Origin of the sequence: Aeromonas sp. sif2433, assembly GCF_019218705.1 — a bacterium.
Classification (GTDB): domain Bacteria; phylum Pseudomonadota; class Gammaproteobacteria; order Enterobacterales; family Aeromonadaceae; genus Aeromonas; species Aeromonas encheleia.
The window spans coordinates 1-56,485 of record NZ_JAHUXD010000008.1 but is presented as its reverse complement, the minus strand read 5'-3'; the positions used below and the strand labels follow the sequence as shown (position 1 = coordinate 56,485).

The 56,485-nt window shown below is 60.8% G+C and carries 54 protein-coding genes, 6 tRNA genes and 1 pseudogene; 35 read left to right on the top strand and 26 right to left on the bottom strand.

The window, feature by feature from the left end; all coding sequences use genetic code 11:
• Positions 1–74: 74 nt before the first annotated feature.
• From tapM to KW825_RS13520, 22 genes are all read left to right on the top strand, one after another.
• On the top strand, positions 75–1,136 hold the full coding sequence (gene tapM, locus KW825_RS13625) for a PilM family type IVa pilus assembly protein TapM (RefSeq protein WP_305730750.1): 1,062 nt from the start codon (positions 75–77) through the stop codon (positions 1,134–1,136).
• Positions 1,124–1,693: a PilN family type IV pilus biogenesis protein TapN gene (tapN, locus tag KW825_RS13620; RefSeq protein ID WP_218329513.1), complete on the top strand. Its 570-nt coding sequence runs from the start codon at positions 1,124–1,126 to the stop codon at positions 1,691–1,693. The genes tapM and tapN overlap by 13 nt, the downstream gene beginning before the upstream one ends.
• Positions 1,690–2,289 (top strand): type 4a pilus biogenesis protein PilO, encoded by a 600-nt coding sequence (gene tapO / locus KW825_RS13615; RefSeq protein ID WP_218290615.1) that lies wholly within the window; start codon positions 1,690–1,692, stop codon positions 2,287–2,289. Before tapN ends, tapO begins: the two co-directional genes overlap by 4 nt.
• A gap of 2 nt (positions 2,290–2,291) precedes the next feature.
• The gene (locus KW825_RS13610; RefSeq protein ID WP_218329512.1) at positions 2,292–2,819 is read left to right on the top strand and encodes a pilus assembly protein PilP; all 528 of its coding nucleotides are present in this window, start codon (positions 2,292–2,294) and stop codon (positions 2,817–2,819) included.
• A 16-nt stretch (positions 2,820–2,835) separates the two neighbouring features.
• Positions 2,836–5,055: a type IV pilus secretin PilQ gene (locus KW825_RS13605; protein WP_218329511.1), complete on the top strand. Its 2,220-nt coding sequence runs from the start codon at positions 2,836–2,838 to the stop codon at positions 5,053–5,055.
• Between the two features lie 191 nt (positions 5,056–5,246).
• The gene (gene aroK / locus KW825_RS13600) at positions 5,247–5,765 is read left to right on the top strand and encodes a shikimate kinase AroK (RefSeq protein WP_042652695.1); all 519 of its coding nucleotides are present in this window, start codon (positions 5,247–5,249) and stop codon (positions 5,763–5,765) included.
• Positions 5,766–5,781: 16 nt separating this feature from the next.
• Positions 5,782–6,864: a 3-dehydroquinate synthase gene (aroB, locus tag KW825_RS13595; RefSeq protein WP_218329510.1), complete on the top strand. Its 1,083-nt coding sequence runs from the start codon at positions 5,782–5,784 to the stop codon at positions 6,862–6,864.
• Positions 6,854–8,407, top strand: a complete 1,554-nt coding sequence (locus tag KW825_RS13590) for an AAA family ATPase (RefSeq protein ID WP_218329509.1) — start codon at positions 6,854–6,856, stop codon at positions 8,405–8,407. The genes aroB and KW825_RS13590 overlap by 11 nt, the downstream gene beginning before the upstream one ends.
• A gap of 70 nt (positions 8,408–8,477) precedes the next feature.
• The gene (locus KW825_RS13585) at positions 8,478–9,350 is read left to right on the top strand and encodes a Dam family site-specific DNA-(adenine-N6)-methyltransferase (protein ID WP_042652692.1); all 873 of its coding nucleotides are present in this window, start codon (positions 8,478–8,480) and stop codon (positions 9,348–9,350) included.
• A gap of 350 nt (positions 9,351–9,700) precedes the next feature.
• Positions 9,701–10,375 (top strand): ribulose-phosphate 3-epimerase, encoded by a 675-nt coding sequence (gene rpe / locus KW825_RS13580; RefSeq protein ID WP_218329508.1) that lies wholly within the window; start codon positions 9,701–9,703, stop codon positions 10,373–10,375.
• Positions 10,362–11,030, top strand: a complete 669-nt coding sequence (locus tag KW825_RS13575) for a phosphoglycolate phosphatase (RefSeq protein WP_042652690.1) — start codon at positions 10,362–10,364, stop codon at positions 11,028–11,030. Before rpe ends, KW825_RS13575 begins: the two co-directional genes overlap by 14 nt.
• Positions 11,031–11,047: 17 nt before the next feature.
• Positions 11,048–12,052, top strand: coding sequence for a tryptophan--tRNA ligase (gene trpS / locus KW825_RS13570; protein ID WP_042652689.1), 1,005 nt, complete (start codon positions 11,048–11,050; stop codon positions 12,050–12,052).
• Between the two features lie 122 nt (positions 12,053–12,174).
• A complete protein-coding gene (locus tag KW825_RS13565) occupies positions 12,175–12,390 on the top strand; it encodes a hypothetical protein (RefSeq protein ID WP_042652688.1) in 216 nt (71 codons plus the stop codon).
• 24 nt (positions 12,391–12,414) lie between these two features.
• A complete protein-coding gene (locus tag KW825_RS13560) occupies positions 12,415–12,996 on the top strand; it encodes an aminodeoxychorismate synthase component II (RefSeq protein WP_218329507.1) in 582 nt (193 codons plus the stop codon).
• A gap of 278 nt (positions 12,997–13,274) precedes the next feature.
• Positions 13,275–14,492 carry an aspartate aminotransferase family protein gene (locus KW825_RS13555; protein ID WP_042652686.1) on the top strand — a complete coding sequence of 406 codons (1,218 nt, stop codon included), beginning with the start codon at positions 13,275–13,277 and terminating at the stop codon, positions 14,490–14,492.
• 74 nt (positions 14,493–14,566) lie between these two features.
• A complete protein-coding gene (gene astA, locus KW825_RS13550; protein WP_042652685.1) occupies positions 14,567–15,586 on the top strand; it encodes an arginine N-succinyltransferase in 1,020 nt (339 codons plus the stop codon).
• A gap of 64 nt (positions 15,587–15,650) precedes the next feature.
• On the top strand, positions 15,651–17,120 hold the full coding sequence (gene astD / locus KW825_RS13545; RefSeq protein ID WP_218329596.1) for a succinylglutamate-semialdehyde dehydrogenase: 1,470 nt from the start codon (positions 15,651–15,653) through the stop codon (positions 17,118–17,120).
• A 60-nt stretch (positions 17,121–17,180) separates the two neighbouring features.
• A complete protein-coding gene (locus tag KW825_RS13540; RefSeq protein WP_218329506.1) occupies positions 17,181–17,978 on the top strand; it encodes a DUF1338 domain-containing protein in 798 nt (265 codons plus the stop codon).
• Positions 17,979–18,504: 526 nt separating this feature from the next.
• A complete protein-coding gene (locus KW825_RS13535; protein ID WP_218329505.1) occupies positions 18,505–19,383 on the top strand; it encodes an AraC family transcriptional regulator in 879 nt (292 codons plus the stop codon).
• Positions 19,384–19,435: 52 nt separating this feature from the next.
• A complete protein-coding gene (gene dcuC / locus KW825_RS13530; RefSeq protein WP_340689281.1) occupies positions 19,436–20,842 on the top strand; it encodes a C4-dicarboxylate transporter DcuC in 1,407 nt (468 codons plus the stop codon).
• 12 nt (positions 20,843–20,854) lie between these two features.
• The gene (locus KW825_RS13525; RefSeq protein WP_218329503.1) at positions 20,855–22,165 is read left to right on the top strand and encodes a lyase family protein; all 1,311 of its coding nucleotides are present in this window, start codon (positions 20,855–20,857) and stop codon (positions 22,163–22,165) included.
• A gap of 112 nt (positions 22,166–22,277) precedes the next feature.
• Positions 22,278–22,982 (top strand): oligogalacturonate-specific porin KdgM family protein, encoded by a 705-nt coding sequence (locus tag KW825_RS13520; RefSeq protein ID WP_218329502.1) that lies wholly within the window; start codon positions 22,278–22,280, stop codon positions 22,980–22,982.
• A 185-nt stretch (positions 22,983–23,167) separates the two neighbouring features.
• Here KW825_RS13520 and KW825_RS13515 read toward each other — a convergent pair whose 3' ends face one another.
• The 4 genes from KW825_RS13515 to yqfB form a co-directional block, all read right to left on the bottom strand.
• Positions 23,168–23,764, bottom strand: coding sequence for an HAD family phosphatase (locus KW825_RS13515; RefSeq protein ID WP_218329501.1), 597 nt, complete (start codon positions 23,762–23,764; stop codon positions 23,168–23,170).
• A gap of 139 nt (positions 23,765–23,903) precedes the next feature.
• Positions 23,904–24,254, bottom strand: a complete 351-nt coding sequence (locus KW825_RS13510; RefSeq protein ID WP_218329500.1) for a DUF1622 domain-containing protein — start codon at positions 24,252–24,254, stop codon at positions 23,904–23,906.
• Between the two features lie 61 nt (positions 24,255–24,315).
• Positions 24,316–25,236: an alpha/beta hydrolase gene (locus KW825_RS13505; RefSeq protein ID WP_218329499.1), complete on the bottom strand. Its 921-nt coding sequence runs from the start codon at positions 25,234–25,236 to the stop codon at positions 24,316–24,318.
• Positions 25,237–25,326: 90 nt separating this feature from the next.
• Positions 25,327–25,665, bottom strand: a complete 339-nt coding sequence (yqfB, locus tag KW825_RS13500; RefSeq protein ID WP_218329498.1) for a N(4)-acetylcytidine aminohydrolase — start codon at positions 25,663–25,665, stop codon at positions 25,327–25,329.
• A 298-nt stretch (positions 25,666–25,963) separates the two neighbouring features.
• On the opposite strand from yqfB, the gene KW825_RS13495 reads away from it, so the two are divergent.
• The gene (locus KW825_RS13495; RefSeq protein ID WP_218329497.1) at positions 25,964–27,796 is read left to right on the top strand and encodes an SLC13 family permease; all 1,833 of its coding nucleotides are present in this window, start codon (positions 25,964–25,966) and stop codon (positions 27,794–27,796) included.
• A 184-nt stretch (positions 27,797–27,980) separates the two neighbouring features.
• On the opposite strand, the gene KW825_RS13490 is transcribed toward KW825_RS13495, so the two are convergent.
• The 12 genes from KW825_RS13490 to lolB form a co-directional block, all read right to left on the bottom strand.
• A tRNA-Leu gene (locus tag KW825_RS13490) sits at positions 27,981–28,064 on the bottom strand.
• An 8-nt stretch (positions 28,065–28,072) separates the two neighbouring features.
• A tRNA-Met gene (locus KW825_RS13485) sits at positions 28,073–28,149 on the bottom strand.
• Between the two features lie 35 nt (positions 28,150–28,184).
• Positions 28,185–28,259 (bottom strand) — tRNA-Gln (locus KW825_RS13480).
• 152 nt (positions 28,260–28,411) lie between these two features.
• Positions 28,412–28,486: transfer RNA gene (locus tag KW825_RS13475), tRNA-Gln, on the bottom strand.
• Positions 28,487–28,499: 13 nt separating this feature from the next.
• Positions 28,500–28,576: transfer RNA gene (locus KW825_RS13470), tRNA-Met, on the bottom strand.
• A 235-nt stretch (positions 28,577–28,811) separates the two neighbouring features.
• Positions 28,812–29,903 carry a redox-regulated ATPase YchF gene (ychF, locus tag KW825_RS13465; RefSeq protein ID WP_218329496.1) on the bottom strand — a complete coding sequence of 364 codons (1,092 nt, stop codon included), beginning with the start codon at positions 29,901–29,903 and terminating at the stop codon, positions 28,812–28,814.
• A gap of 144 nt (positions 29,904–30,047) precedes the next feature.
• Complete coding sequence (gene pth, locus KW825_RS13460) at positions 30,048–30,644, bottom strand: aminoacyl-tRNA hydrolase (protein WP_218329495.1); 597 nt, start codon at positions 30,642–30,644, stop codon at positions 30,048–30,050.
• 196 nt (positions 30,645–30,840) lie between these two features.
• Positions 30,841–32,826 carry a bifunctional UDP-sugar hydrolase/5'-nucleotidase gene (locus tag KW825_RS13455; protein WP_218329494.1) on the bottom strand — a complete coding sequence of 662 codons (1,986 nt, stop codon included), beginning with the start codon at positions 32,824–32,826 and terminating at the stop codon, positions 30,841–30,843.
• 93 nt (positions 32,827–32,919) lie between these two features.
• Positions 32,920–33,867: a ribose-phosphate pyrophosphokinase gene (locus KW825_RS13450; RefSeq protein ID WP_042652671.1), complete on the bottom strand. Its 948-nt coding sequence runs from the start codon at positions 33,865–33,867 to the stop codon at positions 32,920–32,922.
• A 273-nt stretch (positions 33,868–34,140) separates the two neighbouring features.
• Positions 34,141–34,215, bottom strand: a tRNA-Gln gene (locus KW825_RS13445).
• Positions 34,195–35,082: a 4-(cytidine 5'-diphospho)-2-C-methyl-D-erythritol kinase gene (gene ispE / locus KW825_RS13440; protein WP_218329595.1), complete on the bottom strand. Its 888-nt coding sequence runs from the start codon at positions 35,080–35,082 to the stop codon at positions 34,195–34,197. The genes KW825_RS13445 and ispE overlap by 21 nt, the downstream gene beginning before the upstream one ends.
• Positions 35,083–35,108: 26 nt before the next feature.
• The gene (gene lolB, locus KW825_RS13435; RefSeq protein WP_042652668.1) at positions 35,109–35,687 is read right to left on the bottom strand and encodes a lipoprotein insertase outer membrane protein LolB; all 579 of its coding nucleotides are present in this window, start codon (positions 35,685–35,687) and stop codon (positions 35,109–35,111) included.
• Positions 35,688–35,812: 125 nt separating this feature from the next.
• On the opposite strand from lolB, the gene hemA reads away from it, so the two are divergent.
• The 7 genes from hemA (at position 35,813) to KW825_RS13400 (ending at position 42,794) form a co-directional block, all read left to right on the top strand.
• Positions 35,813–37,072 carry a glutamyl-tRNA reductase gene (gene hemA, locus KW825_RS13430; protein ID WP_042652667.1) on the top strand — a complete coding sequence of 420 codons (1,260 nt, stop codon included), beginning with the start codon at positions 35,813–35,815 and terminating at the stop codon, positions 37,070–37,072.
• Between the two features lie 51 nt (positions 37,073–37,123).
• Positions 37,124–38,212, top strand: coding sequence for a peptide chain release factor 1 (gene prfA, locus KW825_RS13425; protein WP_218290634.1), 1,089 nt, complete (start codon positions 37,124–37,126; stop codon positions 38,210–38,212).
• A gap of 55 nt (positions 38,213–38,267) precedes the next feature.
• The gene (gene prmC, locus KW825_RS13420; RefSeq protein WP_218329493.1) at positions 38,268–39,104 is read left to right on the top strand and encodes a peptide chain release factor N(5)-glutamine methyltransferase; all 837 of its coding nucleotides are present in this window, start codon (positions 38,268–38,270) and stop codon (positions 39,102–39,104) included.
• Positions 39,105–39,148: 44 nt separating this feature from the next.
• Positions 39,149–39,535 (top strand): SirB2 family protein, encoded by a 387-nt coding sequence (locus KW825_RS13415; protein ID WP_218290636.1) that lies wholly within the window; start codon positions 39,149–39,151, stop codon positions 39,533–39,535.
• An 11-nt stretch (positions 39,536–39,546) separates the two neighbouring features.
• Entirely contained in the window at positions 39,547–40,347 is an 801-nt protein-coding gene (locus tag KW825_RS13410; protein ID WP_218329492.1) for a SirB1 family protein, read from the top strand.
• An 11-nt stretch (positions 40,348–40,358) separates the two neighbouring features.
• Entirely contained in the window at positions 40,359–41,213 is an 855-nt protein-coding gene (kdsA, locus tag KW825_RS13405) for a 3-deoxy-8-phosphooctulonate synthase (RefSeq protein ID WP_042652662.1), read from the top strand.
• Between the two features lie 303 nt (positions 41,214–41,516).
• Positions 41,517–42,794: a dicarboxylate/amino acid:cation symporter gene (locus KW825_RS13400; protein WP_218329491.1), complete on the top strand. Its 1,278-nt coding sequence runs from the start codon at positions 41,517–41,519 to the stop codon at positions 42,792–42,794.
• Between the two features lie 151 nt (positions 42,795–42,945).
• Here KW825_RS13400 and grcA read toward each other — a convergent pair whose 3' ends face one another.
• Positions 42,946–43,326, bottom strand: a complete 381-nt coding sequence (grcA, locus tag KW825_RS13395) for an autonomous glycyl radical cofactor GrcA (protein ID WP_042652660.1) — start codon at positions 43,324–43,326, stop codon at positions 42,946–42,948.
• Positions 43,327–44,008: 682 nt separating this feature from the next.
• Between grcA and ung the strand changes: the two genes are divergently transcribed.
• Together ung and KW825_RS13385 are read left to right on the top strand one after the other, a co-directional pair.
• Positions 44,009–44,677 carry a uracil-DNA glycosylase gene (ung, locus tag KW825_RS13390; protein WP_218329490.1) on the top strand — a complete coding sequence of 223 codons (669 nt, stop codon included), beginning with the start codon at positions 44,009–44,011 and terminating at the stop codon, positions 44,675–44,677.
• A 214-nt stretch (positions 44,678–44,891) separates the two neighbouring features.
• Complete coding sequence (locus KW825_RS13385; RefSeq protein ID WP_042652658.1) at positions 44,892–45,440, top strand: hemerythrin domain-containing protein; 549 nt, start codon at positions 44,892–44,894, stop codon at positions 45,438–45,440.
• A gap of 145 nt (positions 45,441–45,585) precedes the next feature.
• Here KW825_RS13385 and KW825_RS13380 read toward each other — a convergent pair whose 3' ends face one another.
• A complete protein-coding gene (locus KW825_RS13380) occupies positions 45,586–45,765 on the bottom strand; it encodes a DUF3545 family protein (RefSeq protein WP_042652657.1) in 180 nt (59 codons plus the stop codon).
• Positions 45,766–45,921: 156 nt separating this feature from the next.
• Entirely contained in the window at positions 45,922–46,872 is a 951-nt protein-coding gene (tal, locus tag KW825_RS13375; RefSeq protein ID WP_218329489.1) for a transaldolase, read from the bottom strand.
• A gap of 725 nt (positions 46,873–47,597) precedes the next feature.
• Here tal and KW825_RS13370 point away from each other — a divergent pair.
• Entirely contained in the window at positions 47,598–49,037 is a 1,440-nt protein-coding gene (locus tag KW825_RS13370) for a sodium:alanine symporter family protein (RefSeq protein ID WP_042652655.1), read from the top strand.
• A gap of 261 nt (positions 49,038–49,298) precedes the next feature.
• Positions 49,299–50,465: an FOX/MOX family class C beta-lactamase gene (gene ampC / locus KW825_RS13365; RefSeq protein WP_218329488.1), complete on the top strand. Its 1,167-nt coding sequence runs from the start codon at positions 49,299–49,301 to the stop codon at positions 50,463–50,465.
• A 69-nt stretch (positions 50,466–50,534) separates the two neighbouring features.
• Here ampC and ruvX read toward each other — a convergent pair whose 3' ends face one another.
• From ruvX to metK, 7 genes are all read right to left on the bottom strand, one after another.
• Positions 50,535–50,954 (bottom strand): Holliday junction resolvase RuvX, encoded by a 420-nt coding sequence (gene ruvX, locus KW825_RS13360; RefSeq protein WP_218290640.1) that lies wholly within the window; start codon positions 50,952–50,954, stop codon positions 50,535–50,537.
• Between the two features lie 58 nt (positions 50,955–51,012).
• Positions 51,013–51,567 (bottom strand): YqgE/AlgH family protein, encoded by a 555-nt coding sequence (locus tag KW825_RS13355; RefSeq protein WP_042652651.1) that lies wholly within the window; start codon positions 51,565–51,567, stop codon positions 51,013–51,015.
• 143 nt (positions 51,568–51,710) lie between these two features.
• Positions 51,711–52,661: a glutathione synthase gene (gshB, locus tag KW825_RS13350; RefSeq protein WP_042652650.1), complete on the bottom strand. Its 951-nt coding sequence runs from the start codon at positions 52,659–52,661 to the stop codon at positions 51,711–51,713.
• A 51-nt stretch (positions 52,662–52,712) separates the two neighbouring features.
• Positions 52,713–53,444: a 16S rRNA (uracil(1498)-N(3))-methyltransferase gene (rsmE, locus tag KW825_RS13345; protein ID WP_218329487.1), complete on the bottom strand. Its 732-nt coding sequence runs from the start codon at positions 53,442–53,444 to the stop codon at positions 52,713–52,715.
• A gap of 65 nt (positions 53,445–53,509) precedes the next feature.
• On the bottom strand, positions 53,510–54,208 hold the full coding sequence (locus KW825_RS13340; protein WP_218290642.1) for an endonuclease: 699 nt from the start codon (positions 54,206–54,208) through the stop codon (positions 53,510–53,512).
• A 72-nt stretch (positions 54,209–54,280) separates the two neighbouring features.
• Complete coding sequence (locus KW825_RS13335; RefSeq protein WP_218329486.1) at positions 54,281–54,805, bottom strand: SprT family zinc-dependent metalloprotease; 525 nt, start codon at positions 54,803–54,805, stop codon at positions 54,281–54,283.
• 105 nt (positions 54,806–54,910) lie between these two features.
• Positions 54,911–56,062, bottom strand: coding sequence for a methionine adenosyltransferase (gene metK, locus KW825_RS13330; protein ID WP_218329485.1), 1,152 nt, complete (start codon positions 56,060–56,062; stop codon positions 54,911–54,913).
• A gap of 341 nt (positions 56,063–56,403) precedes the next feature.
• Here metK and KW825_RS13325 point away from each other — a divergent pair.
• Positions 56,404–56,485 (top strand): annotated as a pseudogene (locus tag KW825_RS13325) (ribulose phosphate epimerase); the annotation flags it as partial.

The window sequence follows — 56,485 nt, the reverse complement described above, 5'->3', positions numbered from 1 at the left end:
ATTGAGGTAAGCCATCACCTTCTGATGAGCTGACCTACAATCAGTCCTAAACCCAATAACGCATGGATGTGTATATGTTTGGGCTATTCAGCAAAGGATCCCTCCTCTCCTTGGCGGGCATTGACTTTGGTAGTCAAACCATCAAGGCCGTCACCCTCACCGGACGTCCCGGCAAGGTGCATGTCGAATCTATCGCCGAGATCGCCATGCCCAAAGGCACCCTGGTCGATTACCAGTTGCAGGATATCGAGCGCGTCAGCCAGTCCCTCAAGTCACTCAAGCGACTCATTCAGGGGGAGTGCCAGCAGGTGGCGACCGCTGTGACCGGCTCCAATGTCATCACCAAAGTCATCCAGGTCGATGCCAACATCAACGACAGCGAACTCGAGAGCCAGGTCCAGATGGAGGCGGAGCAGATCATCCCGTTCCCGCTCGATGAGGTCAGCCTGGACTTTGAGATCCTCGGCCTGACGGCCGACGCGACCCGCCAGGAGGTGTTGCTGAGTGCTGCCCGCACCGAGAGCGTCAACGGCAGGGTCAGCGCCCTGACCGAAGCCGGCATGAGCACCAGGGTGGTGGATGTGGGGGCCCATGCGCTGGGGCGCGCAGTGCTGGCCTGCCTGCCCGAGTTGCAGACGGGTGACAAACCGGTCGGGATCGTCGACATCGGTGCCAGTGCCATGACCTTTGCCGCCCTGATAAAGGGCCAGGTGATCTACTCCCGCTTGCAAAACTTCGGTGGCGATCAATACAGCCAGGCCCTGGCATCCTTTTACAGCATGACGCTGGACGACGCCGAGCAGGCGAAGGTCCAGGGTTCCCTGCCTGCCGATCACGAGCAGGATGTGCTCATACCCCATCTCAACACCCTGATACTGCAGGTCAGGCGCAACGTGCAGCTGTTTTGCAGCTCGTCTGGCAACAAGGAGTTGCCCAGACTGGTGTTGACGGGTGGGGGCAGCTTACTGCCGGGCCTGGTCGAGCAGATGGGCACGGATCTCCATTGTGAAGTTTTTCATCCCGATCCCTTTGCCCTGCTCGGCAAGCCCAAGGGGGAGGGGGGACTGGCTCATGGCGCCAAGTACATGGCAGCTCTGGGTCTGGCACTGCGGAGCTTCACACCATGTCAAATATAAACCTCCTGCCCTGGCGAATGGCCAGGGCCCAGCGCCAGAAGCAGCAATTTGGCGCCATGATTGGCCTGTTTCTGGCGGGGACGGCCGCCCTGGCCTTTGCCATCGACTGGCTGGTGGTGCAGCAGATCGGCCATCAACAGCAACGCAATCAGCGGCTGGTGCAGGAGATGACCATACTCGATGCCCAGCTCGGCGAGATCCGGCTGCTCCAGGCACGGCGCAAGGAGCTGATCGACCGCATGCAGCTCATCGATCAGTTACAGACGCGGCGCAATGTACCGGTGCGTCTGTTCAACCAGCTGCCCATGCTGGTGCCCAACGGGGTCTATCTCAATACCCTCGCACTGCAAAACAACCGCATCGATGTCAACGGCAAGGCCGAAGCCTATGGCCGGGTTGCCAGCATGATGCGACGCATCGATGGCTCAGGCTGGCTGGGGCAATCACAGATCAGCACCATCTTCACGGCAGACCTGGCTCCCATTGCACTCAGCCAGTTCTCCATGATGTTCCAGATTGCCACGCTCCCCCAGAACGTGGCTAAGGGGCAACAATGAATCTACAACAGCTCAATGAACTGGATCTCAACGACATGGCGCGTTGGCCCAAGGTTGCCAAGGGGATCTTCATCCTGATCTGCTGCGCCTTGCTGGGCGGCGCCATCTATTACTATGTGATCGCCAACTCCCTGACGGCGTTGCGCCAGGAGGCCGGTAAAGAGACCGAACTGAAGGCGCAGTTCGAGAGCAAGGCCATGCTGGCCGCCAATCTGGAGGCATACCGCAAGCAGATGGTGCAGTTGGAGCATCTGGTCGATGCCCAGCTCAAGCAGCTGCCCAATACCCACGAGGTGGCGGGGCTGCTGGATGACATCAGCTTCATCGCCACCGATAACGGGCTCCAGCTGAACAGGATCAACTGGGAGGCCGAGGTCCAGCACGAATTTTCGACCGAGCTTCCCATGCGTATCGAGGTGGTGGGGACCTACCACGAGCTCGGCAAGTTCACGGCCGACATGGCGGGCTTGCCCCGCATCGTGATCCTGGAATCATTCCAGCTCAATCAGAGCAAGGAGCAGGGGGAACTGATCGGCATGTCCATGCTGGCCAAGACCTACAAATACAACGGCAAAACCGTGGGGCAGAAGCCATGAGCATGAGAGCGATCAGCGTGCTGTTGCCGGTGCTGCTGCTGGCGGCCTGTGGCGGGCAGGACGATATGGATGAATATGTGCAGCAGACCAAGGCGAGGCCGCCCATCCCCATCGAGCCCTTGCCGGAAATAAAGCCGTTTTCCCCTATGGCTTACCAGCGTAGCGATCAACGCAGCCCCTTTATTGAGCCGCAACCCGAGACCAGCTCCAAGGTGGATGGCAAGGTCAAACCCGAGTGCGCCCAGATAGTGGCCAATCGCGAGAAAGAAGTGCTGGAGCGCTATTCGCTGGCCAGCCTGAGCATGCAGGGATCAATTGGGAGACAGGGACAATTATGGGCGCTGATCAGAACCCCGGATGGACACGCCATGCGGGTCGGACTTAATCAATACATGGGGCTGGATCAGGGAAGGGTCATCAAGATCACCAATACCCATGTTGACTTGATGGAGACGGTACCGGATGGCAAAGGATGCTGGGTCACCCGAGAAACACAGCTGGCCATGGCCAATCTCGACGCAAAACTATGATCAGGGATGAGCAGAGATGAGAACAACAATAAGCAGGATGAGCGGTGTGGCGCTGCTGTGTCTGGGCGCATGCAATCAGGTGTGGGCGGTGGCGGCGCTGCAAGAGGTCAAGGTGAATCCACTGTTGGCCGATCAGCTCGTGCTGGAACTGAGCTTCAGCGAGCCGGTGAGTGGCTTTACCGACAGGCTCTCCTATGAACCCAATCAGCTATTGCTGCATGTGCCCGGCGCGGTAGGGGCACTGACGGTCAATCCCTTGCCCATCAAACAGCAGGGGGTGGACAGCCTCAAGGTGGAGGGCAAGGGAGAGGGACTGGACATCAAAATCGCGCTCGATCAGCTGACCCCTTATCAGGTCCATCAGCAGGGCAACAAGTTACTGGTGTCATTGGGGGAAAACGCCAGCCAGCCAGTGGCCACGACGGCTGCCGCGCCCACTGTCACCCAATCGGCCCTGATCAAGAGCCAGCCTGTCACCCAGTCAGCCTTGATTGATACCCAGAGGATCGCCCAGAACCAGTCCCAGTATCAACCTCAGCCCCAACCCGTCTCGGCGCCGGTGGCTGTACCAGTTGCAACCAGCAAGCCGGTGTTGTCCGTCTCGCAGGCGAACACGAGTGGAGCCTATTTCAATTCGGTCAAAGGGGTGGACTTCCGCCGTGGCAAGGAGGGGCAGGGGGAGTTTCTGGTGACTCTGGACAACAGCTCGGCGGCGGTGGATGTCAGCAGCCGTGGTCAGAAGGTGCTGGCCAAGTTCCACGGTACCCGGGTTCCCGATGAGCAGCTCAACCTCATCAACGTGCAGGATTTCGCGACCCCGGTCTCTCAGGTGGAGGTCTTCCGTCAGGGTAACGACACCCTGTTTGAACTCTCGGTCAACGGCCAGTTTGATTATCGCTACGATCAGGCCGACAAGATGTTCATCATAGAGGTGAAAAAACGCGTCGCCACCACAGCCGCTAAGCAGTACCAGGGCAAGCCGATCTCCCTGAACTTCCAGGATATCCCGGTACGGACCGTGCTGCAGATCATCGCCGACTTCAACAATCTCAACCTGGTGACCACGGACTCCGTCTCCGGCAACATCACCCTGCGCCTCGACGGTGTGCCCTGGGAGCAGGCGCTGGACATCATCCTCAAGGTCAGAGGGCTGGATAAACGGCTGGATAACAACATCCTGCTGGTGGCCCCGGCGGACGAGATAGCCGCCCGTGAGAAGCAGCAGCTGGAGAGTCGCAACCAGGTGGCCGATCTGGCGCCGCTCTACACCGAATACATGCAGATCAACTATGCCAAGGCGGCGGAGGTTGCTGCGCTGCTCTCCTCCGAAAGCACCAAGCTGCTCTCCCCCAGAGGGGCGGTGAGCGTGGATGAACGCACCAACGTGCTGGTGGTCAAGGACACGGCGGACGTCATCGGCAACGTCAAGCGGATGCTGGATATCCTCGACATCCCGGTCAAGCAGGTGGTGATCGAGGCGCGCATGGTGACTATAGATGACGGCTTCGACGAGGCGCTGGGTGTGCGCTGGGGGGTGACCAAGACGGATGGCCACGGCAATGGCACCTCGGGTACCATAGAGGGCAATGATGGTTCGGGCAACAACGCCAGTACCTCGACCATAGTGCGGCCCGGCATCGAAGATCGACTGAACGTCAACCTGCCGGTCACCAACGCGGCCGGCACCCTGGCCTTCCAGGTCGCTCGTCTGGCCAATGGCACTCTGCTGGACCTCGAGCTGTCGGCGCTGGAGAAGGAGAGCAAGGCCGAGATCATCGCGAGTCCCCGCGTCACCACGGCCAACCAGAAACCCGCGTTGATCGAACAGGGGACCGAGATCCCCTACGTGGAGTCGTCGTCCAGTGGCGCGACCTCGGTAACCTTCAAGAAGGCGGTGTTGAGCCTCAAGGTCACGCCGCAGATCACCCCTGACAACAGAGTCATTCTGGATCTGACCGTGACTCAGGATACCAAGGGGGAAACCGTGCCGACCGGTACCGGTGATGCCGTCTCCATCAATGCCCAGTCGATCACCACCCAGGTGCTGGTCAACAACGGTGAGACCCTGGTGCTGGGGGGTATCTATCAGCAGACCATCAAGAGCGACGTCACCAAGGTGCCGTTGCTGGGAGATATTCCCGGCCTTGGCTACCTGTTCAAGAAAACCACCAGCGAGAACAAGAAACGCGAACTGCTGATTTTCGTGACCCCGCGGATAGTTACGGATACCCTCTGAATGCTTTACATGTGAGGGTAAAACACATATAACCTTACGCCCCGATGAGGCTGGGGCGTAAGGGCTGCGGTTGCCAGTCCTGATTTCTATTGAGATAATCCCCCTCCTGATCCATCGCAAGATAAGGTTCATAGGTACCCCGGTCGACTGTTTACCGGGGCCATACAGTTTGTAATTACTAACGAAAAGACATGGCTGAGAAACGCAATATTTTCCTGATAGGTCCCATGGGTGCGGGCAAGAGCACCATAGGTAGACATCTGGCAGAACAACTGCACATGGAGTTTTTCGACTCAGATCATGAGATTGAGCGCCGCAGTGGTGCCGATATCGGCTGGGTGTTCGATGTTGAAGGCGAAGAGGGTTTCCGGATCCGCGAAGAGAAGGTGATAGGTGAACTCGCCGAGCAGCAGGGTATCGTGCTGGCTACGGGCGGCGGCGCCATCATCAGTCGCGAAACCCGCAACAAACTCTCCGCGCGTGGCATCGTGGTCTACCTCGAAACCACCATTGAGAAGCAGCTGGCACGTACCCAGCGCGACAAGCGTCGTCCCCTGCTGCAAACCGAAGAGCCCCCGCGTGAGGTGCTGGAGCGTCTGGCGCAAGAGCGCAATGCCCTGTATGAAGAAGTGGCTGACTTTGTCATCCAGACGGATGATCAGAGCGCTAAAATTGTTGCCAATCAGATTGTTAAGTTGATTGGCATGTAATCAATAGAGGACGTCCATGGAAAGGTTGAAGGTCGAACTGGGTGAACGCAGCTATCCGATCGAGATAGCTGCAGGTCTGTTGCAACACCACGAGGTGCTGACGCAGACCATCAAGGGCAAGCGGGTCATGATAGTGACCAACACTGTGGTGGCTCCCTTGTATCTTGAGCAGCTCATTCAGCTGTTGTCCGGTTTTCAGGTGGAACACCTGATCCTGCCGGATGGCGAGGCCTATAAGACCTTGGCGACCTTCGAGCGGATCATGTCTGCTCTGCTGGAAACCAACCATGGTCGTGATACCACCCTCATCGCCCTGGGGGGCGGCGTGATAGGTGACGTTGTCGGCTTTGCTGCGGCAAGCTATCAACGTGGCATTCCGTTCATTCAAGTGCCTACCACGCTACTCTCCCAGGTTGACTCCTCCGTCGGCGGCAAGACCGCCGTCAACCACCCTCTTGGCAAGAACATGGTGGGCGCCTTCTATCAGCCCAAGCATGTCGTCATCGATACCGACTGCCTCAAGACCCTGCCCGCGCGCGAATTTGCCGCCGGCATGGCCGAAGTGATCAAGTACGGCATCATCTGGGATGCCGAATTCTTCTCCTGGCTCGAAGCCAACATGGTGCGTCTGCAGCGGCTCGATACGGGCGCGCTCTCCTACGCCATCCGTCGTTGCTGCGAGATCAAGGCCGACGTGGTGGGGCAGGATGAGACCGAGCACGGCGTGCGCGCCCTGCTGAATCTGGGTCATACCTTCGGCCATGCCATCGAAGCCGAGAAAGGCTACGGCAACTGGCTGCATGGCGAGGCGGTAGCCGCGGGCATGATGCTGGCAGCGGCAACGGCCGAGGCGCGTGGCGAGCTGAGCGCGGCTCAGGTCGCGCGGATCCGGGCCCTGCTGCTGGCGGCCGATCTGCCGGTGCAGGCGCCGGCCGAGATGGATTTTGCGGCCTTCATTCGCCATATGCGCCGTGACAAGAAGGTGCTGGAAGGCAAGCTGCGGCTGGTGCTGCCGGTCGGGATCGGCCACGCCCAGGTGGTGGCCGATGTGACGGATGCCCAATTGATGGCGGTGATCGAGTCTGGTCGTGACCAATAAGTTGCTGAAATTCCCTTCCCAGCGGCAGCTGGTTGACCGGCTGCTGCACCTGATTGAGTTCAATCACCCCTTTATCTTTCTCTCCGGTAAGGCCGGCAGCGGCCGTGGCACCCTGTGCGAGTCTCTGCTGGGCCAGTTGCCGGACCAGGTGCGGGTGGTGAGCCTCATCGGCAGCGCCGCCATGAAGATAACGGACGTGCGCCAGCTGCTGTTGCAGCAGGTGGTGGCCAGGCCGCTGTTCAATCCGCAGGATGCGCTGGCCGACAGCTTCTTCCGCATGCTCGAGGGCAAGTCCTCGACCCTGTTGCTGCTGATCGAGCGCGCCGACGAGCTGCCTGCCGAGCTGGTCGGGGAGTTGTGGGCGCTCTGTCGCCATAACGACACCCTCGAGAATCCCCACAAGCTGGCGATCCTGCTCTCGGGCAATGACGCCTGGTGTCGCAGCCGGAAGGGGGCGCTCAAGGGACGGGCTATGCCCGCACTCGAGCTGGAAGTCGCGCCCCTGAGCGCACCGGAGCAACGCATCTTCTTGTACGAGAAGGCCAAAGAGCTCAAGATCCCGGCGGCCCTCTTGCCCAAGTCGAAAGTTGAAGAGATGCTGAGTGCGGCAAACGGACACCCGTCCGCCATCATGCAGTCATTGGAGGATATCATGACCGACAGAAGGCCCAAGAAGCGTCAGGCCGAGTTGCCCGTCAAGAAGATAGCGACCGTGCTGGCCCTGGTCGCCGCCGGTTTGCTGGCCCTGAGTTACCTGCCGTTTTTTGATGGCAAGGGGTTCGATGAGGCGGGCAAGGATGACTCCCAGGCGTCGTCCCAAGGGACGGCCCTGCCCGATCCCGTCGCCAAGGATCCGCTCAGCGTCGGTGGCACCAGCGCCGCCCAGACCACCAGCGGTAATCAGGTGGCGCGAGACTGGCAACCCGAGGCCAAGCCGCTGCCCAAGAAGGTCGAGAGCGAGACGGTCACGACCGAGTCGACCAATTACGAGGGGCGCCGGGTCGTCATCTCCGACGAGGTGGTCGAACAGTTGATGAAGCAGCCCAATGTCAGCGGTGCCCTGCCCACGGCGGTCGTGGACGAGCTGACAGGCGCCGGCTCCCAGGCTGTCTCGACCCAGGGACTGGTGGCGCAAGCCAGCCAGCCCACCACTTCGGCCAAGAGCCAGAGTGGATCTGCGGCGGCTCAGGCGGCGTCCAAGCCTGCCGTGACCGCGGCCCCCGTGGCGGCGCCGGCCCCCAAGGTGGCGCTGACGCCGGCCGCGACCCTGAACCAGAAGGCCAAGAATCACTACAGCATCCAGCTGATGGGGGCGAGCAACACCCAGGCGGTCGATGCCTTTGTGGCCGAGCATGGGCTGGCTGGCAAGGTCTGGGTCTACAAGACCCGCTTCCGTGGCAGCCCCTGGTACGTGGTGGTACAGGGGGATTATGCCAGCAGCACCCAGGCCAAGGCGGCGATCCGCAAGCTCACTCCTGCCTTGCTCAAGGGACAACCCTGGCCCAAGTCGTTTGCCCAGATACAAAAAGAGTTGAAGCAATAGCCATTCGGCCCGGGAAGGGGGTAGAATCGTCCCCCCTTTTTGGGCAATGCCTTCTTAACACCGGATTTCCATGAAAAAAACACGCGCGTTTTTAAAATGGGCCGGGGGAAAATATTCCCTGGTCGAAGAGATAGCCGAGCGCTTGCCGGCCGGGCGTGTGTTGCTGGAGCCCTTCGTCGGGGCTGGCTCAGTGTTTCTCAACACCGATTACGATGCCTATGTGCTCAACGATATCAATCCGGATCTGATCGGTCTCTACAACCATCTCAAGCAGAAGCCGGACAACTTCATCCGCGAGGCGCGCAAGCTGTTCGTGGCCGAATACAACCACAAGACCGCCTACTACCGGCTGCGCACCCAGTTCAACCAGACCGAGGCCGGCTTTGAGCGGGCCCAGCTGTTCCTGTTCCTGAACCGCCATGGTTTCAACGGCCTCTGCCGTTACAACAAGAAGGGCGGCTTCAACGTGCCGTTCGGTTCCTACAAGAAACCCTACTTCCCGGAGAAGGAGCTGTGGGCCTTCGCCGAGAAGGCGCAAAAGGCCACCTTCATCTGCGAAAGTTATGCCGATGCCATGGCCAGGGCGGAGGAAGACTGGGTGATCTACTGCGATCCCCCCTATGCGCCGCTCTCCACCACGGCGAGCTTCACCAGCTACTCGGCTGGCGGCTTCACCCTGGACGATCAGGCCCTGCTGGCCCGGTTGGCGCGCCACACCGCCGCCCACAAGGGGGTGCCGGTGCTCATCAGCAATCACGATATCGAGCTGACCCGCGAGCTCTATCGCGGCGCCCGGCTGGACGAGATCCTGGTCAAGCGCACCATCAGCCGCAATGGCAGTGGTCGCAACAAGGTGGCCGAGCTGCTGGCGCTCTACCCGCCCGGCATAGCCCCCGAGCAGGGCCACTACCCGAGCGATGCCGAGCTGGTTCCTCTGGGTTGATCCTCTGGCAGCACCTTCGGGTGCCGCCAGCGTTTTCGGGCCAGGAGAGCGTTTTTGGTGGCTAGCCGCTGGCCTCTGCGGTTTCCCCCCCGCGCTTGAGTCGTTTTCATCGGATATTGGCGGTAACGCTGGCGGTCCACTTTTTCTGCCCCCTGTTCGGACTGTTTTCGGTGGATATGGGCGCTAAAGCCGATGGCTTGCGCTTCCTCCCCGTGTTCGGGTTGTTTTCGGTGGATATGGGTGCTAAAGCCGGTGGCTTGCGCTTCCTCCCCCCGTTCGGGTCGTTTTCATCGGATATTTGCGGTAAAATTGCGCCGCTTTTTCTGCCACGCTGCCAATGGATGACGCTGATGAAAGACTTTCTGATTGCCCCCTCGATCCTCTCCGCCGACTTCGCCCGTCTGGGTGAGGATGTCGCCAAGGTACTGGCCGCCGGTGCCGATGTGGTGCATTTCGATGTGATGGACAACCACTATGTCCCCAACCTGACCATAGGTCCCATGGTCTGTCAGGCCCTGCGCGACTACGGCATCGAGGCGCTCATCGATGTGCACCTGATGGTCAAGCCGGTGGATCGCATCGTCCCCGACTTCGCCAAGGCGGGCGCCAACCTGATCACCTTCCACCCGGAAGCGTCCGATCACGTCGATCGCACCCTGGGGCTCATCAAGGAGCAGGGCTGTCAGGCCGGCCTGGTGCTGAATCCTGCCACGCCGCTCACCTGCCTCGAGTACGTGATGGACAAGCTGGATGTGATCCTGCTGATGTCGGTCAACCCGGGCTTCGGTGGCCAGAGCTTCATCCCCGGCACCCTCGACAAGCTACGCCAGGTGCGTCGCCTGATCGACGAGAGCGGCCGTGACATTCGCCTCGAGATCGATGGCGGGGTGAAGGTGGATAATATCCGCGAAATCGCCGAGGCCGGTGCCGACATGTTCGTGGCCGGCTCCGCCATCTTCGGCAAGCCAGATTACAGGGCCGTCATCGACCAGATGCGCACGGAGCTTGCCCATGTCAAGCGCTGAGCGTGATTTTGATCTGGTGCTGTTCGATCTGGACGGCACCCTGATCGACAGCGCCCCCCAGCTGGCGCTGGCGGTCAACCGTACGCTCGGCGAGCTGGGGCTGGCCGAGGCCGATGAGGCCGTGGTGCGTACCTGGGTCGGCAATGGTGCCGACAAGTTGATCCAGCGCGCGCTGGATTACCGCGCGGCCCCCGAGCTGTTCGCTAGGGCGCGCCCCCTGTTCGATCAACACTACCAGGCCTGCCTGCTGGAAGGGCTGGCCATGTACGACGGGGTCGCCCAGAGTCTGCGCCGCCTGCAGCGGCTCGGTTACCGCCAGGCCGTGGTGACCAACAAGCCGAGCCACTTCGTGCAGCCCATCCTGGATGCCCTCGGCATCAGCGATTGCTTTGCGCTCTGGCTGGGGGGCAACTGTGTGGCCCAGAAGAAGCCGAGCCCGGCGCCGTTGCTGCACGCCTGCCAGGAGCTGGGCATCAGCCCGTCGCGCACCCTGATGGTGGGCGACTCCGAAAATGACGTGCTGGCCGCCCAGGCCGCCAGCATGAAGGTAGTGGGGCTCACCTACGGCTACAACTATGGCCGCCCCATCGCAGATTCCCGCCCGGACTGGGTATGCGAGCAGTTTGCCCAGCTCGATGCCCTGCTGGTTGAATAACAAGGATCAGAACACTCATGGCTAAACCTATCGTATTGAGCGGGGCCCAACCCTCGGGCCAGCTGACCATCGGCAACTACATGGGCGCCCTGCGTCAGTGGGTCAACATGCAGGATGACTTCGACTGCCTCTATTGCATCGTCGATCTGCACGCCATCACCACCCGCCAGGAGCCTGCCGCCCTGCGCAAGGCGTGCCTGGACGCCGCCGCCCTCTATCTGGCGGTGGGCATAGATCCGGCCAAGAGCACCGTCTTCATTCAGTCTCATGTGCCGCAGCACGCCGAGCTCGGCTGGATCCTGAACTGCTACACCCAGATGGGCGAGCTGTCGCGCATGACCCAGTTCAAGGACAAGTCCGCCCGTTTCGAGAACAACGTCAACGTCGGTCTGTTCGGTTATCCGGTGCTGATGGCGGCCGATATCCTGCTCTATCAGGCCAATCAGGTGCCGGTCGGTAACGATCAGAAGCAGCATCTGGAGCTGACCCGCGACGTCTGCACCCGCTTCAACAACCTGTACGGCGAGGTGTTCACCCTGCCGGAGCCCTTCATCCCGACCGACGGCGCCCGGGTGATGAGCCTGCAGGATCCGACCAAGAAGATGTCCAAGTCCGACGACAACGAGGCGAACTTCATCGGCCTGCTGGAAGATCCCAAGCAGATCGTCAAGAAGATCAAGCGGGCGATGACCGACTCCGACGAGCCGGCGGTGGTGCGCTTCGATCCGGAGAACAAGCCCGGGGTCTCCAACCTGCTGACCCTGATGTCCGGCGTGACCGGCCGCTCCATCCCGGAGCTCGAGCAGCACTTCGAAGGCAAGATGTACGGTCACCTCAAGAGCGAGACCGCCGATGCCGTGGTCGCCCTGCTGGAACCCATCCAGGCACGCTTCCGCGAGCTGCGTCAGGATGAGACTCATCTGCAGGCTATTTTGGCCGCCGGCGCTCAAAAGGCGCGGGAAAGGGCTGAAAAAACACTGGTCAGCGTATATGATGTAGTCGGCTTCGTTCCTCGAGCCTGACATACTGGGAAGGTGTAGTAGAAGAGAGCTGGGTATTCGCCTGGCTTTCTTTGTTTTACCGACCCCTTATTCGTGAATTCATCTTCCAATTTCAAACGCGGGTTTCTGCCCCAAGAGCAAGCATGTCCGTCGAACCAAATATCGTGAGTGAAGTACTGGATGACAAGGGCCACTGGCTGCGCAAGTTTCGCAAGGCCAAGAACCTCAACACCCTGCAGCTGATGGTCTCCAATGCCATCGACAAGCACCACAAGATCCCTGCCGTCGCGGCCGCCATCTACCTGGCCGAATGCCAGCGCGAGCGCGAGCTGGAGCAAGGGCGCTATCTGGATCGTTAATCCCCTGTCCCCGGTTGTTGCCCCATGCTGTTGTTGATCGATAACTACGACTCCTTTACCTGGAACCTGGTGCAATATTTTGGCGCCCTGGGGCAGGAGGTGGTGGTGAAGCGCAACGACGAGCTGAGCCTGGATGCCATCGCCCGGCTCGCCCCCCGTTATCTGGTGATCTCCCCCGGTCCCTGCACCCCCAATGAGGCCGGTATCTCGCTGGCGGCCATCAGCCGCTTCGCGGGCCAGCTCCCCATCCTTGGCGTCTGCCTCGGCCATCAGTCCCTCGCCCAGGCCTTCGGCGCCAGGGTGGTGCGCGCTCGCCAGGTGATGCACGGCAAGACCTCGCTCATTCGCCATAGGGGAGAGGGCGTGTTCAAAGGATTGAAGGATCCGCTGCGGGTCACCCGCTACCATTCGCTGGTGGTGGAGCGCGAGAGCCTGCCCGACTGTCTCGAGGTCACCGCCTGGAGCGAGCACGCCGACGGCAGCGTCGACGAGATCATGGGGTTGCGCCATAAACACCTGCCACTGGAGGGGGTTCAGTTCCATCCGGAGAGTATTTTGAGCGAGCAGGGCCACCAATTGCTGGCCAACTTTCTGGCCGGTTCCTGAGAAAATCGTGATGCTCATCCCAGAATCGGAATGAGGCCAAAAATATTTTCCCTGACACTTTATTCACCTCTCCCCCTGCCCAAATTATCTCTTGCCAACACCCCCTGAGCCGTTATGCAATGCGGTTGCCTAAAATCTCACAGGCAATCGAACATTGTTCCCTGTAACTCGGCTTGTTGCAGACTTTTAGCTTTTTTTCTGTGACAATGCCGATGTGTTTACATGGATTTAACTTTTGAGCGGTGGATTATTCTGTCGCCAGATCGAAGGAGAGCAATATGTCAGAGTTGTTGGCAGTGACACGTGAAGTGTTTGATGAAGTGATGGTTCCCAACTATGCGCCCGCCAAGATCATCCCGGTGCGTGGTGAAGGGTCACGTGTCTGGGATCAGGAAGGCCGTGAGTATGTCGACTTCGCGGGCGGGATCGCCGTCAATGGCCTGGGCCATTGCCATCCCAAGCTGGTCGAAGCCCTGAAAACCCAGGGCGAGAAGCTGTGGCACCTCTCCAACGTGATGACCAACGAGCCGGCCCTGCGTCTGGCCAAGAAGCTGGTCGCCGCCACCTTCGCCGACAAGGTCTATTTCTGCAACTCCGGTGCCGAAGCCAACGAGGCGGCCCTCAAGCTGGCCCGTCGCTATGCCATCGAGAAGTTCGGTGCCCACAAGACCCAGATCATCGCCTTCCATCAGGGTTTCCACGGCCGCACCTTCTTCACCGTCAGCGTCGGCGGCCAGGCTGCCTACTCGGACGGCTTCGGTCCCAAGCCTGCCGACATCACCCATGTCACCTACAACGATCTGGCCGAGCTGGCCTCGGTCATCTCCGACAATACCTGTGCCGTGGTGATGGAGCCGCTGCAGGGTGAGGGTGGCATCATTCGTCCCACCGACGAATTTGCCAAAGGAGTGCGCGAGCTGTGCGACAAGCACAACGCCCTGCTGGTCTATGACGAGGTACAATCCGGGGTCGGTCGTACCGGCGAGCTGTTTGCCTACATGGGTCTGGGCGTCACGCCGGACATCCTCACCAGCGCCAAGGCGCTTGGCGGCGGCTTCCCCATCGGCGCCATGCTGACCACTACCGAGATCGCGGCTCACCTGAAAGTGGGTACTCACGGTTCCACCTATGGCGGCAACCCGCTGGCGTGCGCCGTGGCCGAGGCGGTGATCGACGTGGTCAACACCCCGGCGGTGCTGGCGGGTGTCAAACAGCGCGAAGCCCTGTTCCGTGCCGGCATCGAAGCCATCAATGCCAAGTACCACTGCTTCAGCGAAGTGCGTGGCCAGGGTCTGCTGCTCGGCGCCGTGCTGAACGATGACTTCAAGGGGCGCTCCCGCGACTTCCTGCTGGCTTCTATCGATCAGGGGCTGATGGCGCTGGTAGCGGGCACTAACGTGGTGCGTTTCGCACCTTCGCTGGTTATCCCGGAAGCGGACATCAAGGAAGGTCTGGCCCGGTTCGAGAAAGCGGTCGCTCAGGTGGTTAACGCCTGATCCAAGTTGAGGTGGGGAGCCCTCCCGGCAGGAGCCGGGACCCCACCTGTCGTCAATGAAAGGGAGTTGTCATTATGTTGGTTATCCGTCCTATCGAGCAGCGCGACTTCGCCGGCCTCAAGACCTGTGCCATCGAATCCGGTACCGGCATGACTTCATTGCCGGTCAACGATGAGCTGCTGCAACGCAAGATCGATGCCTCGACCCAGACCTTCCTGGACAAGCCTGCGGGCAAGGGAGACTGCCTCTACTTCTTCGTGGCCGAAGATCTGGAGACCGGCGAGATGGTCGGCACCTGTGCCATCGACGCGGCCGTCGGCCTGTCCCAGCCCTTCTACAACTATCACATCGGCAAGGTGGTGCACTCTTCCCCCAAGCTCGGCATCTACAACGTGGTCGAGACGCTCACGCTGTCCAACGACTACACCGGCAACTCCGAGCTGTGCACCCTGTTTCTGCGCGAATGTGCCCGCGAGGGGCTCAACGGCCGACTGCTATCCAAGCACCGTTTCCTGTTCATGGCCGAGCACCCAGAGCTGTTCGACCAGACCGTGTTTGCCGAGATGCGTGGCGTCTCCGATGGCGACGGTCACAGCCCCTTCTACGAGTGGCTGCAGACGCATTTCTTCTCGATGGACTTTCCCACCGTCGACTATCTCACCGGCATCGGCAAGAAGCGCTTCATCGCCGAGCTGATGCCCAAGTACCCGATCTACGTCAACCTGCTCAGCAACGAGGCGCGGGCCGTCATCGGCCAGACCCACGAGAAGACCCGCCCGGCCATCAAGATGCTGCAGGACGAAGGCTTCGTGAATCGTGGCTACGTCGACATTTTCGACGCCGGTCCCACCGTCGAGTGCGATGTGAAACACATCCGCAGCGTGCGCCGCAGCCAGAAGCTGCGGGTGCTGGTGGGCGAGCCCATCGGCGGTCACACCTATCTCATCTGCAATGCCCGTTTCGAACAGTATCGTGCCTGCTACGGCAACATCCGGGTCGATCTGGACAAACACGAAGCCATCATCCCGCCCAAGATGGCGGCCGCCATCAAGGTGGCGAATGGCGACATGGTCCGGGTCGTCGACCTGGAATGATTGGAATACCACAGCATCTGACGCAGGTGGCCACGGCGGCCTGCGCACCACAGGGAGTGAATGGATTATGTCTTTAGTGCAACTAATCGATGGGCACTGGCTTGCCGGTGAAGGCAAGGCATTCGAGTCAAAGGATCCGGCCAAGAACCAGGTTGTCTGGCAAGGCCTGGCGGCCAGCGCCGCTCAGGTGGATGCCGCCGTCAAGGCCGCCCGCAGCGCCTTCTACCATTGGTCCGACTTGAGCCTCGAAGAACGCCTCGCGATAGTGCGCCGATACGCCGACTTGCTCGGTGAGCACAAGGAGGCGCTGGCGCTGACCATAGCCCGCGAGACCGGCAAGCCGCTGTGGGAGACCCGCACCGAGGTGGCGGCCATGCAGGGCAAGATCGCCATCTCCATCCGCGCCCATGATGAGCGCACCGGCACGGTCGAGAACCCCATGCCGGGCGCCAAGGCGTTTGTGCGCCACAAGCCCCACGGCGTGGTCGCGGTGTTCGGCCCCTACAACTTCCCGGGCCATCTGCCCAACGGCCACATAGTGCCGGCGTTGATTGCCGGCAATACGGTGGTGTTCAAGCCCTCCGAGCTGACCCCCATGGTCGCCGAGGCCATGCTCAAGCTGTGGCAGGAGGCGGGGCTGCCCAAGGGCGTGCTGAACCTGGTGCAGGGCGAGGTGGAGACCGGCAAGGCGCTGGCCGGCAACCCGGACATCGACGGCCTGTTCTTCACCGGCTCGTCCCGCACCGGCCACTTCCTGCACCAGCAGTTTGCCGGTCAGCCCGGCAAGATCCTGGCGCTGGAGATGGGCGGCAACAACCCGCTGATCGTCAAAGACGTGAGCGATGTGGACGGCGCCGTCCACGCCATTGTCCAGTCAGCCTTCATCACCTCGGGTCAGCGTTGCACCTGCTCGCGCCGCCTGTTCGTGGAGCGCGGTGCCAAGGGGGATGCCCTGGTCAAGCGGCTGGTCGAGGTGGTTGGCCAGATCAAGGTCGGTCTCTATGATGCCGCCGATCAGCCCTTTATGGGCGCCATGATCAGCGAGCGGGCGGCGCTGGGCATGGTGGAGGCGCAGGCCAGCCTGCAGCGGCTGGGGGGCGAGAGCCTGCTGGCGCTCAAGCATCTGGAGGCGGGCACCGGTTTCGTCTCCCCCGGCATCATAGACGTGACTGCCGTGGCGGCACTGCCGGACGAAGAGTACTTCGGCCCGCTGCTGCAACTCATCCGTTATGACGACTTTGACGCCGCCATCGATCAGGGCAATGCCACCAGCTTCGGCCTGTCGGCCGGCCTGCTCGGTGACAATGAGGCGGACTGGCAGCACTTCTTCAAGCGCATCCGCGCCGGCATAGTCAACTGGAACAAGCCCATCACCGGCGCCTCCAGTGCCGCGCCGTTCGGCGGCATAGGTGCCTCCGGCAACCACAGAGCGAGCGCCTACTACGCCGCCGACTACTGCGCCTATCCAGTTGCCTCGGTGGAAGACAGCAAGGCGGCCATGCCGGATCAGCTGTCCCCCGGCCTGACGTTCTAACAACCATGAAAGGGCATCCCAGGGTGCCCTTGTCTGTACCCGCAATCAAAGGAAAGAGAGATGCAAAAGGATATCGACACCCTGTTTGGTCATCTGTGGGATAACTACATTCAAGTCACCCCGAGTGCCCACAAGGTCCATCAACTGCTGGGGGGCGGCGCGCCCATCATCAACGATCATGTGGCGTTTCGTACCTACAACCTGCCCAAGCTGGGGCTGGAGAAACTGGTTGCCCACTTCCGTGCCCTGGGCTACGAGGAGAAGGGCGAGTACGTCTTCAAGGCCAAGAAGCTCTACGCCAAGCACTTCGAGCACCAGGATCCGGACGCTCCCAAGGTGTTCATCAGCGAGCTGAAGGTGGAGGAACTCTCCCCGGCGGCCCAGGCCATCATCCACAAGCTGGCAGATCAGGTGCCCGATCATCTGACCGACACCCCGGCATTCCTCTACACGGGCGCCCCCTGGCAGGTCTCCTGGGCCGACTACCAGACCCTGCTGGCGGAGAGCGAGTATGCGGCCTGGATGGCGGCCTGGGGCTATCGCGCCAACCACTTCACGGTCAACATCAACCGCCTCGCTGACTTCGACACCATAGAGCAGGTCAACGGGGCCCTCAAGGCGGCGGGCTTCGTGCTCAATACCGTGGGTGGTGAGGTGAAGGGGGACCCAGAGGTGATGCTGGAGCAATCCTCCACCATGGCCGACAAGGCGGACGTGCCCTTCAGCGACGGCGTGCGCACCATTCCGAGCTGCTTCTACGAGTTCGCCCGGCGCTACCCCCAGGCCGATGGCGTGCTCTATCCTGGCTTCGTCGAAGCCTCGGCGGACAAGATCTTCGAGTCTACCAACGCCATGTGATGACTCCGAACGCAAAAAACGCCCCGCATGGGGCGTTTTTTTATGGTGCCGGCGTCAGTCGGCATCGTCTCTGCCCCAGCTGTTCGGATGGCGCCATTCACGCGCCTGCGCGCTCATGGGCTCAGAGGCCGGCACAGGGGGTTATTTCGCGTCATGGCGTGGAATATCCGTTGTCAGATGTATCTAATTGGTCTCCAGCGGATACGATTCATGGGCGGGCGGCTTATTCTATCTCCTTGAAATAATACGGAAGACACTAATGAGTTTGCGGCCTTGTGAATGGAATATATCGGCTTGGATCAGCCGATGATTATACAGAGTAGTTCAGGTCCGCTTTATAAAGGGTTTATCAAATATGTGATCCAGCCCTTGACCCATCCCAATAAACATATCTTTAAATCCAGAATTGACATGTTATTGTAGTTTTGGGCGACATAGTATGTAAAGCATACTGATATGCAGTCGATGTAATTCAGCTGTTTATGAAGTGAATCGGACTCACGAAATAACACTCTAGAGTCAATATATGGAAAACCAACACAAATATCAGATCCTGGTGCCATTTATAGAGCCTGTTGGAAACCAGTCTGTGCCTTCGGTCAACTATTCCAAGACGCTGGGAACGAGCGATAGCTGGATTGGCTGTGGATATATAAACCGGAACGGAAAATCGAAGGTGCTTGCCAATGTCAGCTTCCCTTATTTTTCATTGGTACTGGTGCTGGATGGCAGGGGAACTTATATCGATGAGCAAGGCCAGCAATATTCTCTTGGCAAGGGCAGCGTATTCTTGCGCAGACCCGGCCAGCGCCATTCCAGCCATTGCGAGAGCCTGCCCGCCTGGAAAGAAGTCTATCTGGATTGCGACCGGGCTCTGTATGAACACCTGGCTTCATTCCTGATCCCTGAGCACGGCGCCGTAGTCTTTCAAACGGCCAGCCCGCTGGAGGCCATCGATCACTTCTCCGGTTTCATGGAGTTTGTGAAGAACGCCAGCGAGCTGGATATGCCCAGGGTGTATATCAAATTCATCGAGCTGCTCGGCGCCCTCTTTAATGGCTCGATGAATCATCCTGAGCACCATGAAAACAACATGGTCAATCAGGTCAAGCTGGCACTGGATGAACTCTGTCATCAGCGCATAGATTTAAAACTGTATTGTGATGAGCTGGGGCTGAACTATGAGGTATTTCGCAAGGAGTTCAAGGAGCAGACCGGACTGTCGCTGATGAAATATATCGTCAGGTGTCGGTTGGATAAAGCCTGCACCCTGCTGAGAACGACCAATCTGCGGATATCCGAGATCTCCAACGAACTGGGCTATTCATCGCAATACGAATTTTCGAATCAATTTAAGCGTTATTTCAATCTATCTCCAAGGCAATACAAACAAGGCATTAATTAAATCCTGTCGGTTGGGTTGTGATTGCTGCCTTCACCATGATTTATTCTGTTAAATGAGAGAGCTGTCCATGATTGCTTATATGGCTGTGCCCATCGTTTTTATAACGATGTATATGATCATAAAGAACTATCAGACTCATACCACCTTGACGATTTCCGGCCTGCTGATGCTGACCGTGGGCGTCGTATTCACCCAGGGCGGCATCGCCGACTTTATGGGGGCACAATATAAATTCAGTTCGACGGGATCCACCTTCTTCGACCTGTTCGGGGCCTTCAGCGCCATCATGTCGGAGCGCACCGCGACCATCGGCATGATCGCCATGACCTCGGCCGGATTCGCCTCCTACATGAGCAAGATTGGTGCCGCCGACAGTCTGGTCAAGGCCTGTGCCAAGCCACTGCAGCTCATCAACAAGCCTTATCTCATCCTGGCCCTGGCGTTCATCATAGGGCAGACCCTGAACCTGGTGATCCCGAGCCCGGCCGGGCTGGCCATGTTGCTGCTCATCTCTTTCTACCCGATCCTGCTGCAAGCCGGGGTCAGCCCGCTCTCGGCCGCCGTGGTGATCGGCACCTGCGGTTCTCTCGATCTGGGCCCGGGCTCTGGCAACTCCAACGTCGCGGCCGAGCTGCTGGACATGTCGATCACCGAATACTTTGCCAGCACCGAGATCCTGGTGGCCATACCGGTCACCCTGACGGTGGCGGTCACCCATTTCTTCGTGCAGAAGTGGTTTGACAAGCGTGATGGCCACAAGCGTTCACAGACCGAGATCAAGGTCGCCGGTGAGCAGGACGTTCGGCAGGGCGCTCCTTACTCCAGACTCTATGCCATGCTGCCCTTCCTCCCCCTGGCGCTGCTGCTCATCTTCTCCGACATTGGCATCGCCAGCGTCAAGATCAACGCGCCCATCGCCATGTTTGCCTCCTTGATCATGATCGTGGTGATCGATGCCTTCAGGGTGAAGAGTCTGCAACTGGCGCTCGATCACTCCTTCGAGTTCTTCAAAGGCATGGCAGGGGCGTTCAGCACAGTGGTCGTCCTGATCGTGGCCGCCACCATGTTCACGCTGGGGCTGGATGCCATCGGTGCCGTCAACGCGATGAAGTCGATGATCCTGGCGGGTGATGTCCACTATCTGCTGATCACCCTGTTCGGCATGCTGATCATCGCCTTTACCGCCATGTTGACCGGGTCAGGCAGTGCCGCCTTCGTCAGCTTCTCCAACCTGGGTTCCGAGCTGTCGGCCGCGGCCGGTGTGAAATCGGTGCTCATGCTGGTGCCCATGCAACACGCCGCCGGTTTTGGCCGCTCCCTGTCCCCCGTCGCGGCCGTGGTGATTGCGGTGGCGGTGGCGGCCAATGTCAGCCCGTTCGAGGTGCTGAAGCGGGCGTTGATCCCCTGCATCGTCGGTATCTTCTCCACCCTGTTCTACACCCAGCTTATTTTCTCTTAATGGTGCCATAAAATGACCACATGCTACGATCCGACGAGCTATACCCTGAACCGCAACGGGTTTGAGAATATCTACGAAGACACTCATATTTATCAGACTTGGCTGGACATAGAGGCCATTCTGGCGAAGGTACAGATTGAGCTCGGCATCATCCCAAAGGCAGCGGGGGAGGTGATCATTCAGCACTGTGATATAGGGCTGCTCGACCGGGACAATATCATCCAGGGCTATATCAAGACCAAGCATCCGCTGGTGCCGGTTCTCAATGAATTGGGGCGCATAGTGGGTGATGAAGCCGCCAAATATATTCACTACGGCATCACCACCCAGAATATTCAGCAGACGGCCGAGCTGTATCTCTGCAAACAGTTCAATCAGGAGTTTATTGCCCTCATCGACAAGATGGTGGTCAATATAGGTGAGCTGAAACGGCGGAATAAAGATGTTGTCATCGCGGCGAGGACCCATTCCCGGCATGCGCTGCCCATACTGCTGAATACCAAGTTCGCCGTGTGGGAAGACGAGCTGTTGAGGTGCAAGGATATCCTGACCAGCTCGGCGCCAGGCATCTTCCAGGTCATGATGGGGGGCGCCGTGGGGGGCTTCCACACCCTGCCAGAGGTGGGGCCCGGCATGCAGGCGCGGATTGCCGAGCTGCTGGAGATGGGGGAGATGAAGATCCCGAGCCGCTCGATCCGGGTGCATATGTGCCAGTACGTCAACAACTTGACCCTGATTGCCCAGAGCTGCGCCAAGATTGCCGAGGAGGTCTACATCAGCTCGTCCGAGGAGTACTCGGAGATGAGCGAGGGCTTCTCCGAGGGCCAGATAGGGAGCAGCACCATGCCTCAGAAGATCAACCCGGCCCTCTGCTACGGTATCATCGGCAACGCGCGCATCCTGTTCAACCTGCCCAGCACCATGCTGAACATGGCCGTTCGCCCCTTCGAAGCCGATGGCTGCAGCAACCTGATCATCGACAACTCACTGCGGGAGGCGAATCTGCTCACCCATGAAATCATGCTGAAGACGGAGGCGCTGTTGCAGGATCTCTTTATTGACCGTGCGGCCATGCAGCGCAACCTCGATATTACCCAGGGCATGATCAGCGCCGAGAATGTGATGATGGCGCTGTCGAAAAAAGGATTGGGAAAGGCGAAGGCCCATGAGGCCGTATATGACATCATCATGCGGGCCAAGAAAGAGGCCATCTCTTTCAGCGAAGCTTATATTCGCCAGCCTGAGTTGCATGCATTCCTGCCCGTCGACGAATTTGAAAAGGCGATAGCCCCGCGATCCTATGTCGGACTGGAATATTACTGATAGCCATTTCCCGCTAATTAAATAACCGATTTTATATTCCCCCTTCTTCCTGACATTTCCGGCAGGAGGGGCATCCATATACATTTTTTACGCAGAACAGTTGGAGTAAATAATGAAACTTGCTGTAAAACTGAGTGTGGTCGCACTGACATTGGCCTCCGCGGGCGCACAGGCCCTGACCCTGGATTATCGCCACGAATACAAGGCCGATAGCGAGACCCAGGCCAATCGCCTCAAGCTATCCCATGCCACGGAGGATGGCCTGTTCTTCAGCGTCGAGGGCAAGATGGCGGAGGGCTCAGACGTACAGGCGGACGGCTTCAAGGACGGTAACGGCAACTGGAGCGGCAGCGGCAGCGAGTGGGAAGTGGGCAAGAAGTTTCAGGTCACCGACAAGCTGGCGCTGGCGCCGGCCATCAACCTGGATGTGGGGGATTCCTATATCGGCTATCGCGTTCAGGTGAAGTCGTTCTACACCATCACCGACAACTGGTTCACCACCCTGCGCTGGCGTGGTGGTATCCAGAAGGATGAGAAGCCGACCACCGCCGACAAGAATTACAACCAGCTCAACTGGGAGCTCGGTTATAAGGGGGAGGGCTTCACCATCACCGGGGACTACGAATACAAGTTCACCAATTACGAGGACTACAAGGGCGATCACAGCAATTGGCTGTATAACGTCGTCGTCGCCGTGCCCATCAACAAGCAGTGGGTGCCCTACACGGAAATTGGCTATGTGCCGCGTTATAACAGCGAGCACGACAACGACGAGATGGAAATGCGTTACCGCCTCGGCATCAAATACAACTTCTAAGCCAGGCTGAAGGTTTGAGTCACCGGCTTTCTGTTGCCGCAGACCTCATAGGGAGGTCGGGCACGGAAAGCCGGTTCATTTATTTCCCCCTCCACTGGTCTCCACCAGACTTCATATCATGACGACATAGGCGGCCGGCATGGGGCTGCTTGCCTCTTCGCGAGCCCCATCGCGCTATCTCCTGTTTACACCAGCAGCAGTTCGCCTTCGGTGGCGAGTACAGTCGCCATGCCGGCGGCCTTGCCCGCCTGGATGCCGATCCGGGTATCTTCGAACACCAGGCAGTTGGCCGGATTGGCGCCGAGCCGTTCGGCCACTCGCAGGAAGGTGTCGGGATGGGGCTTGTGGTTGGTCACGTCGTCGGCGCTCACCAGCACCGAGATATAGGCATCGAGACCGGTACTTCGCAAGATACGCTCGGCCTGATTGCGCGGTGAGCCGGTGCCTATGCCCATGGGGACCTTGCCGTGGTGCTGCCTGACCAGCTCCCACATCTGGGGGAAGACGCCGGCCTTGTCGATCTGCTCCATGTAGAGCGCTATCTTGCGGCGGGCGAAGGCCTCGATGTCGATGCTCAGCCCGTGCTGCTCGGCCAGGATGGCGACGATCTTGCGGGTGGGAATGCCGCCATATTCATTGAGCTGCACCCGATCGAACGGCAGGCCGAACTCGGCACTGGTCAGCGCCCACGCATCCAGATGTAGGGGCATGGAGTCCACCAGGGTGCCATCCATATCGAAGATCAGGGCGTCGTATTGCTCAAAACGGGACTGCTCGGCCATGGGGGCCTCCTCTCGGGCTAAAGGGCCACACTACCAGATCCGCCGGCGTTATGCCGCAGGGGAAAGCACCGGTCCGGACTGAGGGGAGTGAGCCCGGCCTGCGGCCGGGGGTCTAGGCCCCCGATGACGGCGTGGCGGCTCAGGGGCGCTGGCGCTCGGTCTGAGCCTCCAGCTCCTTGCCGAGGAAGTAGTTCAGGAAGGTGCGGATCACCGCGATGATGGCGAGCCGGATCAGCTCCTCCTGGCTCGGCGCCACCGTGGTGGCCAGGATGTCGGCGGCGAGCTGAAACTCCAGCGCCAGAATGAGCCAGCTGCCGAAGCAGAGCCGGATGCGGGGAAAACCGGGTTCGTGATCCCGCACCCGCGCCGCCAGCCAGAGGGTCTTGCCAAGGCCAATCACCACGCAGGCGATGGAGATGATCTCCAGCAGCAGCTGGAACAGCTCGACCCCGTGCATCATGGCCTCTTTCAGGCTCGCTATCTCAAACACTCGGGTCACCTCCCTGATTCAAAAGAGACACTTTTAACACGGCATGGGGGTCGGATCCAACTCAGAGCCTCTTGAGCTGCATGGCGACCTGCGCGATGGCATGACGGGCCGCAGGGCTTATGCCCGCCAGCTGGAAGAAACCGTGGATCACCCCGAGCTGTCGCTGACAAGTGGCGGCAACACCGGCTTGCAGCAGTTTGCCATACAGGGCCTCTCCCTCGTCACGCAGGGGGTCGCACTCGGCCGTCAGTATATGGGTCGCGGGCAGGCCGGCGAGCGCCGGGTGATGGAGCGGGCTGGCCTCGGGGTGATCGACCGGCAGCGCGCCCAGGTAGGCGCGATAGCCGCTTTGCAACATGTCGGCAGTGATGAGGTAATCCTCGCCACAGTCGCGATAACTCTGGCTCTCGCCCCTGGCATCCAGCATGGGGTAGATGAGCAGCAGGGCGGCGGGGAGGGGGGCGCCCATGGCCTTGAGCCTCAGGGCGGTGACCAGCGCGAGATGGCCGCCGGCGCTGTCACCGGCCAGCGCCAACCGCCGCGGGTCGACTTGCCACTCTTTCAACCGCACCATGATGGCGAGGGTCGCCGCCAGGGCGTCGTCGTGGGCCGCCGGGTAGACATGTTCGGGGGCGAGGCGGGTGTGCACCGCGAAGATCAGGGCATTGGCGCGGTTGCACAGCATCCGCAGCTGGCGGTCATGGGTCTCGAAATCCCCGCTGACGAAGCAGCCGCCATGAAAGTAGATGAGGGCGGGATAGGAAGCCTGCGCCCCCGGTGTCGGTCGATAGAGCCGTACGGCATAGTGGGACTCTTGCCACTCCTCTATCTGGCCGACCTCCTCCTGCGCCCCTCCCAGCACGGCCGAGGCAAGATAGCCCTCGCGGCGGGCCTGCCAACTCAGTGCGCTGGCGTTGGGACGACCGGCGGCGATAAAGCCGGCCACCATCTCGGCGATGGCCGGCTCCAGAGAGACTTCCATGGACACTCCATAATAACTGTATATAAAAACAGTGATTATTCGCCTCTGGGCTCCAATGGCAATAGGGCGGGCGTGAGATGGCTCACAGACTCAGGCTTTGATCAGTTTGAATTCGATCACATAGAGTGGCGGCAGGGCGGGGTAGATATCCCGGATCACGTCTTTAAGTTCGGGGAGCGTCATGTTCTCCTGGCGGGCGTGCTCGTCGCTTAGGGCATCGAAGGCGACGGGGGCCACCGACAGCACCTCTATGGTGCCGAAGGGCTGCAGCTCCGGGTTGGTGAAGAGCGCCAGTCGCTGGCCTGGCTGCCAGTCGGCTTCGCTCTCGTCGCGGATGGTGATGGTCTTGCGGCCCGCCTGGATGTCCTCCACAAAGCGGCTGAAGAAGGTGAACTCGGGATAGGGCTGGATTTGGGGTGGCACAGGCATGGGGTCTCCGCTGCGGGTGAAAAGTCGAGATAGGCTCGCAGGCCGGCAAGGTCGGCGCGTGGGCCCATTCTAGGAGGGACCGGGCTCACTTGCAGCACTTTTGTCCTGATGGCGTTGGGCGGCAGGCAAGGGAGGGGCTCTCTGCGTCGCTGCCATTTTGCTGGCCTCATCTGAACTCGGATGTGCGATGATGGGGCCCCTCTTTATTGACATGTAACAAAATGGGGAGGGGTAAGCTGTGGTCTGATGGAGAGGGTTGCACCCCGTAGCCTGGGGGCGACGAACGAAAGGAGCGAGTGTGAATTCCGAGTTGATCTGGGTCCTCTGCATGTTGGTGGGCGCCATCTATCTGTTTATGACCAACAAGGTCCGCATGGACGTGGTGGCCTTGTCGATCGTCATACTGTTTGTGCTGAGCGGCATCCTGACCTTGCCGGAGGCGCTGGCGGGCTTCAGCGATCCCAACGTCATCCTGATCGCCGCCCTGTTCGTGGTGGGGGAGGGGCTGGTGCGTACCGGCATCGCCTACCAGGTGGGAGATGCGCTGGTCAAGGTGGCGGGCAGCAGCGAGACCCGGATGCTGGTGCTGCTGATGGTGGCGGTGGCGACCCTGGGGGCCGTGATGAGCAGCACAGGGGTGGTGGCCATCTTTATCCCCGTGGTGCTGAGCGTGGCGAACCGGATGGGGATCCCGGCCGGGCGGCTGATGATGCCGCTCGGCTTTGCCGGCCTCATCAGCGGCATGATGACGCTGGTGGCGACCCCACCGAACATGGTGGTCAACAGCGAGCTGATGCGCCACGGCATCCAGGGGTTCGGCTTCTTCGGTTTCACCCCCATGGGGGTGATCGTCCTGGGGATGGGCGTCCTCTACATGTTGCTGATGCGCAACTCGCTGGTGCGCGAGGGGGAGGAGGGCAAAGGCAAGCCTGCGGGGCGCAGCACCATGCGCGACCTCATCCGTGATTACCGGCTGGCCGGTCGGGCCCGTCGGCTGGCGATCCGGCCCGACTCTCCGCTGATCGGCCAGACCCTGGACGAGCTGCAGCTGCGCGCCCGCTACGGCGCCAACGTCATCGGGGTGGAGCGCTGGCGCAAGTTCCGGCGGGTGATGGTGACCGTCTCCGGGATCACCGAGTTCCAGGCCAAGGACGTGCTGCTGATCGACATGTCCGATCCCGAGGTGGACGTGCGCGAGTTCTGTGCCGAGGCCAGGCTCGAGCCCATGATACTGCGCGGGGAGTATTTCTCCGATCAGGCGCGGGAGGTGGGTATGGCCGAGGTCTCCCTCATTCCGGAATCCCGTCTGCTCGGCAAGAGCATCCGCGAGGTGGCGTTTCGTTCTCACTATGGCCTGAGCGTGGTGGGGATCCGCCGCCACGGCGAGGCGCTGACCGGCAAGCTGGTGGACGATCCGCTGCAGATGGGGGACTGCCTGCTGGTGGTGGGTAACTGGAGCCTCATTCGCCAGCTGCAGACCCGCAGCCGCGACTTCCTGCTGCTCGGCCTGCCGGCGGAGGTGGACGAGATGGCGCCGGCCCGCAGCCAGGCCATTCACGCCCTGATCTGCCTCGGCGTCATGATAGCGCTGATGGTGACGGATCCCGTGCCCAACGTCATAGCGGCGCTCATCGCTTGCCTGCTGATGGGCAAGTTCCGCTGCATCGACATGGAGAGCGCCTACAAGTCCATCCACTGGCCGACCCTGATCCTGATCGTCGGCATGCTACCCTTCGCCCTGGCGCTGCAGAAGACCGGCGGGGTGGATCTCATCGTCGGTGGCCTGATGGCCGCGGTGGGGGACATGGGCCCTAGGGTGATGCTGGCCAGCCTGTTCGTGCTCTGTGCGGTGATCGGGCTCTTCATCTCCAACACCGCCACCGCGGTGCTGATGGCGCCCATCGCGCTTGGCACGGCCCACCAGATGGGGATCTCGCCCTATCCCTTCGCCATGACCATCGCCATCGCCGCCTCGGCGGCCTTCATGACGCCGGTCTCGTCACCGGTCAACACCCTGGTGCTGGGCCCCGGCAACTACAGGTTCGTGGACTTCGTGCGAATAGGGGTGCCCTTCACCCTGCTGGTGATGGTGGTGAGCGTCATCGCCATTCCCTGGTTCTTCCCGTTCTGAGCGGGGAGAAGAGACAAGCGGCCTGGGGGCCGCTTTTTTGTGGCCAGCCATCCTGGGCTGGCGGGATGATGTCCGGATCAGACAAGATGGTGAGCAGGGAGAGAAGGCGGGCAAGAGAGGAGAAAGGGTAAATCGCGGGCACAAAAAAACCAGCCTGAGCTGGTCTGTTTGGTACTGCTATTAATGGTGCGGAAGGAGAGACTCGAACTCTCACGCCTAGGGCGCCAGAACCTAAATCTGGTGCGTCTACCAATTTCGCCACTTCCGCAATATTAATGGTGGCTATGACGGGATTCGAACCTGTGACCCTCGCATTATGAGTGCGATGCTCTAACCAACTGAGCTACATAGCCGTCTTGTATGCGACAGAGTCGTGTACAAGTAAAAATGGCTGGGGTACTAGGATTCGAACCTAGGGATGGCGAGATCAAAACCCGCTGCCTTACCGCTTGGCGATACCCCAACAGTGCCCTTCAACAACACGAGTGCTGGCAAAGAACGTTCAAAAATGGCTGGGGTACTAGGATTTGTACCTAGGCACATTGACGAGATCAAAATCTCTCAATGCTTTCCTCAGCTTGCTACCGACATATGAACATCGATAACCAAAAATAATGGCTGGGGTACTAGGATTCGAACCTAGGGATGGCGAGATCAAAACCCGCTGCCTTACCGCTTGGCGATACCCCAACTGAACAATATATGGTGGCTATGACGGGATTCGAACCTGTGACCCTCGCATTATGAGTGCGATGCTCTAACCAACTGAGCTACATAGCCAACCTTGCTTCCAGTGAGTCGTTGCCTCGTCACTGTGCGGCCGGAATTATGCGTATCTGGCTCTGGGGCGTCAACCCTTTTTTTGCCAGAAAAACCGAATTTGGGTGCGTTTGGCGAGTTATTGGACGCTGTCGTGCAAAAGCCCAACAATCTGGTTTTTTTTACGACATTTGCCAGCAGATCTGCAACAGATACCCAGCACAAAGAGGCCAGCAAATGCTGGCCTCTCATGGGGTTAGACGTTGAACAGGAAGTTCATGATATCGCCATCTTTGACGATGTAGTCTTTCCCTTCGGCGCGCATCTTGCCCGCTTCCTTGGCACCTTGCTCACCCTTGTAGGTGATAAAGTCATCGAAGGCGATGGTCTGTGCGCGAATAAAGCCTTTTTCGAAGTCGGTGTGGATCTTGCCGGCCGCCTGCGGGGCGGTGGCACCGACCGGAATGGTCCAGGCGCGCACTTCCTTCACCCCGGCGGTGAAGTAGGTCTGCAGGTTCAGCAGCTCGTAACCGGAGCGGATCACCCGGTTCAGGCCCGGCTCTTCGATGCCCAGATCGGCCATGAATTCGGCGCGGTCGGCGTCGTCCAGCTCGGCGATGTCCGCCTCGATGGCGCAGCAGACCACGACCACCACGGCGTTCTCGGCGGTGGCGATTTCACGCACCTTGTCGAGGAAGGGGTTGTTGTCGAAGCCGTCTTCCGCCACGTTGGCGATGTACATGGTGGGCTTGAGGGTCAGGAAGTTGAGGTGGGCAACGGCCGCCAGCTCTTCCTTGTCCAGCTTCATGCCACGGATCATCTGACCCTCTTCCAGCACAACCCGAATTTTTTCCAGGGTCTCCACTTCCAGCTTGGCATCCTTGTCGCCGCCCTTGGCACGCTTGGACTGGCGGTGGATGGCGCGCTCGCAGGCGTCCAGATCCGACAGCGCCAGCTCGGTGTTGATCACCTCGATGTCGTCGGCCGGGGAGACCTTGCCCGCCACGTGGATGATGTTGTCATCCTCGAAGCAGCGCACCACGTGGCCGATGGCCTCGGTCTCGCGGATGTTGGCCAGGAACTGGTTGCCCAGACCCTCACCCTTGGAGGCACCTGCCACCAGACCGGCGATGTCGACGAATTCCATGGTGGTCGGCACCACGCGCTGCGGATTGATGATGGCAGCGAGCTGGTCGAGACGCGGATCCGGCATGGGGACCACACCCGTGTTCGGCTCAATGGTGCAGAACGGGAAGTTGGCGGCTTCGATGCCGGCCTTGGTCAGCGCATTGAACAGGGTGGATTTGCCTACATTGGGCAGGCCCACGATACCGCATTTAAAACCCATGGATTGTTACCTTACTTGATAGATGCTGTGAGGGACGCCCTTGGGCGACCCATGTCATGCTTGCTCGGGCCCTGAGGCGGCAACACCGCTCATGACCCGGGTCATCTCTTGTGTGAGCCGGTGCCGACTGCGCACCGACGCGCTCTATACCTTCTCGGCCTTGAAGCTGTGCAAGCGGTTCATGGCCTTGGTCATGTCTTGCTTGAACAGGATGTCGGTGGCGCGCAGGGATTCATCCAATGCGGCCTCGATCAGGCTCTGTTCACTGCTGGGCGCCTTGGTCAGCACGAAGCCGGCGACCAGCTCCTTGGCGCCGGGATGGCCGATGCCGAGGCGCAGCCGGAAGAAGTTATTGTTGTTGCCCATCTTGGCGATGATGTCCTTGAGGCCATTGTGACCACCGTGACCGCCGCCCTGCTTGAACTTGGCGATGCCGGGGGGCAGGTCCAGTTCATCGTGGGCCACCAGCATCTCTTCCGGCGCTATCTGGTAAAACCGGGCGAGCGCCGCCACGGCCTTGCCGGAGAGGTTCATGTAGGTGTTCGGGATGAGCAGCCGCACATCCTGCCCCTCGACCAGGATGCGGGCGGTGTGGCCGAAGAACTTGGGCTCTTCACGCAGGCTGACATTGTGCCAGCGGGCCAGTTGCTCCACATACCAGGCGCCCGCATTGTGACGGGTCTTGGCATATTCGGGGCCGGGATTACCCAGCCCGACAATCAGTTTGATTTGACTTGTCACGCTTGATGTCTTCACTCGCTGCTTGCCGTGGACAGATGGCCCAGGGCAATGGGACGCAATATTCTAGCCGCCGACTGGCGATCACTCAACCAAAGCTCGGCAACCGGAGGGAATAACCGGGCAACGGGTCGCCAACGGCCGCAAAAAACGGGCCTAGCCCGGCCCGTTTTTGCCCTGTGTCGTGGCCGGTGCCTGCTTATCTGGCCCGCAGCAGGGTGACGACGGGCTCACTCAGGGCGGTCAGGGTCGGGCGCTGCTCCTTTATGTACTGCACGAAGGAGGCCGCATCCGTGCCGCAGTTGACGGTCTCGGCCTGGCAGTCGAGCGCTTGGCCCGGTGCGTAACGGGCGCTCAGCTGATTGCCCTGTTGCACCACCTGCAGGACCGGGAAGGCGGTCAGCTGGTCCGCCACCCAGGCAAGATCCACCCGCTCGGCCCGCAGCTGCTGGGCACGGGCCAGTGCCTGCCAGCCGTCGTTGCCGTTGGCGCTGTAGGCATTCATCACCACCCGGTAGCGCCGCTCATCGACCAGATCCTGCCACTGCCCCTCGGCCGTCTGCCATTGCAACCGGGTCAGGGAGCCGCTCTTGCCCGGCACTGTCTCGGTGAAGCGGTAGCGCAGGTGGCCGCCATAGGGGAACTTGCCGGCGTGGGCACCGGCGGGCAGGGTGGCGGTGATGGTCTCGGTCAGCAGGGCACGCACCTCGGCGCCGCTCAGGGTCAGCACGGCGAGCTGATTCTTGAACGGCAGCAGGCTGAGGGCCGGCTCCCCTTCGCGCAGCTCACCGGCGGGCAGATCGGCGCGCACGCCTCCCACCGCCAGCAGGGCGAAGTCGACCGGGCCGCCGGTCAGGGCCTGCACCGCCGGGCGGTTGGCCCAATAGTATTGGCCCTCGGCCACCAGGGGGGCAACGGCGGAGCCGTGGCTGTCGCTGCCGTTGTCACCGGGGCGACGGGCATTTTGCAGCGGCGCCGGCAGGGTGGCGATGACGGGGCCGAACGCCTGCTCCAGCGCCGGTTTGAAGTGGCTGTCGATGATGCCGCGCAGCCGTGGATCTTCATCCACCGTCACCAGGTTGGGCTGGGCGTCGATGAACTTGCCGGCCTGCTGGCTGCGGGTCTTGTCCAGCGGCTGCTGGCGGGCCGGATCGGCGAAGAAGTCGCGGCTGGCCAGCAGCCGGTTCTGGCCGTTGCAGGCGATGACGCGGCCTTGCGCGTCGAAGCTGAGGCGGGCGAGGCCGATGGCCTGGGCGTAGGCGCCGGCCTGCACCACGCAGGTCATGCCGACGCCGTCCGGGTTGGTGACCAGCGCCGCGTATTCCCCGGTCTTGCCCCAGCCGATGTTGCCAAAGTCGCCGAGCAGGCTGTGGGAGTGGCCGCCGACTATGGCGTCCAGCCCGTTCACCTCGGCCGCCAGCGCCAGATCGCGCTGGTTGCCGATGTGGGTCAGGGCGATGATGTGGTTGATCCCTCTCTGCTGCAGCAGGTCGACCGTGGCCTGGGCCGTTTCGACCTCCTTGCGAAAGCGCAGCTTGCCGACGTTGGGGGAGATGTTGGCCATATCTTCCAGCACCAGTCCCATGACGGCGACCAGCGGTTTGTCTGCGGGCAGGTGACTGAGATCGGTGAGCGGGATCTTCTGGTTGCCATCGAAGGCATAGACCACGAACGGCTTGAGGTTGCGGGCCTGGCTCAGATCCGGATCCTCACGGGCATCCAGGTTGGCGGCCAGCACCGGGAAGTTCACCCCCTCGATGAAGCGGGCCAGCTTCTGGCTGTCGAGATCGAACTCGTGATTGCCGAGCGCCATGGCATCGAAGCCGAACTGGCTCAGCAGCTCGGCGTTGGCCATCCCCTCGTTGAGCTTGAAGTAACCGCTGCCCTGCCAGGCGTCGCCCCCGTGCAGCAGCAACAGTGGCTGATTCTTGGTGAGCGCCTCCGCCTGGTAGGCCTTCGCCATGGTCAGCAGCCGGGGGTAGCCGCCGAAGCGGCTGTAGAGGGTATCCGTACTCTCCTTGCCAAAGATGGCTCCCTTCAGCTCGGCATTGACCGGGTCGAACTGGGAGTGGGTGTCGTTCATGTGCGCCAGGGTCAGCGTGAAGGGGGCGCTGTCCTTGCCGGGCAGGCAGGCGGCGAGCAGAGTGCAGAGGGGGAGGAGTAGCAGGAGACGCGAGCACTTCATGGGGGATCCTTAACCTGTCGGGGCAGGGCAATACCGTACTGGGCTAGAAAAACAAAAACCGCCAGTCGGCGGTTTTTGTTACAACAGGGTCTATCAATGCTCGAACATGGCAGAGATGGACTCTTCGTTGCTGATCCGGCGGATGGCTTCGGCCAGCACGGTGGACAGGGTCAGCTGCTTGACCTTGCCGATCGCCTTCATCTCCGCGGTGAGCGGGATGGAGTCGGTGATGATCAGCTCGTCGATGACCGAGTTCTTGATGTTTTCCACGGCGGTGCCGGAGAAGACAGGGTGAGTCGCATAGGCGAACACACGCTTGGCGCCACGCTCTTTCAGCGCTTCGGCCGCCTTGCACAGGGTGCCGCCGGTATCGATCATGTCGTCGACGATGACGCAGTCACGGCCAGCCACGTCGCCGATCAGGTGCATGACCTGGGAGACGTTCGGGCGGGGACGACGCTTGTCGATGATGGCGATGTCGGTGTCGTCCAGCAGCTTGGCGATGGCACGGGCACGCACCACGCCGCCGATGTCCGGCGATACAACCACGGGGGATTCGAGGTTCTTGGACAGCATGTCTTCCAGCAGCACAGGGCTGCCGAACACGTTATCCACCGGAACGTCGAAGAAGCCCTGGATCTGCTCGGCATGCAGGTCAACGGTCAGCACACGGTCCACACCCACGCTGGAGAGGAAGTCAGCGACGACCTTGGCGGTGATGGGCACACGGGCGGAGCGGACGCGGCGGTCCTGACGGGCATAACCAAAGTAGGGGATAACGGCAGTAATACGGCCAGCTGAAGCACGACGCAGTGCATCCACCATGACGATCAATTCCATCAAATTGTCGTTGGTCGGGGCACAGGTGGATTGAATGATGAAGATATCGCCACCACGTACATTCTCATTGATCTGTACGCTGATCTCGCCGTCGCTAAAGCGACCTACGGCAGCATTGCCGAGTTTGATAAACAGGCGATCTGCGATCTTCTGGGCTAGTTCCGGCGTTGCGTTACCAGCAAACAGCTTCATGTCAGGCACGGTTTGAAACCTCGGGGTTGCATCCAGTATGTGGAGGGTCTGATTTAGACCCGTATCGTCTTTGGGCAAACGATTATCGCGTTGACGGGTCGGGCCACCCTAGGTTGCCACCGGCCAGGTGATGTCACAAGTCGACAGTTGGCTGCATTTGCAGTTTCTTGTCTGTGGTGTCTTGCTGAGGTATCGAGGAATGAACCCGGACACAGGAATGAGATAGCCTCTTCACTGCTCCCCGGACCGTCATCGATATGCCCATCTCAATCACCAAGAGAATGGCTGGGGTACTAGGATTCGAACCTAGGAATGGCGAGATCAAAACCCGCTGCCTTACCGCTTGGCGATACCCCAATCACTGACTTGTTGCAATGTGACGAAGAGTGGTGATATGTTCTCGCCCTTGGCGATAAACCCATCCCAGCCTTCCGGCACCCTTGCCAACACCTTCCGAGCAGCCACTTCGTCTTCAAATTGAGCAAAGACGCAGGCTCCAGTGCCCGTCATTCTTGACGGCGCGTATTCTAGCAACCAGCCGAGCGCATTGGCAACCTCGGGGTGGCGCTTTTTCACCAGCAATTCGCAATCGTTTTTCCACTCCCCCTCCAGCAGCCACTTTTTATCCAGCGAATCGGGCAATGCCATCTTGGGTGTGGCTCTGGGCAGGTCCGGATCCTGGAACACGGCGGCCGTCGCCACGTGACAATCGGGCTTGAGCACCAGATACCAGGCGCTCGGCAGCTCGACCGGTTGCAGTCGCTCACCGACCCCCTCGGCGAAGGCGGCCCGCCCGCGCACGAACACCGGCACGTCGGCCCCGAGCTGCACCCCGAGATCCGCCAGCTCGTCTTCACTCAGACCCGCCTGCCAGAGGTGATTGAGCGCCACCAGGGTGGTGGCCGCATCCGAGGAGCCGCCGCCGATGCCGCCGCCCATGGGCAGGTTTTTTTCCAGCCGGATGTGGGCCCCCTGCGGGCTGGCTAACTTGTTTTGTAATAGCCGTGCTGCCCGGATGATCAGGTTCTGTTCATCGGGCACGCCGGGGATGGCCGGGCTCAGGGTGAGCAAGTCGGTGTCCGGCAGGGGATCGAACTCCAGCCAGTCGCCGTGACTGAGGAAGATGAACAGGGTCTGCAGCTCGTGATAGCCGTCCGGGCGACGGCCATTGATGTGCAGGAACAGGTTGAGCTTGGCCGGCGCGGGCCAGCGGATCGCCGTCATCGACGGGCGCTTGTCAGCGGCGGTCATCAGGGGGTCAGGGTCCATTGGTTGATCTGCAACTTGAGGCGGCTGCCCTGGCCCGTCATGGTCAGCAGATGGGGCAGGCGATAGCCGGCCTGATCCCGGTAGTCGCCGTAGACGATCTGCCACTGGCCATCCCGCACCGAGGCCAGGCTGGCATCGGGATTGAGCTCGAACTCGGCCTTGCCCGGCAGCCCCTTGATCCATTCAGGCAGCCCCTGCACCGGGATATTCCAGCCGGTGAGCTGATAGATGAGTGCCTCGGCGTCCTGGCTCTGGTGCTGCTTGCCGTCGTTGTCTATCAGGGTCACCTCGCCCTTGCTGCGGGAGAGCTCCAGGATGTGGGTGCCGACTATGCTGCTCAGATTGAGGCGATAGTCGTCGCCATCCTGTTGCCAGTTGAGGCGGGCGCTGCCCTTCTGTTGGGCGGTGATGATGGCCATCTTGCCCGACAGCTGCCAGTGAGTCAGCTGCTCGAGACGGGCGCGTTCCTGCTGCCAGTTGACCTGATCCCGCTGGGGCGAGGTAGTGGTACAGCCGGCCAGCAACAGCAGGCAGGCGAGGGAGAAAATACGCAAGAACAAGGTCGTGCTCCGGATAAGAGGTTTGCCACAGTATAAGGGGCGGCCGTATCGCTTTTAAAGACTTACCCTTTCTCGTACAATTGACGGCCTTTACACCCTGTGCACGAAATGATCACCACCCACTCATGAGTCTGCTTGCCCTCGGAATCAACCACAACACCGCCAGTGTCGCCTTGCGGGAACGGGTCGCGTTTGGCCCGGATTGCATCGATCGCGCCTTGCGTGAGCTGGTGGAGCAGCCCGGTGTCAGCGAGGCAGTGATCGTCTCCACCTGCAACCGCACCGAGCTGTACTGCAGCCTGGAGCGCGGCGAGGGGGAGCAGGTGCTGCACTGGCTGCAGGCCTTCCACAAGCTGGATGCGGCCGAGGTGGTCTCCGCCATCTATCAGCATCGGGACGAAGAGGCGGTGCGCCACCTGATGCGGGTCGCCTGCGGTCTCGACTCACTGGTGTTGGGGGAGCCGCAGATCCTGGGGCAGATCAAGCAGTCCTACGCCCATGCCCAGCAATCCGAGGCGCTGAAGGGATCGCTTGAGCGGCTGTTCCAGAAATCCTTCTCGGTGGCGAAACGGGTGCGTACCGATACCGAGATCGGCGCCAGTGCCGTGTCGGTGGCCTTCGCCGCCGTGAGCCTGGCCCGCCGCATCTTCTCCGATCTCTCCCAGACGAAGGTGCTGCTGATCGGCGCCGGCGAGACCATAGAGCTGGTGGCCCGTCACCTGCGCGAGCAGAACGTCACCCGGATGATGGTGGCCAACCGCACCCTGCAGCGGGCCCAGCTGCTGGCCGAGGAGTTCGGTGCCCAGGTGATGACCCTGGAAGAGATCCCGGACTACCTGCACGAGGCGGACATCGTCATCAGCTCGACCGCCAGCCCCCTGCCCATCCTCGGCAAGGGCATGGTGGAGCGCGCCCTCAAGGCCCGCCGCAGCCGACCCATGTTCCTGGTGGACATCGCCGTGCCGCGGGACATCGAGGCCGAGGTGGATGAGCTGTCCGATGCCTATCTCTACACGGTGGACGATCTGCAGGGCATCATCGAGCAGAACCTCGAGACCCGCAAGAAGGCCGCGGCCGAGGCGGAGCTCATCGTGCAGGAAGAGCGCGACGACTTCATGGGCTGGTATCGCAGCCAGCACTCGGTGGATCTCATTCGCGATTATCGGCACCAATCCCAGCAGGTCGCCGACGAGGAGCTGCAGCGCGCCTTGCTGGCCCTGCAGCAGGGCGAGAGCGCCGAGCAGGCGCTCAAGGCCATGGCCCACCGCCTCACCAACAAGTTGATCCACGCACCGACCCAGGCCTTGCGCCAGGCGGCAGCCCAGGGCGATGCCCACAAGCTGTCACAACTGCGGCAGGTGCTGGGGTTGTCACAAGAGTCATAGTGCCGGGGTGGCCAGCCGGCCGCCCCTACCTCCATCGAGAACACAAGATTTATGAATCCGTCACTGATCAGAAAGCTGGAAGGCCTCATCGAGCGCCACGAAGAAGTGCAGGCCCTGCTCGGCGAGCCCGGCGTGGCCTCGGATCAGGATCGCTACCGCGCCCTGACCCGGGAATATGCCCAGCTGGAAGATATCGTTCACGCCTTCCAGCGCTTCCGCCAGGCCGAAGACGATCTGGAGACCACCAAGCTGATGCTGGAGGACGCCGACAGCGACTTGCGCGAGATGGCGCAGGAGGAGCTGCCGCTGGTCAAGGCCGCGCTGGAGGAGCAGGAGCAGGCGCTGCAGGTGATGCTGCTGCCGCGCGACCCCAAGGATGACAACAACTGCTACCTGGAGATCCGCGCCGGGGCCGGCGGTGACGAGGCGGCGATCTTCGCCGGCGATCTGTTCCGCATGTATTCCCGTTACGCCGAGCGCCAGGGCTGGCGCGTCTCCATCGTCAGCTGCAACGACGGCGAGCACGGTGGCTACAAGGAGGTGATCGCCAAGGTAGACGGCGAGCGCGTCTACGGTCGACTCAAGTTCGAGTCCGGCGGCCATCGCGTGCAGCGGGTGCCGGAGACCGAATCCCAGGGCCGGGTGCACACCTCCGCCTGTACCGTGGCCGTGCTGCCGGAAGTGCCGGAAGCCGAGCAGATCGAGATCAATACAAACGACCTGAAGATAGACACCTTCCGCGCCTCCGGGGCCGGTGGTCAGCACGTCAACAAGACGGATTCCGCCATCCGCATCACCCACCTGCCGACCGGGCTGGTGGTGGAGTGCCAGGATGAGCGCTCCCAGCACAAGAACCGCGCCAAGGCGATGTCGGTGCTCTCCGCCCGCCTGCAGGCGGCCGAGGACGAGCGCCACCGCGCCGCCGAGCAGAGCACCCGCCGTAACCTGGTGGGCTCTGGCGATCGCTCCGAGCGCATCCGCACCTACAACTACCCCCAGGGGCGCCTGTCCGAGCACCGCATCAACCTCACCCTCTACCGGCTGGGGGAGATCCTGGAAGGGGATCTCGACTGCGTGATCACCCCGCTGGTGCAGGAATACCAGGCCGATCAGCTCGCCTCCCTGGCGGAAAACAGCTAGTGCTGAACCGACGGCCGCGCGCTCCTGGCGCGATAGCCCTGGCGGAGAACGGTTGATGCAGATCCAACAGGCCCGCGCGCACATCATGGCGACCCTGGCCTCCGGGGAATCCCCCCGTGCCGACGCCGATGCGCTGCTCTGCCATCTGCTGGGCTGCCGGCGCAGTTACCTGATGACCTGGCCTGAGCGCGAGCTCGATGGCGCCCAACAGGCGACCCTGGCCGGCTGGCTCGTCCGCCGGCTGGCCGGCGAGCCCATCGCCCATCTGGTGGGGGAGCGTGAGTTCTGGTCGCTGCCCCTCAAGGTGAGCCCGGCCACCCTGATCCCGCGCCCCGACACCGAGGTGCTGGTGGAGCAGGCGCTGGCCCGACTCCCAGCCGGCCCCTGCAGCCTGCTGGATCTCGGCACCGGCACCGGCGCCATCGCGCTCGCGCTCAAATCCGAACGGCTCGATGCGACTGTGTGGGCGGTGGACAGGATGCCCGAGGCGGCGGCCCTGGCCCGCCACAACAGCGCGGCGCTGGCGCTGCCCATCGAGGTGCGGGACGGCAGCTGGTTCGAGCCACTGGCGCAGGCCCCGCACTTTGATCTGATCGTCTCCAATCCGCCCTATATCGACGGTGCGGATCCCCATCTGGATGAGGGTGACGTGCGCTTCGAGCCCCGCTCCGCCCTGGTGGCGGACGAGCAGGGGCTGGCGGATATCCGCCTCATAGTGGCGCAGGCGCCGGCCCATCTGGTGCCCGGTGGCTGGTTGCTGCTGGAGCACGGCTGGGATCAAGGGGAAGCGGTGCGTCAACTTCTGCTGCAGCATGGCTACCAGCAGGTGGCAACCGTGCGCGATTATGGCGATAACGAGCGGGTGACCCTGGGGTGCCTGGCTCAATCCTGAGTGAGGGCAGGCCCGGGCCTGCCCTATTTGTGCAAGGACAGGTTATGTATGTTGTTCTCAAGCATCTGCATCTGATGCTGATAGCATCGGCGGTGCTGATGTTTATACTGCGCTTTTACTGGGTTCAGACCAGCGGCACCGGCCGCGCCTACAGCCGCGGGGTCATGCAGCTGAGCGGCTGGCTCAACGGGCTGGTGGTGCTCTCCGGCGTGCTGCTGTGCATGGTGCTGGATCTCAACCCGCTCAACAACGGCACCCCCTGGCTCAGCGAGAAGCTGACCGCCATCCTGGTGGTGGCATTCTTAGGCATGATGGCGCTGCGCCTGGCTCGCAGCAATACCATCCGCTGGTTTGCCTTCCTGGGAGCCCTGGGGTGGCTGTTCTTTATTGCCAAGCTCGCGGTGCTGAAGCAGGCCAGTCTGTTCGGTTAGGAATGATGACGATGATACGTGTGGACGAATGGACCGACTTCGAGGCCCATGATCTGGCCGAGCTGGCGCTCTCCGTCAGCGACGAGATCCTGGGTCGAACCGGCTCTGGCGAGGCCGAGCTGGCCCACCTCGATAGCTGGCTGGACGAGACGATTACCGAGGGCAACTGTGACGAGGTGCGCCGCCAGCTGCTGCAGGGTTTCTACCAGTCCCTGGGCTTTCGGGGCGACTGGCAGGATTACTTCTCGGCCGTCAACTGCGATCTGGCCCAGGTGCTGGCGCGCAGGCAGGGCATCCCGGTGAGCCTCGGCATCCTCATCATCCAGCTGGGCCGCAAGATAGGCCTGGATGTGGAGGGGATCTGCTTCCCCGGCCACTTCCTGGTGAGCTTCGCCGGCAGCGAGGGGGAGGTCTATGTGGACCCCTTCAGCGGCGATGAGCTGAGCCGGCACCACATCGAGCTGCTGCTGCGCGGCGCCCTCGGCAATCTGGCGACCCTGAGCGATGACCATCTGCAGCCCTGCGGGCAGTGGGAGATCATCGAGCGGCTGCTCAACGTCAGCAAGGGCGCCCTGCTGCGGGAGGATCGCATGACAGAGGCGCTGCGCTGCAGCGAGCTGCTGCTGCGCATGAAGCCAGGCGATCCGCTGGAGACGCGGGATCGGGGCTTCATCTACGAGCAGCTCGACTGCCCCCGCTTCGCCGCCGACGACTTTGAATACTTCATTGAACAATGCCCGGACGATCCGGTGGCCGACGTGCTGAAGACTCAGCTGGCCGCGCTGGATCTTAGCCCCAAGCCCCTCCATTAAGGATGCCTGAGATGGAACAGAAAAATATCAAGATCAACGACATCGATGTGGCCAACGACAAGCCGTTCGTGCTGTTTGGCGGCATGAACGTGCTGGAATCCCGCGACATGGCGATGGCGGTGTGCGAGAAGTACGTGGAAGTGACCAGCAAGCTTGGCATCCCGTTCGTGTTCAAGGCGAGCTGGGACAAGGCCAACCGCTCCTCCATCCACTCCTACCGGGGCCCGGGTCTGGAAGAGGGGATGAAGATCTTCCAGGAGCTCAAGGCGACCTTCGGCATGCCGGTCATCTCGGATCTGCATGAGGTGCATCAGGCCAAGCCGGTCGCCGAGGTGGTGGACGTGATCCAGCTGCCCGCCTTCCTGGCGCGCCAGACCGATCTGGTGGAGGCCATGGCCCGCACCGGCAACGTCATCAACATCAAGAAGCCGCAGTTCCTGAGCCCGAGCCAGATGAAGAACATCACCGACAAGTTCGAGGAGTGCGGCAACGATCGCCTGATCCTGTGCGAACGCGGCGCCAACTTCGGTTATGACAACCTGGTGGTGGACATGCTGGGCCTGGGCGTGATGAAGAAGAGCACCGGCGGCTATCCGGTGATCTTCGACGTGACCCACTCCCTGCAGTGCCGCGATCCGCTGGGGGCCGCCTCCGGTGGCCGCCGCGAGCAGGTGGCCGAGCTGGCCCGCGCCGGCATGGCGGTTGGCCTGGCCGGCCTGTTTATCGAATCTCATCCCGATCCGAAAGTGGCCCGCTGCGATGGCCCGAGCGCCCTGCCGCTGGACAAGCTGGAAGGTTTCTTGAAGCAGATGAAGGCGATCGACGACCTCATCAAGGGCTTCGAGCCCCTCGATACCTCCATCTGATCCACGGCTCAGCTTCCGTGATGAAAAATGCCCCGCCATGCGGGGCATTTTTATATCCAGAATGTTTTCATTAAGGTCCAAAATAAATCACCGACCAAATATACCATGGTTGCTGTGGTGTTAATGATGTTAAATATGTTGTGTGATTAATGTCTCTTAATTGCTTTTTATAACGTGTGAAAGTGGCGCCGTTACGATGACGAAATAGCATGAGGCTGGCGAGAGATCGGTGATTTCTCGTGACGGATTTCTGCATGCTTATTTCTGCGATGTCGGTGTCAATTAATTAACAGGACGTTAATCATGCACAAGAAAATATTCAGCAGCCTTTATTTTCAGGTGTTGCTCGCGATCACCCTGGGGGTGTGTCTGGGGCATATCTATCCCGATCTCGGCGCGGATATGAAGCCACTGGGCGATGGCTTCGTGAAATTAATCAAGATGATCATTGCCCCCGTGATCTTCTGTACCGTGGTGACCGGCATCGCCGGCATGGAGAGCATGAAGGCGGTGGGGAAAACCGGTGCCATCGCGCTGCTCTACTTTGAAGTGGTGAGCACCATCGCCCTGGTCATCGGCCTGTGTGTGGTCAACCTGCTGCAGCCCGGGGTCGGCATGAACGTGGATCCCGCCACGCTGGATGCCAGCTCCATCTCGGCCTATGCCGAGCAAGCCAAGTCGCAGGGCATCATCGCCTTCCTGCTGGACGTGATCCCGGGCAGCGTGATCGGCGCCTTTGCCAGCGGCAATATTCTTCAGGTATTGCTGTTTGCGGTGTTGTTCGGCTTTGCCCTGCACCATATCGGCGAGAAGGGAAAATTAATCTTCAATGTCATCGACAGCTTCTCCCAGGTTATTTTCGGCATCATCAACATGATCATGAAATTGGCACCGGTTGGGGCCTTTGGTGCCATGGCGTTTACCATAGGGAAATACGGTATCGGCTCACTGGTCCAGCTCGGCCAGTTAATTGCCTGCTTCTATGTGACCTGCCTGCTGTTTATCTTCATGGTGCTGGGCAGTATTGCCAGGGCCAATGGTTTCAGCATCCTGCGCTTTATTGCCTATATCAAGGAAGAGCTGCTGATCGTGCTGGGGACCTCCTCTTCCGAATCCGTATTGCCCCGCATGCTGGTCAAGATGGAGGCGCTCGGCTGCAAGAAGTCGGTGGTGGGTCTGGTGATCCCGACCGGCTACTCCTTCAACCTGGACGGTACCTCCATCTATCTGACCATGGCGGCCATCTTCATCGCCCAGGCGACCAACACGCCGCTGGACCTGTTCCAGCAGATCACCCTGCTGGTGGTGCTGCTCATCTCCTCTAAGGGGGCGGCCGGGGTCACCGGTAGTGGCTTCATCGTGCTGGCGGCCACCATCTCGGCGGTGGGGCACCTGCCGCTCGCCGGGTTGGCGCTGATCCTGGGAATAGATCGCTTCATGTCGGAGGCGCGCGCCCTGACCAACCTCATCGGCAACGGCGTCGCCACCCTGGTGGTGGCCCGTTACTGCGATCAACTCGATGAGCAGCAGATGCACGAGGTGCTCGCCAATGGGCCTGCCGTGAAGGTCGAGCAGCATTGATGGGGCTGGGGGAGCGGGGCGGCCATCGCCAAGCCGTCAAGACTTGCCTTTGACCCCTCTGCCATCGAGCCTGGGTCTGCTAGGAATAGTCATGCATAAAAAAACGGCCCGAGAGGGCCGTTTTTCGTGGAAGCTGTTATCGCCGGGCGAATTACAGGCTCTTGGTGAAGGTGCGGGTGATCACGTCACGCTGCTGTTCCGGGGTCAGGGCGTTGAAACGCACGGCGTAACCGGAGACACGGATGGTGAGCTGCGGATACTTCTCCGGATTGGCGATGGCCTCTTCCAGAGTCTCACGGCTCAGCACGTTGACGTTCAGGTGTTGGCCACCCTCGACCATCGGCTCGGTCTGTACCGGCAGCTCGCGATATTCGAATTGGCCCAGGTCGGACAGTGCGACTTCCTGATCGGCGGCGAAGCTGTCGCCCTTGGCGCAGATGCAACGAGCCTGTTGCTTCTCTTCGTCCAGCAGCCAGAAAGAGTTCAGCAGTGCGGCGTTGGCGGACTGGGTGATTTGGATGCCCTTGATCATGGTATGACTCCTCATAGGAAAGCGGATTCAACGGTAAGAACATTACCCTGATGTTTTTAAACCACCTTGATGACAGGATGATTTAATGGGCCTTGCCTTACACCTTTACTTCGTTGGGGTCATATATACCACGATGGTAATAATACGAAAATTGATCCAAATCAAAAAATATGCAGATAGCGCCGGATATATAGGGTTAAATCATTGAGCTTAATCAAAATTGAATCATTTTCATGATTTATTAAGATGCATCAATTATGCATTTTTTATTTATCAAATCTAGTAATTTAACTACATCTTATGGTGTCACCGACCGCTAAAACCGGGGTAGGTTCGTCGCAGTTGGGCCACTTCTCCTGTTAGTGCAATCAGGGGGCAACAGCAACATAAGCAGAAGGGGGAGTACCGGCGGTGGTGTGCACGAAGCGCGGATAGCGCTCCATAGCGACGGGGAGGGCTGCGTCACTGGCCGCCGCAGCCAACGGCTCGGCTTGAGGGGACGTCTGTGGTGCGCGCGAGGCCTAGATAGCATAGAGAGGATCCGTTCGCGCCAAGGCGCCTCAACCCAGAGCAGGGAGGGTTCCCGACCGTCCCCGACCCGCCGGCAGGCCGAGTCGCGGTTGCGTCTTGTGGCCTTGGCCCCTATCCTGAGCCCCTTGCCGCATTCATTGAGGAGACCGGGGTGCTGACCTGGAAAGATGTGATTGGTTCTGAGAAAGAGCAGGACTATTTCAAGACGACGCTGGCGACCGTCAGGAGCGAGCGGGAGGCGGGTAAGGTGATCTATCCCCCCGCCACCGAAGTGTTCAATGCCTTCAAGCTGACCGAGCTGGACGAGGTCAAGGTGGTGATCCTGGGACAAGATCCCTATCACGGGCCGGATCAGGCCCATGGCCTCTGCTTCTCCGTGCTGCCCGGGGTGCGCACGCCCCCCTCGCTGGTCAACATCTACAAGGAGATGCAGCGGGATCTGCCGGGCTTCGTCACCCCCAGCCACGGTTTCCTGGAGTCCTGGGCCAGCCAGGGGGTGCTGCTGCTCAACACCGTGCTGACGGTGCAGGCGGGCATGGCCCACTCCCACGCCCACCTGGGCTGGGAGACCTTCACCGATAGGGTCATCGAGCAGGTCAACGCCAGCCGCCAGGGCGTGGTCTTCCTGCTGTGGGGGGCCCACGCCCAGAAGAAGGGCCGCATCATAGATCGCACGCGCCACCATGTGCTGAGCGCGCCCCATCCCAGCCCGCTCTCCGCCCATCGCGGCTTCATCGGCTGCGGTCACTTCTCCGAAACCAACCGCCTGCTGACCCAGCAGGGCATGAGCCCCATCGACTGGCTCTCGGTCTGCGAATAACCGAAAATTTCCCACGAGACTGTCCCTGTTTGCACGCCAACATCGGTGTGCAAACAGGGATGCCGTGGGCGTAAATTGGCGATGGATGTGGTCAAAGCACTAGGGTGTACGAGAAGGGATTGTCTGCGTCAGATTTGATTGAGTGCAAAGTTGGCGCAATAAATGACCGTATACTCGAAGCAGGATCTATTCATTTCAGTGCCAAGGAGTGCCCATGTTATCCAGTCTGCATAAGGACCACCTCAACATCGCCAAGCTGCTGCAACTGCTGAAATACAAGCTTGCCGCGATACGCAGCGAACAGCAGATCAGCTACTTCCTGATCCGGGACGTGGTGGATTATTTGCGGGAGGTGTCCGACACCTATCACCATCCCAAGGAGGACCTGATCTATGACTACTACCTGAAATACCGGGTAGTGGAAGGGGAGGTGGCGAACCGGTTGCAGGAGGAGCACGCTCGCCTGCTGGAGGCCGGTACCGAGCTCAAGGAGATGGTGGAGATGATCCTGATGGATGCCGTCATCCCGCTGGATCAGTTCACGACCCGGCTGGAGCAGTTCATCGACCAGCAGGAGGCGCACATGCACTACGAGGAGGGGGTGATCTTCCCCCATCTGCGCGATTCCCTGACCGAAGATGACTGGCGTCAGCTCGAGCAGGTCTGGCAGAACCGGGCCATCAATGATCCCCTGTTCGGGGCCGAGGTGAGCCAGCACTTCCAGGCGCTGTCCAAACAGCTGTCCTTGCCGCTCTCGCCCTGATCGTCAGGGGCCAAAAACAACGCCCCGGCTTGGCCGGGGCGTTGTTTTTACAGTTCCAGCTCGTCCGAGCCTTGGTCGGCGATGCCGGTGGGATACAACATCTTCTGCATTTCAACGCCTCGTTCTTAGCCCGAGACGCTGTTTTTTACAGCTCCAGCTCTTCCGAGCCTTCGTAGGCGATATCGATGGATTGCAGCTCCTTCTGCAGGCGGTGCTTGTCTTTCAACGCCTCGATCTCACGCCATTTACGTTTCTTTCCCGTTGTCCCGCGGCTACGCGAACCCAGTTCAACTACCTCGTCAAAATCGAAGCTGAACATTTCCATGGCGCCCTCCTTGATTTTATCGTTTTCACCACCCGTATAACATAACGCCATTAAAAATAAAACGTTTTCGTGACGTTCTTGTGACAATCGGAGGGCGCGCATAAAAAAACCGGACCCCCTCGCGGGAGCCCGGTTTTTATCGGGGTGAACCCCCTATCAGAGGCGACCGGCCAGCATGGTTTCCAGCTTGCCCTGGTCGACGGCGAACATGCGGATGCCTTCGGCCAGCTTCTCGACGGCCATGGCGTCCTGGTTCAGCTCCCAGCGGAATTCGGCTTCGCTCAGCGGAGCCGGTTTAGCCTTGCGCTCGCCGGTGTAGTTCAGCTTGCGCACCACGGCGCCTTCGCTCTTGCTCAGCTCTTCCAGCAGGGCAGGACCAATGGTCAGGCGGTCACAGCCGGCCAGTTCCAGGATCTCACCGGTGTTGCGGAAGCTGGCACCCATGACCACGGTCTGGTAGTCGTGCTGCTTGTAGTAGTCGTAGATGGCGGTGACGGAGACCACGCCTGGATCTTCGCTCGCGCTGTAGTCACGGTTGTGCTTGGCCTTGTACCAGTCGAGGATGCGGCCCACGAACGGGGAGATCAGGAAGGCGCCGGCCTCGGCACAGGCGCGGGCCTGGGCGAAGGAGAACAGCAGGGTCAGGTTGCATTGGATGCCTTCCTTCTCCAGCACCTCGGCGGCACGGATCCCTTCCCAGGTGGAGGCCAGCTTGATCAGGATGCGATCGTTGGTGATGCCGGCTTCGTTGTAGAGACGGATCAGCTTGCGCGCTTTGGCGATGCTGGCGTCGGTATCGAAGGAGAGACGGGCATCCACTTCGGTGGAGATGCGGCCCGGGACGATGTTCAGCACTTCCAGACCGATGTTGACCGCCAGCTTGTCGCCCGCGTCGATGATTTGCTGTGCCTTGTCCTGGCTCTGGGCCTTGGCCCAGTGGATGGCGTCTTCGATCAGTGCCGCGTATTCGGGGATCTCGGATGCCTTCAACACCAGGGAGGGGTTGGTGGTGGCATCGATGGGCTGGTAGCGCTTGATGGCTGCGATATCGCCGGTATCGGCAACAACAGTGGTCAGGGCTTTCAGCTGGGTTAATTTATCGGCCATAGCAAATATCATCTCTATATGAGGGAGCAATCCCAGGGGTTGCGGGCGTGAGACGACTGTTCTGAAATAAAATTACAAAACCCCGGCGACTCAGGCTCAGAAAAGCACGATGGGGGCGACCCATCGCCATTGCCTGCCTAATTAATACGGATGTGGCGCATCCTGCAATAGGGGGGCTTGTATGCGAATCGTCCAGGCGCCGGCAATGGTGGGGAAGGGTAGGCAAAAGTGTTTGATAAAAAACAACTTTTATTGATTCCCCTGGACGTGGCCCGGGGCCGAATAAAAGCAACTTTTTTAGTTGATTATCCATTCTGTGAATAGGGTCACATAAATAGTGTTATCAGCCACTTGAAATTTAATTACGTGTAAAACGTTTGGCGCCGCCACGGCCTCAGGCGCGGGATCCAGGGGCAAACGCTTGCCTCTCTCTCGTCTGGGTTTAATCCTCATTTGCTGCCATGGCATCCCGTGGGTGATTGGTTCTCTTTTGAGGCTAATTTGTCGCGCGATTGATATGGCGCTAAAAATTGTTGAATATTTGCGTGATAAATGAAGCATTTTTGCATCTAAGCGCTCGTTTTTTGCTTTGTCAGTGAGCTGAATCACTATTCTGAACTCCCTCCCTATGCTAGATTCCGCCCCTTTAGCGCAGCGCTAATTCGGAAACTGACAGAGAGCGGCCAGCGCAGACTGGCCATGGATGTGATAACAACGAGAGAATTATGGACACCTTGATCGCAATGATTAACGACCTGATGTGGGGAGCTGTGCTCATCTACCTGCTGATTGGGGTCGGTATCTTTTTCACCTTCCGCCTGGGGTTTATCCAGGTCCGTCACTTCGGCCACATGTTCTCGGTACTGCGCAATAGCCGCAAATCCGACAAGGCCGGCATCTCCTCCTTCCAGGCACTCTGTACCAGCCTTGCCGCCCGCGTGGGTACCGGCAACCTGGCCGGTGTGGCCGTCGCCATCTATCTGGGTGGCCCGGGCGCCATCTTCTGGATGTGGCTGATCGCCTTCATCGGCATGGCCACCGCCTTCGTGGAAAGCACTCTGGCCCAGCTCTACAAGGTCAAGGACGAGGACGGCAACTACCGTGGCGGCCCGGCCTATTACATGGAGCGCGGCCTCGGCATGCGCTGGATGGGGGTGGTGTTCTCCCTCTGTCTGCTGCTGGCATTCGGTCTGGTGTTCAACGCGGTGCAGGCCAACTCCATCAGCCTGGCCATGAACGTGGCGTTCGGTATCCCTGACTGGGCCACCGGTCTGGCGCTGGTGATGCTGTCCGGCCTCATCATCTTCGGCGGCATCCGTGGCATCGCCCGTTTCGCCGAGCTGGTGGTGCCCTTCATGGCGCTGGCCTACATCCTGATGGCGCTGTTCGTGGTGGCGATGAACATCAGCGAATTGCCAGGGGTGTTTGTGCTGATCATTAAGTCTGCCTTCGGTATCGAGCAGGCAGGATCTGGCGCCATGGGTTATGCCATCTCCCAGGCGATGATCAACGGCATCAAGCGCGGTCTCTTCTCCAACGAGGCGGGCATGGGCTCTGCCCCCAACGCCGCCGCGACCGCGACCCCCTATCCGCCGCACCCGGCCTCGCAAGGCTATGTGCAGATGCTGGGGGTGTTCCTGGACACCATCGTCATCTGTACCTGTACCGCCGCCATCATACTGATGTCCGGTCAGTTTGAGCCGGGCTCAGGGGTGACCGGGGTCGAGCTGACCCAGCGGGCGCTCTCCTCCCAGATCGGTGGCGGTGGCAACATCTTCATCGCGGCGGCGATCTTCTTCTTCGCCTTCACCTCCATAGTCGCGAACTACTCCTACGCCGAGACCAACCTGGTGTTCCTCGAGCACAACCACAAGGGCGGCCTGATGCTGTTCCGGATGTTCGTGCTGGGCATGGTGATGTTCGGCTCGGTGGGCGAGCTGCCGACCGTGTGGGCCCTGGCGGATGTCTCCATGGGGATGATGGCCATCGTCAACCTGGTGGCCATACTGCTGCTCTCCGGCGTCGCCATCAAGCTGGCCAAGGATTACAACGATCAGCTCAAGCTGGGTCGCGTCCCCACCTTCGATGCCAACAAGTACCCGGAGATCCGCAGCCAACTGGAAGCGGGGATCTGGGACAACCCGCCCAAGAGCAAGCAGGCCTGAGTCCTGGGTTGATCCGGTTGGGTAATGAAAGAGGGGAGCCATGGGCTCCCCTCTTCATATGGCTTCATGGGCCCTGCCCGGAGCGTGGGAAGCGGTGAGCCTGGGTCTGCCTGGTGTCGGCCGAGGAGGCGGGCGGCCTCCATTCGGTATCGGCACCGCCACTTCACGCGACTTCACATCCAACACACCTTGGTTGGCTATTCTGGTCACACCGCTCGTCGCGCGTGCGGCGATCCCGACAGATGAAAGGATAAAATAACCATGCAACAACACTTGCGGATGACATTGCTGACGGCGAGCACGCTGCTGTGGGCCGGCCAGACGCTGGCTGCCACGGCATCAAACCCGACCCAGGCCGACCCCCTGCGTCAGATGGTCGATACCACCATCCAACCCCTGCTGAAGGAGTACCGGATCCCGGGCATGGCGGTGGCCCTGCTCAAGGATGGCAAGGCCCACTACTTCAACTACGGTCTGGCCAATAGGGCGACAGGAGACAGGGTCAGCGAGCAGACCCTGTTCGAGATTGGCTCGGTCAGCAAGACCTTGACGGCCACGCTTGGGGCTTATGCCGTGGTAAAGGGGGGCTTCCAGCTGAATGACAAGGTGAGCCAGCACGCCCCCTGGCTCAAGGGCTCTGCCTTCGACGGCATCACCATGGCCGAGCTGGCCACCTACAGCGCGGGCGGCCTGCCGCTGCAGTTCCCCGATGAGGTGGATTCGGCCGACAAGATGCAGGCTTACTACCGCCACTGGTCGCCCGCTTACCCGGCGGGGACCCATCGTCAGTACTCCAACCCCAGCATAGGGCTGTTCGGCCATCTCGCGGCGAGCAGCCTGGGGCAGCCCTTCGAGCAGCTGATGACGGGGACCTTGCTGCCCGGGCTCGGCCTGCACCACAGCTATCTCAGGGTGCCCGACACCGCCATGGCGGACTATGCCTATGGCTACGCCAAGGAAGACAAGCCCATCAGGGTCAATCCCGGGGTGCTGGCGGACGAGGCCTATGGCATCAAGACCAGCTCGGCGGATCTGCTGAAGTTTGTCGGCGCCAACCTGGCATTCGATGGTGATGAGGCGCTGCAAAAGGCGATAGCCATGACCCACACCGGCTTCTATGCGGTGGGCGAGATGACTCAGGGGCTGGGGTGGGAGAGCTATGCCTATCCCGTCACCGGGCAGGCGCTGTTGACGGGCAACTCACCGGCGATCAGCCTCGAGACCAATCCGGTCACGAGGTTTGCGACGCCAAGGGTGATGGGCGAACAGCGGCTCTATAACAAGACCGGCTCGACCAATGGCTTCGGTGCCTATGTGGCCTTCGTGCCCGCCAGGGGGATCGGCATCGTCATGCTGGCCAATCGCAACTACCCCAATGCGGCGCGGGTCGAGGCGGCCTATACCATCTTGCAGCAGCTGGATCTGTAATAAAAAAAGCGCCGGGGATGGGCCCCGGCGCTTTTGATTCCTATCCGACAGAGAGGGGGGCAGCACCCCTCAGTACTGCTCTTCCATCCAGGCTTCGACGATCAGCTGGGCGGAGACGCCATCCACGCTGCCCTTGTCGAGCGCCTTGTAGCCGCCGCGCTCGAACAGCCGGGCACGGGCGTCTGTGGTGGTGAGTCGCTCGTCCTTGAACTCCACCGGCTTGCCGAAGCGGCCATGCAGGCGGTTGCCGAACTTGCGGGCCCGCACCGTGATCTCCTGATCGGTGCCGTCCATGTTCAACGGCAGGCCGACGACCAGCAGGTCCGGTTGCCACTCCTTGATCACTTTCTCGATCTCGTCCCAGTTGGGAATACCGTCGTTGGCCTTGAGGGAACGAAGGGGTTGGGCCGTGCCCGTGAGCTCCTGGCCGATGGCGACGCCGATACTCTTGGTGCCGTAGTCAAAGCCCATGATGCTGCGTGATGACATGGAGTTCCTCAATACTGGGTAAATGAAAAGGGGCCTCTGGGGCCCGCTTGGCAAGAAATTAGCTATGCCCCACCTGACTGGACAGATGCAGGGGATTGACTCCAATGCTGGCGGCGGCCTGCTGCCAGCGTTGGTGAATGGGGGTGTCGAACACCAGCTTGGGGTTGGGGGGGATCACCAGCCAGGAGCCGTCCACCAGCTCCTGCTCGAGCTGTCCCGCACTCCAGCCGGCGTAGCCGAGGGCGACCAGCCAGTGATCCGGGGCCTGCTCGGTGCCGAGGGTCTCGAGGATGTCCTTGGAGGTGGTGACCATCATCTCGTCGCTCACCTGCAGGGTGGAGCTGAAGCCCGGCCGGAAGCTGTGAAGCACGAAGCCACGATCCGCATGGACCGGACCGCCTTGCAGCACGGGCTGCTTCATCTCCGGGCTGGCGGGTGGGGTCAGCTTGAGCTTGGTCAGCATGGTATCCAGCGCCATGTCGACCGGAATGTTGACCACCAGCCCCATGGCCCCCTCGCTGCTGTGCTCGCACAGATAGACCAGGGAGCGTTCGAAGTAGGCGTCAGAGAGGCTCGGCATGGCGAGCAGAAAATGGTTTTGCAGTGTTTGCATAGTGGCCAAATAGTGCAAAGGTGTTTGGGATGATTATGGCAGTTGGGGGCGTCCGGCAAAACCGCTTTTTCGCGCCAGGGGCGTGAAGTTGGGCGCCGGCGCGCAAAAGATTGAACAGGGGCCGCGAGGGCCCCTGGGTGGCATCACTTGGCCAGACGGCGTTCGATGGCGTCCATCAGCATGCCGGTGATGGAGACGTCGAAGGCGGCCTCGATCTCGCGGATGCAGGTCGGGCTGGTGACGTTAATCTCGGTCAGTCGATCGCCGATGATGTCGAGCCCGACGAAGATTAGGCCCTTGGCCTTGAGGGTGGGGCCGACCGCACGGGCGATGGCCCAGTCCGCCTCGCTCAAGGGGCGCGCCTCACCGCGGCCACCGGCCGCCAGGTTGCCACGGGTCTCGCCCTGGGCCGGGATGCGGGCCAGGCAGTAAGGCACCGGCTCGCCGTCCACCACCAGCACCCGCTTGTCACCCTGCTTGATGGCGGGCAGATAGGTCTGCGCCATGCAGTACTGACTCCCATGTTCTGTAAGAGTCTCAATGATCACCCCGACGTTGGCGTCGTCTTCCTTCATGCGGAAGATGGAGGCGCCACCCATGCCGTCAAGGGGCTTGAGGATCACGTCCTTGTGCTCGGCGTGGAAGGCGCGCAGCTTGTCGGCCCGACGGGTGACGAGGGTGGTCGGGGTGTGCTCGGCAAACCAGGCGGTGTAGAGCTTCTCGTTGGCGTCGCGCAGGCTCTGGGGCTTGTTGACGATGAGGGTGCCCTCATCCTCGGCCCGCTCCAGCATGTAGGTGGCATAGATGAATTCGGTGTCAAAGGGCGGATCCTTGCGCATCAGGATCACGTCCAGGCTGGAGAGGGGTTGATCGACCACCTCGCCCAGCTCGTACCACTTGGCCGGGTTCTGCTCCACCGTGAGGGGACGCATGGTGCCAAAGGCGCGGCCCGCCTCCATGTAGAGATCTGCCATCTCCAGATAGAACAGCTCGTAGCCACGGCGCTGGGCTTCCAGCAGCATGGCGAAACTGGAGTCTTTCTTGATATTGATGGCCGAGATGGGGTCCATCACTATGCCGAGTTTAATGGTCATCCGAATATCCTTCTGGTAGCTCGATTGCGTTTGAGATTGTCAGAACCCGTTTCAGGCCAGATCGCCAAACCGGCACTGCAGCGCGGTAATGGCGGTCAGGGCGGCGGTTTCGGTGCGCAGCACCCGCGGCCCCAGCAGCATCTCTTTGAAATCTTCCTGCACAGTACGGGCGATCTCGTCGCTGGACAAGCCGCCTTCCGGGCCTATCAGCAGGCGCACGCCATGCTCGGGCACCGGCAGGGTGCTGATGCTGTAGGAGGCGCGCGGGTGCAGGTTGAGCTTGAGCTCCCGGGTCTCTTCCGCCAGCCAGGCATCCAGCTCCATCGGCATACGCACCTCTGGCACCACATTGCGGCCGCACTGCTCGCAGGCGCTGATCACCACCTTCTGCCACTGTTCACGCTTCTTCTCCAGCCGATCGGCGGGCAGCTTGACGCCACAGCGTTCGGAAAACAGCGGGGTGATGCAAGTGACGCCGAGCTCCACGGATTTTTGGATGGTGAAGTCCATCTTGTCGCCCCGGCTGATCACCTGGCCCAGATGGATGGCGAAGGGGGACTCCACCGATTGCGCCTCGCAGCCATCGATGCTGACCTCCACCGACTTCTTGCCGACCTGGGCTATGGTGGCGGCGTATTGATTGCCGTCGCCGTTGAACAGCTCGAGCGGCTGGCCCGGCTGCATGCGCAGCACCCGGCCGATATGGTTGGCACCGTCTTCCGACAGGGCGAGGGTCTGGCCTACCTGCAGGACGGCCGGTTCATAGATACGTGGAATGCGCATGGCTGATCACAGTCTCTTGGCTTGCTCAAGGAGAGGGAGGTTTTCCCTCTCTCCGGTAGATTGGGTTACTGGCACTGCTTTTCAATGAAGGGGTTGGTATTGCCCTGCAGCTTGCCGATGCGGCGGTTGCGCTCGCACTCCCAGCGATCCGCCGGGTACTGCCTGTCCCAGGCTTCGAACAGTTTACGCTGTTGCGCAGCCAGACGCAGCCCATACTGCTGGCCCATGTAGAGGTAGGCGCGGGCGATCTGACCCCGCACCGGCCCCTTGGGCGGTTGCACCTGGCGGGTCTTGAAATCCACCAGCATCTGGCATTTGCCGTACTGATCCGGCTTGCCGTTCCAGTCGGAGAAACGGTAGTTGGCGCGATCGCCGTTCACCTCGCCGATGGCGGGGAAGAGGTTGTGCATGTCCCCCTCCATCTGGTTGAACTCATCGCTCTTGCCGCAGTTCTTGCGCCCCCCCTCTTGCCAGCACTGCAGCTGGTGGCCGAACTCCCAGGCGGGTACCACGTGCTCCCACTCGATGCGGGCGGCGCGAGAGGCCTGCTTGCGCGGCAGGTAGCCGCAGCTCTCCCAGTCGGGTGCCATCTTCTTGCCGCTGAATTTGATGTTGCAGCCGCAGTAGAAGGTGGTGGGGTGGCTCTGGTAGAGGGTGTTCAGATCCTGCTTGGCGGCGCGAAAGGTCTGGGCCTGCAGTGGCGAGCTGAAAAACGGCAGACTGATGAGCAGGCCGAGGCTGAGAGAGAGCAGAGGGCGAAACATGAAGATCCTTGGCAATGAAACGGTTGGTTGAAGAAGTGCGCACCCTAACACAGGGGCGCGACACAGGCTGGCTCAGTCCGTCACCGGCTCCCTCAGGGGAACCAATGGCTGGCGACAGCGGCGGCAGTGATAGCGCGCCTCGCCGCGCAGCACCTTGTTGTGGCGGCGGACGGAGAGCCGATGCTGCTGGCAGTCGCAGGCGTAGGCATGGGTGTGCTGGCCCAGCACGGCGAGATCGAAGCTGTGGGTGGTTCTGGGTTCGAGGTTGAACACCTCCCGCATCACCGACTGCCACTGCCTGCCGTGGGGCAGCACTCGCGACTTGCCGCGGCCCTCGCCCCAGAGCGCATGAACCAGCAGATGGGCCACCTCGTGGGGCACCACCTCGGTCAGGAAGGCGGCTGTATTGGCCTGATAGAGCGCGGGATTGAAGCGCAGCTCCCAGGTCTGCAGCCGTGCCGAGCCCGCCGCCCGACCGCGCATGTTCAGATGGATGCGCGGGCGTGGGAAGCTGCGACCGAGGCGAGCCTCGGCCTGCACGAAGCAGGCTTCGACTCGCGCGCTGAGCTGGGCGTCCGGGTGGGGGAGGGAAGACATGGGCAGTCCTGTTGATGGCCGAACAAATGGCAGACAAGCAAGAGGGGAGCCAGGCTCCCCTCTTGTCACAAGGTGCTTATCACCGCGCTGTTGAGAACAGAGGTCTTACAGACCGGCGACGTCGCGCAGCAGGGCAGCCTTGTCGGTCTTCTCCCAGGGGAACTCGTCGCGACCGAAGTGGCCGTAGGCGGCGGTAGCCTGGTAGATGGGACGCTTGAGATCCAGCATCTCGATGAGGCCGTAGGGGCGCAGCTCAAAGTGCTCGCGTACCAGCTTGACCAGCAGCTCCTCGGCGACCTTGCCGGTGCCGAAGGTCTCGACGCTGATGGAGGTCGGCTCGGCCACGCCGATGGCGTAGGAGATCTGAATTTCACAGCGATCCGCCAGACCGGCGGCAACGATGTTCTTGGCCACGTAGCGGGCGGCGTAGGCGGCGGAGCGATCCACCTTGGACGGATCCTTGCCGGAGAAGGCGCCACCACCGTGACGGGCCATGCCGCCGTAGGTGTCGACGATGATCTTGCGACCGGTCAGACCGCAGTCACCCATGGGGCCGCCGATGACGAAACGGCCGGTCGGGTTGATGAAGTACTTGGTGTCCTTGGTGATCCACTCGGTCGGCAGCACCGGCTTGATGATCTCCTCACGCACCGCTTCCACCAGATCCTTGTGACTGATGGAGTCGCAATGCTGGGTGGAGAGCACCACGGCATCCACACTCAGGATCTTGCCTTCGTTGTCGTAGGCGAAGGTCAGCTGGCTCTTGGCATCCGGACGCAGCCACGGCAGGGTGCCGTTCTTGCGCACTTCGGCCTGGCGTTTTACCAGCAGGTGGGAGTAGGTGATGGGTGCCGGCATCAGCACCTCGGTCTCGTTGGTGGCGTAGCCGAACATCAGGCCCTGGTCACCGGCGCCCTGCTCGTACGGGTCGGTACGGTCGACGCCCTGGTTGATGTCCGGGGACTGCTTGCCGATGGCGTTCAGCACGGCGCAGGAGTCGGCATCGAAGCCCATGTCGGAGTGGGTGTAACCGATCTCGCGCACGGTGTCGCGCACGATCTGCTCGATGTCGACCCAGGCAGAGGTGGTCACTTCGCCGGCTACCATCACCATGCCGGTCTTGACCAGGGTCTCGCAGGCGACGCGAGCCTTGGTGTCTTGCACCAGGATGGCGTCCAGCACCGCATCGGAGATCTGGTCGGCGATTTTATCGGGATGGCCTTCGGAGACCGACTCGGAAGTAAACAGCTTTGCCATGATTGGTTCTCAATTCGTATGGGGTTATCGCCTTGGCCATAACCGGAAAATGACAGGATAACTGTAGAGGTATCTACATCTGGACGTCTATTTTAATTAGGCCAATGGGTGATTGCCAGCACTATTTTGGTTTGGACCCGCCCGGGCCAAGGCCGGCGGCTGAATCACCCCGTTTGGGGTAGGAGAGGGGGCTGAGTCAATCGTTTGCCGGGGCAAGAAAAGCGATTGTGCTCCCAAAGCCGCTTTATTCGCCCAGATAATATTTGCACCGCGCCCGCCCTGCTGGGACAATAACGCGCCTTAATCTTGGCCATCAAATGAAGCAATCGCAGGAGATACAGATGCCTTCTCGTAAAGAGCTTGCCAATGCCATTCGCGCATTGAGTATGGATGCCGTTCAAAAAGCCAACTCCGGTCACCCGG

What these genes read in the sequence shown, in the direction of transcription:
- KW825_RS13410 (WP_218329492.1), top strand. Translation starts at nt 39,547, where the DNA reads ATGATACGTGTGGACGAATGGACCGACTTCGAGGCCCATGATCTGGCC.
- prmC (WP_218329493.1), top strand. Translation starts at nt 38,268, where the DNA reads ATGCAGATCCAACAGGCCCGCGCGCACATCATGGCGACCCTGGCCTCC.
- tapM (WP_305730750.1), top strand. Translation starts at nt 75, where the DNA reads ATGTTTGGGCTATTCAGCAAAGGATCCCTCCTCTCCTTGGCGGGCATT.
- KW825_RS13560 (WP_218329507.1), top strand. Translation starts at nt 12,415, where the DNA reads ATGCTGTTGTTGATCGATAACTACGACTCCTTTACCTGGAACCTGGTG.
- KW825_RS13340 (WP_218290642.1), bottom strand. Translation starts at nt 54,208, where the DNA reads ATGTTTCGCCCTCTGCTCTCTCTCAGCCTCGGCCTGCTCATCAGTCTG.
- metK (WP_218329485.1), bottom strand. Translation starts at nt 56,062, where the DNA reads ATGGCAAAGCTGTTTACTTCCGAGTCGGTCTCCGAAGGCCATCCCGAT.
- KW825_RS13335 (WP_218329486.1), bottom strand. Translation starts at nt 54,805, where the DNA reads ATGTCTTCCCTCCCCCACCCGGACGCCCAGCTCAGCGCGCGAGTCGAA.
- prfA (WP_218290634.1), top strand. Translation starts at nt 37,124, where the DNA reads ATGAATCCGTCACTGATCAGAAAGCTGGAAGGCCTCATCGAGCGCCAC.
- rpe (WP_218329508.1), top strand. Translation starts at nt 9,701, where the DNA reads ATGAAAGACTTTCTGATTGCCCCCTCGATCCTCTCCGCCGACTTCGCC.
- KW825_RS13355 (WP_042652651.1), bottom strand. Translation starts at nt 51,567, where the DNA reads ATGCAAACACTGCAAAACCATTTTCTGCTCGCCATGCCGAGCCTCTCT.
- trpS (WP_042652689.1), top strand. Translation starts at nt 11,048, where the DNA reads ATGGCTAAACCTATCGTATTGAGCGGGGCCCAACCCTCGGGCCAGCTG.
- ampC (WP_218329488.1), top strand. Translation starts at nt 49,299, where the DNA reads ATGCAACAACACTTGCGGATGACATTGCTGACGGCGAGCACGCTGCTG.
- KW825_RS13520 (WP_218329502.1), top strand. Translation starts at nt 22,278, where the DNA reads ATGAAACTTGCTGTAAAACTGAGTGTGGTCGCACTGACATTGGCCTCC.
- aroK (WP_042652695.1), top strand. Translation starts at nt 5,247, where the DNA reads ATGGCTGAGAAACGCAATATTTTCCTGATAGGTCCCATGGGTGCGGGC.
- kdsA (WP_042652662.1), top strand. Translation starts at nt 40,359, where the DNA reads ATGGAACAGAAAAATATCAAGATCAACGACATCGATGTGGCCAACGAC.
- tapN (WP_218329513.1), top strand. Translation starts at nt 1,124, where the DNA reads ATGTCAAATATAAACCTCCTGCCCTGGCGAATGGCCAGGGCCCAGCGC.
- yqfB (WP_218329498.1), bottom strand. Translation starts at nt 25,665, where the DNA reads ATGCCTGTGCCACCCCAAATCCAGCCCTATCCCGAGTTCACCTTCTTC.
- KW825_RS13610 (WP_218329512.1), top strand. Translation starts at nt 2,292, where the DNA reads ATGAGAGCGATCAGCGTGCTGTTGCCGGTGCTGCTGCTGGCGGCCTGT.
- KW825_RS13535 (WP_218329505.1), top strand. Translation starts at nt 18,505, where the DNA reads ATGGAAAACCAACACAAATATCAGATCCTGGTGCCATTTATAGAGCCT.
- KW825_RS13385 (WP_042652658.1), top strand. Translation starts at nt 44,892, where the DNA reads ATGTTATCCAGTCTGCATAAGGACCACCTCAACATCGCCAAGCTGCTG.
- KW825_RS13525 (WP_218329503.1), top strand. Translation starts at nt 20,855, where the DNA reads ATGACCACATGCTACGATCCGACGAGCTATACCCTGAACCGCAACGGG.
- ychF (WP_218329496.1), bottom strand. Translation starts at nt 29,903, where the DNA reads ATGGGTTTTAAATGCGGTATCGTGGGCCTGCCCAATGTAGGCAAATCC.
- tal (WP_218329489.1), bottom strand. Translation starts at nt 46,872, where the DNA reads ATGGCCGATAAATTAACCCAGCTGAAAGCCCTGACCACTGTTGTTGCC.
- astA (WP_042652685.1), top strand. Translation starts at nt 14,567, where the DNA reads ATGTTGGTTATCCGTCCTATCGAGCAGCGCGACTTCGCCGGCCTCAAG.
- KW825_RS13400 (WP_218329491.1), top strand. Translation starts at nt 41,517, where the DNA reads ATGCACAAGAAAATATTCAGCAGCCTTTATTTTCAGGTGTTGCTCGCG.
- gshB (WP_042652650.1), bottom strand. Translation starts at nt 52,661, where the DNA reads ATGACCATTAAACTCGGCATAGTGATGGACCCCATCTCGGCCATCAAT.
- KW825_RS13505 (WP_218329499.1), bottom strand. Translation starts at nt 25,236, where the DNA reads ATGGAAGTCTCTCTGGAGCCGGCCATCGCCGAGATGGTGGCCGGCTTT.
- KW825_RS13415 (WP_218290636.1), top strand. Translation starts at nt 39,149, where the DNA reads ATGTATGTTGTTCTCAAGCATCTGCATCTGATGCTGATAGCATCGGCG.
- dcuC (WP_340689281.1), top strand. Translation starts at nt 19,436, where the DNA reads ATGAGAGAGCTGTCCATGATTGCTTATATGGCTGTGCCCATCGTTTTT.
- KW825_RS13565 (WP_042652688.1), top strand. Translation starts at nt 12,175, where the DNA reads ATGTCCGTCGAACCAAATATCGTGAGTGAAGTACTGGATGACAAGGGC.
- ispE (WP_218329595.1), bottom strand. Translation starts at nt 35,082, where the DNA reads ATGACGGCGATCCGCTGGCCCGCGCCGGCCAAGCTCAACCTGTTCCTG.
- KW825_RS13540 (WP_218329506.1), top strand. Translation starts at nt 17,181, where the DNA reads ATGCAAAAGGATATCGACACCCTGTTTGGTCATCTGTGGGATAACTAC.
- KW825_RS13575 (WP_042652690.1), top strand. Translation starts at nt 10,362, where the DNA reads ATGTCAAGCGCTGAGCGTGATTTTGATCTGGTGCTGTTCGATCTGGAC.
- rsmE (WP_218329487.1), bottom strand. Translation starts at nt 53,444, where the DNA reads ATGCGCATTCCACGTATCTATGAACCGGCCGTCCTGCAGGTAGGCCAG.
- aroB (WP_218329510.1), top strand. Translation starts at nt 5,782, where the DNA reads ATGGAAAGGTTGAAGGTCGAACTGGGTGAACGCAGCTATCCGATCGAG.
- KW825_RS13555 (WP_042652686.1), top strand. Translation starts at nt 13,275, where the DNA reads ATGTCAGAGTTGTTGGCAGTGACACGTGAAGTGTTTGATGAAGTGATG.
- hemA (WP_042652667.1), top strand. Translation starts at nt 35,813, where the DNA reads ATGAGTCTGCTTGCCCTCGGAATCAACCACAACACCGCCAGTGTCGCC.
- ruvX (WP_218290640.1), bottom strand. Translation starts at nt 50,954, where the DNA reads ATGTCATCACGCAGCATCATGGGCTTTGACTACGGCACCAAGAGTATC.
- tapO (WP_218290615.1), top strand. Translation starts at nt 1,690, where the DNA reads ATGAATCTACAACAGCTCAATGAACTGGATCTCAACGACATGGCGCGT.
- KW825_RS13370 (WP_042652655.1), top strand. Translation starts at nt 47,598, where the DNA reads ATGGACACCTTGATCGCAATGATTAACGACCTGATGTGGGGAGCTGTG.
- KW825_RS13455 (WP_218329494.1), bottom strand. Translation starts at nt 32,826, where the DNA reads ATGAAGTGCTCGCGTCTCCTGCTACTCCTCCCCCTCTGCACTCTGCTC.
- KW825_RS13605 (WP_218329511.1), top strand. Translation starts at nt 2,836, where the DNA reads ATGAGAACAACAATAAGCAGGATGAGCGGTGTGGCGCTGCTGTGTCTG.
- grcA (WP_042652660.1), bottom strand. Translation starts at nt 43,326, where the DNA reads ATGATCAAGGGCATCCAAATCACCCAGTCCGCCAACGCCGCACTGCTG.
- KW825_RS13380 (WP_042652657.1), bottom strand. Translation starts at nt 45,765, where the DNA reads ATGGAAATGTTCAGCTTCGATTTTGACGAGGTAGTTGAACTGGGTTCG.
- KW825_RS13515 (WP_218329501.1), bottom strand. Translation starts at nt 23,764, where the DNA reads ATGGCCGAGCAGTCCCGTTTTGAGCAATACGACGCCCTGATCTTCGAT.
- KW825_RS13585 (WP_042652692.1), top strand. Translation starts at nt 8,478, where the DNA reads ATGAAAAAAACACGCGCGTTTTTAAAATGGGCCGGGGGAAAATATTCC.